The 57,671-nt window shown below is 40.2% G+C and carries 55 protein-coding genes and 1 pseudogene (1 of these 56 only partly in view); 29 read left to right on the top strand and 27 right to left on the bottom strand.

What is annotated here, in order from left to right; all coding sequences use genetic code 11:
* Positions 1 to 14: 14 nt before the first annotated feature.
* The 14 genes from OCV27_RS16500 to OCV27_RS16435 all read right to left on the bottom strand — a co-directional run bounded on the left by OCV27_RS16500 (position 15) and on the right by OCV27_RS16435 (position 15,050).
* The gene (locus tag OCV27_RS16500) at positions 15 to 314 is read right to left on the bottom strand and encodes an STAS domain-containing protein (protein WP_125322151.1); all 300 of its coding nucleotides are present in this window, start codon (positions 312 to 314) and stop codon (positions 15 to 17) included.
* 63 nt (positions 315 to 377) lie between these two features.
* Positions 378 to 1,538 (bottom strand): methyl-accepting chemotaxis protein, encoded by a 1,161-nt coding sequence (locus OCV27_RS16495; RefSeq protein ID WP_125322152.1) that lies wholly within the window; start codon positions 1,536 to 1,538, stop codon positions 378 to 380.
* Positions 1,539 to 1,566: 28 nt separating this feature from the next.
* Positions 1,567 to 2,610: a protein-glutamate methylesterase/protein-glutamine glutaminase gene (locus OCV27_RS16490; protein WP_125322153.1), complete on the bottom strand. Its 1,044-nt coding sequence runs from the start codon at positions 2,608 to 2,610 to the stop codon at positions 1,567 to 1,569.
* Complete coding sequence (locus OCV27_RS16485; RefSeq protein WP_125322154.1) at positions 2,607 to 3,257, bottom strand: chemotaxis protein CheD; 651 nt, start codon at positions 3,255 to 3,257, stop codon at positions 2,607 to 2,609. The genes OCV27_RS16490 and OCV27_RS16485 overlap by 4 nt, the downstream gene beginning before the upstream one ends.
* 8 nt (positions 3,258 to 3,265) lie before the next feature.
* Positions 3,266 to 4,120 (bottom strand): CheR family methyltransferase, encoded by an 855-nt coding sequence (locus OCV27_RS16480; protein WP_125322155.1) that lies wholly within the window; start codon positions 4,118 to 4,120, stop codon positions 3,266 to 3,268.
* Positions 4,105 to 6,504: an aerotaxis transducer Aer2 gene (gene aer2, locus OCV27_RS16475; RefSeq protein WP_125322156.1), complete on the bottom strand. Its 2,400-nt coding sequence runs from the start codon at positions 6,502 to 6,504 to the stop codon at positions 4,105 to 4,107. The genes OCV27_RS16480 and aer2 overlap by 16 nt, the downstream gene beginning before the upstream one ends.
* Positions 6,505 to 6,538: 34 nt before the next feature.
* Positions 6,539 to 7,009 carry a chemotaxis protein CheW gene (locus tag OCV27_RS16470; protein ID WP_125322157.1) on the bottom strand — a complete coding sequence of 157 codons (471 nt, stop codon included), beginning with the start codon at positions 7,007 to 7,009 and terminating at the stop codon, positions 6,539 to 6,541.
* Positions 7,006 to 7,554: a chemotaxis protein CheW gene (locus OCV27_RS16465; RefSeq protein WP_125322158.1), complete on the bottom strand. Its 549-nt coding sequence runs from the start codon at positions 7,552 to 7,554 to the stop codon at positions 7,006 to 7,008. The genes OCV27_RS16470 and OCV27_RS16465 overlap by 4 nt, the downstream gene beginning before the upstream one ends.
* Before the next feature lie 12 nt (positions 7,555 to 7,566).
* Positions 7,567 to 9,648, bottom strand: a complete 2,082-nt coding sequence (locus tag OCV27_RS16460; protein WP_125322159.1) for a chemotaxis protein CheA — start codon at positions 9,646 to 9,648, stop codon at positions 7,567 to 7,569.
* 46 nt (positions 9,649 to 9,694) lie between these two features.
* Entirely contained in the window at positions 9,695 to 10,054 is a 360-nt protein-coding gene (locus OCV27_RS16455; protein ID WP_125322160.1) for a response regulator, read from the bottom strand.
* A gap of 5 nt (positions 10,055 to 10,059) precedes the next feature.
* Complete coding sequence (locus OCV27_RS16450) at positions 10,060 to 10,341, bottom strand: STAS domain-containing protein (RefSeq protein WP_125322161.1); 282 nt, start codon at positions 10,339 to 10,341, stop codon at positions 10,060 to 10,062.
* A gap of 337 nt (positions 10,342 to 10,678) precedes the next feature.
* Positions 10,679 to 12,673 carry a tRNA(Met) cytidine acetyltransferase TmcA domain-containing protein gene (locus tag OCV27_RS16445; protein ID WP_185759854.1) on the bottom strand — a complete coding sequence of 665 codons (1,995 nt, stop codon included), beginning with the start codon at positions 12,671 to 12,673 and terminating at the stop codon, positions 10,679 to 10,681.
* Between the two features lie 180 nt (positions 12,674 to 12,853).
* Positions 12,854 to 13,825: a ParB/RepB/Spo0J family partition protein gene (locus OCV27_RS16440; protein WP_125323376.1), complete on the bottom strand. Its 972-nt coding sequence runs from the start codon at positions 13,823 to 13,825 to the stop codon at positions 12,854 to 12,856.
* Positions 13,826 to 13,832: 7 nt separating this feature from the next.
* Positions 13,833 to 15,050, bottom strand: a complete 1,218-nt coding sequence (locus OCV27_RS16435; protein WP_125323375.1) for a ParA family protein — start codon at positions 15,048 to 15,050, stop codon at positions 13,833 to 13,835.
* Positions 15,051 to 16,537: 1,487 nt separating this feature from the next.
* Between OCV27_RS16435 and OCV27_RS16430 the strand changes: the two genes are divergently transcribed.
* Positions 16,538 to 18,511, top strand: a complete 1,974-nt coding sequence (locus tag OCV27_RS16430) for a replication initiator protein RctB domain-containing protein (RefSeq protein WP_125322204.1) — start codon at positions 16,538 to 16,540, stop codon at positions 18,509 to 18,511.
* 384 nt (positions 18,512 to 18,895) lie between these two features.
* On the opposite strand, the gene OCV27_RS16425 is transcribed toward OCV27_RS16430, so the two are convergent.
* Positions 18,896 to 22,984: a hypothetical protein gene (locus tag OCV27_RS16425; protein ID WP_125322205.1), complete on the bottom strand. Its 4,089-nt coding sequence runs from the start codon at positions 22,982 to 22,984 to the stop codon at positions 18,896 to 18,898.
* 242 nt (positions 22,985 to 23,226) lie between these two features.
* Between OCV27_RS16425 and OCV27_RS16420 the strand changes: the two genes are divergently transcribed.
* The 3 genes from OCV27_RS16420 to OCV27_RS16410 all read left to right on the top strand — a co-directional run bounded on the left by OCV27_RS16420 (position 23,227) and on the right by OCV27_RS16410 (position 24,568).
* Positions 23,227 to 23,424 carry a PA3496 family putative envelope integrity protein gene (locus OCV27_RS16420; protein WP_125322206.1) on the top strand — a complete coding sequence of 66 codons (198 nt, stop codon included), beginning with the start codon at positions 23,227 to 23,229 and terminating at the stop codon, positions 23,422 to 23,424.
* A gap of 131 nt (positions 23,425 to 23,555) precedes the next feature.
* The gene (locus tag OCV27_RS16415; protein ID WP_125322207.1) at positions 23,556 to 23,765 is read left to right on the top strand and encodes a DUF3283 family protein; all 210 of its coding nucleotides are present in this window, start codon (positions 23,556 to 23,558) and stop codon (positions 23,763 to 23,765) included.
* Between the two features lie 86 nt (positions 23,766 to 23,851).
* A complete protein-coding gene (locus OCV27_RS16410) occupies positions 23,852 to 24,568 on the top strand; it encodes a YebC/PmpR family DNA-binding transcriptional regulator (protein WP_125322208.1) in 717 nt (238 codons plus the stop codon).
* A gap of 92 nt (positions 24,569 to 24,660) precedes the next feature.
* Here the strand turns inward: OCV27_RS16410 and OCV27_RS16405 are convergent, their stop codons facing one another.
* Complete coding sequence (locus OCV27_RS16405; protein ID WP_125322209.1) at positions 24,661 to 25,542, bottom strand: DMT family transporter; 882 nt, start codon at positions 25,540 to 25,542, stop codon at positions 24,661 to 24,663.
* A gap of 115 nt (positions 25,543 to 25,657) precedes the next feature.
* On the opposite strand from OCV27_RS16405, the gene OCV27_RS16400 reads away from it, so the two are divergent.
* The 13 genes from OCV27_RS16400 (at position 25,658) to OCV27_RS16340 (ending at position 38,923) form a co-directional block, all read left to right on the top strand.
* On the top strand, positions 25,658 to 26,146 hold the full coding sequence (locus OCV27_RS16400; protein ID WP_125322210.1) for a MarR family winged helix-turn-helix transcriptional regulator: 489 nt from the start codon (positions 25,658 to 25,660) through the stop codon (positions 26,144 to 26,146).
* A 78-nt stretch (positions 26,147 to 26,224) separates the two neighbouring features.
* Positions 26,225 to 26,740, top strand: coding sequence for a GNAT family N-acetyltransferase (locus OCV27_RS16395; RefSeq protein WP_125322211.1), 516 nt, complete (start codon positions 26,225 to 26,227; stop codon positions 26,738 to 26,740).
* A 262-nt stretch (positions 26,741 to 27,002) separates the two neighbouring features.
* Positions 27,003 to 28,538: a methyl-accepting chemotaxis protein gene (locus tag OCV27_RS16390; RefSeq protein ID WP_125322212.1), complete on the top strand. Its 1,536-nt coding sequence runs from the start codon at positions 27,003 to 27,005 to the stop codon at positions 28,536 to 28,538.
* A gap of 25 nt (positions 28,539 to 28,563) precedes the next feature.
* Entirely contained in the window at positions 28,564 to 29,292 is a 729-nt protein-coding gene (locus tag OCV27_RS16385; RefSeq protein WP_125322213.1) for a transporter substrate-binding domain-containing protein, read from the top strand.
* A 608-nt stretch (positions 29,293 to 29,900) separates the two neighbouring features.
* Positions 29,901 to 30,782 (top strand): ubiquinol oxidase subunit II, encoded by an 882-nt coding sequence (cyoA, locus tag OCV27_RS16380; protein ID WP_125322214.1) that lies wholly within the window; start codon positions 29,901 to 29,903, stop codon positions 30,780 to 30,782.
* 5 nt (positions 30,783 to 30,787) lie between these two features.
* Positions 30,788 to 32,824: a cytochrome o ubiquinol oxidase subunit I gene (gene cyoB / locus OCV27_RS16375; protein ID WP_125322215.1), complete on the top strand. Its 2,037-nt coding sequence runs from the start codon at positions 30,788 to 30,790 to the stop codon at positions 32,822 to 32,824.
* A complete protein-coding gene (cyoC, locus tag OCV27_RS16370; protein ID WP_125322216.1) occupies positions 32,814 to 33,419 on the top strand; it encodes a cytochrome o ubiquinol oxidase subunit III in 606 nt (201 codons plus the stop codon). Before cyoB ends, cyoC begins: the two co-directional genes overlap by 11 nt.
* Positions 33,419 to 33,730 (top strand): cytochrome o ubiquinol oxidase subunit IV, encoded by a 312-nt coding sequence (gene cyoD, locus OCV27_RS16365; protein WP_125322217.1) that lies wholly within the window; start codon positions 33,419 to 33,421, stop codon positions 33,728 to 33,730. Before cyoC ends, cyoD begins: the two co-directional genes overlap by 1 nt.
* Before the next feature lie 8 nt (positions 33,731 to 33,738).
* Positions 33,739 to 34,605 carry a heme o synthase gene (gene cyoE / locus OCV27_RS16360; RefSeq protein ID WP_125322225.1) on the top strand — a complete coding sequence of 289 codons (867 nt, stop codon included), beginning with the start codon at positions 33,739 to 33,741 and terminating at the stop codon, positions 34,603 to 34,605.
* Positions 34,606 to 34,749: 144 nt separating this feature from the next.
* Positions 34,750 to 35,415, top strand: a complete 666-nt coding sequence (locus tag OCV27_RS16355) for a DJ-1/PfpI family protein (RefSeq protein ID WP_125322218.1) — start codon at positions 34,750 to 34,752, stop codon at positions 35,413 to 35,415.
* 219 nt (positions 35,416 to 35,634) lie between these two features.
* The gene (locus OCV27_RS16350) at positions 35,635 to 37,566 is read left to right on the top strand and encodes a HAMP domain-containing methyl-accepting chemotaxis protein (protein ID WP_125322219.1); all 1,932 of its coding nucleotides are present in this window, start codon (positions 35,635 to 35,637) and stop codon (positions 37,564 to 37,566) included.
* Positions 37,567 to 37,729: 163 nt separating this feature from the next.
* Positions 37,730 to 37,852, top strand: a complete 123-nt coding sequence (locus OCV27_RS16345) for a hypothetical protein (protein ID WP_281272877.1) — start codon at positions 37,730 to 37,732, stop codon at positions 37,850 to 37,852.
* A gap of 276 nt (positions 37,853 to 38,128) precedes the next feature.
* On the top strand, positions 38,129 to 38,923 hold the full coding sequence (locus OCV27_RS16340; protein ID WP_125322220.1) for an MBL fold metallo-hydrolase: 795 nt from the start codon (positions 38,129 to 38,131) through the stop codon (positions 38,921 to 38,923).
* 417 nt (positions 38,924 to 39,340) lie between these two features.
* Here the strand turns inward: OCV27_RS16340 and uraH are convergent, their stop codons facing one another.
* Positions 39,341 to 39,682 carry a hydroxyisourate hydrolase gene (gene uraH / locus OCV27_RS16335; RefSeq protein ID WP_125322221.1) on the bottom strand — a complete coding sequence of 114 codons (342 nt, stop codon included), beginning with the start codon at positions 39,680 to 39,682 and terminating at the stop codon, positions 39,341 to 39,343.
* A gap of 251 nt (positions 39,683 to 39,933) precedes the next feature.
* Between uraH and OCV27_RS16330 the strand changes: the two genes are divergently transcribed.
* Positions 39,934 to 40,344 (top strand): thiol-disulfide oxidoreductase DCC family protein, encoded by a 411-nt coding sequence (locus OCV27_RS16330; RefSeq protein ID WP_125322222.1) that lies wholly within the window; start codon positions 39,934 to 39,936, stop codon positions 40,342 to 40,344.
* Positions 40,345 to 40,359: 15 nt separating this feature from the next.
* Positions 40,360 to 41,046 (top strand): flavin reductase family protein, encoded by a 687-nt coding sequence (locus OCV27_RS16325; protein ID WP_125322223.1) that lies wholly within the window; start codon positions 40,360 to 40,362, stop codon positions 41,044 to 41,046.
* Position 41,047: 1 nt separating this feature from the next.
* On the opposite strand, the gene OCV27_RS16320 is transcribed toward OCV27_RS16325, so the two are convergent.
* Positions 41,048 to 42,511 (bottom strand): cryptochrome/deoxyribodipyrimidine photo-lyase family protein, encoded by a 1,464-nt coding sequence (locus OCV27_RS16320; RefSeq protein WP_125322224.1) that lies wholly within the window; start codon positions 42,509 to 42,511, stop codon positions 41,048 to 41,050.
* A gap of 250 nt (positions 42,512 to 42,761) precedes the next feature.
* On the opposite strand from OCV27_RS16320, the gene OCV27_RS16315 reads away from it, so the two are divergent.
* Both OCV27_RS16315 and OCV27_RS16310 read left to right on the top strand, forming a co-directional pair.
* Positions 42,762 to 42,893, top strand: coding sequence for a hypothetical protein (locus OCV27_RS16315; RefSeq protein ID WP_337969459.1), 132 nt, complete (start codon positions 42,762 to 42,764; stop codon positions 42,891 to 42,893).
* A gap of 283 nt (positions 42,894 to 43,176) precedes the next feature.
* Positions 43,177 to 44,646, top strand: a complete 1,470-nt coding sequence (locus OCV27_RS16310) for a hypothetical protein (protein ID WP_125323364.1) — start codon at positions 43,177 to 43,179, stop codon at positions 44,644 to 44,646.
* Positions 44,647 to 44,749: 103 nt separating this feature from the next.
* On the opposite strand, the gene OCV27_RS16305 is transcribed toward OCV27_RS16310, so the two are convergent.
* Positions 44,750 to 44,938: a hypothetical protein gene (locus OCV27_RS16305; protein ID WP_245986882.1), complete on the bottom strand. Its 189-nt coding sequence runs from the start codon at positions 44,936 to 44,938 to the stop codon at positions 44,750 to 44,752.
* 3 nt (positions 44,939 to 44,941) lie between these two features.
* Positions 44,942 to 45,733 (bottom strand): aldo/keto reductase, encoded by a 792-nt coding sequence (locus tag OCV27_RS16300; RefSeq protein WP_245986884.1) that lies wholly within the window; start codon positions 45,731 to 45,733, stop codon positions 44,942 to 44,944.
* A gap of 60 nt (positions 45,734 to 45,793) precedes the next feature.
* Between OCV27_RS16300 and OCV27_RS16295 the strand changes: the two genes are divergently transcribed.
* The gene (locus OCV27_RS16295; RefSeq protein WP_125323365.1) at positions 45,794 to 46,798 is read left to right on the top strand and encodes a LysR family transcriptional regulator; all 1,005 of its coding nucleotides are present in this window, start codon (positions 45,794 to 45,796) and stop codon (positions 46,796 to 46,798) included.
* Positions 46,799 to 46,801: 3 nt separating this feature from the next.
* Here the strand turns inward: OCV27_RS16295 and OCV27_RS16290 are convergent, their stop codons facing one another.
* The gene (locus tag OCV27_RS16290; RefSeq protein WP_125323366.1) at positions 46,802 to 47,041 is read right to left on the bottom strand and encodes an RNA recognition motif domain-containing protein; all 240 of its coding nucleotides are present in this window, start codon (positions 47,039 to 47,041) and stop codon (positions 46,802 to 46,804) included.
* Positions 47,042 to 47,257: 216 nt separating this feature from the next.
* Positions 47,258 to 47,347: pseudogene (locus tag OCV27_RS16285) on the bottom strand (CcdB family protein); the annotation flags it as partial.
* Positions 47,348 to 47,579: 232 nt separating this feature from the next.
* On the opposite strand from OCV27_RS16285, the gene hppD reads away from it, so the two are divergent.
* On the top strand, positions 47,580 to 48,782 hold the full coding sequence (gene hppD, locus OCV27_RS16280) for a 4-hydroxyphenylpyruvate dioxygenase (RefSeq protein WP_185759774.1): 1,203 nt from the start codon (positions 47,580 to 47,582) through the stop codon (positions 48,780 to 48,782).
* Between the two features lie 390 nt (positions 48,783 to 49,172).
* On the opposite strand, the gene OCV27_RS16275 is transcribed toward hppD, so the two are convergent.
* The gene (locus OCV27_RS16275; protein ID WP_125320989.1) at positions 49,173 to 49,604 is read right to left on the bottom strand and encodes a DUF2000 domain-containing protein; all 432 of its coding nucleotides are present in this window, start codon (positions 49,602 to 49,604) and stop codon (positions 49,173 to 49,175) included.
* 122 nt (positions 49,605 to 49,726) lie between these two features.
* On the opposite strand from OCV27_RS16275, the gene OCV27_RS16270 reads away from it, so the two are divergent.
* A complete protein-coding gene (locus OCV27_RS16270; protein ID WP_125320990.1) occupies positions 49,727 to 50,170 on the top strand; it encodes an Lrp/AsnC family transcriptional regulator in 444 nt (147 codons plus the stop codon).
* A 458-nt stretch (positions 50,171 to 50,628) separates the two neighbouring features.
* Here the strand turns inward: OCV27_RS16270 and OCV27_RS16265 are convergent, their stop codons facing one another.
* Positions 50,629 to 51,822, bottom strand: a complete 1,194-nt coding sequence (locus OCV27_RS16265; protein ID WP_125320991.1) for an MFS transporter — start codon at positions 51,820 to 51,822, stop codon at positions 50,629 to 50,631.
* Between the two features lie 93 nt (positions 51,823 to 51,915).
* Entirely contained in the window at positions 51,916 to 52,641 is a 726-nt protein-coding gene (locus tag OCV27_RS16260) for a helix-turn-helix domain-containing protein (RefSeq protein WP_125320992.1), read from the bottom strand.
* A 345-nt stretch (positions 52,642 to 52,986) separates the two neighbouring features.
* Between OCV27_RS16260 and OCV27_RS16255 the strand changes: the two genes are divergently transcribed.
* From OCV27_RS16255 to OCV27_RS16240, 4 genes are all read left to right on the top strand, one after another.
* On the top strand, positions 52,987 to 53,223 hold the full coding sequence (locus tag OCV27_RS16255) for a hypothetical protein (protein WP_125320993.1): 237 nt from the start codon (positions 52,987 to 52,989) through the stop codon (positions 53,221 to 53,223).
* Between the two features lie 105 nt (positions 53,224 to 53,328).
* Positions 53,329 to 54,033, top strand: a complete 705-nt coding sequence (locus OCV27_RS16250) for an SDR family NAD(P)-dependent oxidoreductase (RefSeq protein ID WP_125320994.1) — start codon at positions 53,329 to 53,331, stop codon at positions 54,031 to 54,033.
* Positions 54,034 to 54,051: 18 nt separating this feature from the next.
* Entirely contained in the window at positions 54,052 to 54,483 is a 432-nt protein-coding gene (locus OCV27_RS16245) for a hypothetical protein (protein ID WP_125320995.1), read from the top strand.
* Between the two features lie 19 nt (positions 54,484 to 54,502).
* Positions 54,503 to 54,892 (top strand): acyl-CoA thioesterase, encoded by a 390-nt coding sequence (locus tag OCV27_RS16240; protein ID WP_125320996.1) that lies wholly within the window; start codon positions 54,503 to 54,505, stop codon positions 54,890 to 54,892.
* 423 nt (positions 54,893 to 55,315) lie between these two features.
* On the opposite strand, the gene OCV27_RS16235 is transcribed toward OCV27_RS16240, so the two are convergent.
* Entirely contained in the window at positions 55,316 to 55,972 is a 657-nt protein-coding gene (locus OCV27_RS16235) for a nitroreductase family protein (protein ID WP_125320997.1), read from the bottom strand.
* 466 nt (positions 55,973 to 56,438) lie between these two features.
* Entirely contained in the window at positions 56,439 to 57,275 is an 837-nt protein-coding gene (locus OCV27_RS16230; RefSeq protein ID WP_221740608.1) for an N-acetylmuramoyl-L-alanine amidase-like domain-containing protein, read from the bottom strand.
* A 281-nt stretch (positions 57,276 to 57,556) separates the two neighbouring features.
* Between OCV27_RS16230 and puuE the strand changes: the two genes are divergently transcribed.
* On the top strand, positions 57,557 to 57,671 hold the beginning of the coding sequence (gene puuE / locus OCV27_RS16225; protein ID WP_125320998.1) for an allantoinase PuuE. 809 nt of this gene lie beyond the right edge of the window; 115 of the gene's 924 nt are visible here — the first part of the coding sequence; it begins with the start codon at positions 57,557 to 57,559; the stop codon falls past the right edge of the window.

Genomic DNA, 57,671 nt, shown 5'->3' with positions numbered 1-57,671 from the left:
CTCTCCCCAAATATCTACTCGATGGCAAACTTTTTATCAAAACGAGAGATCGATAGTATTTTCCGTACTTGAGGTAGAGTGTTGGTAATACGGATCATGCCATCGTCTTGCTCAAGATAATTATGCATATTAAGCAACATGCCCAAACCTGCACTATCGATATAGTCAACTTTGCGCAAATCAATAGTAAAGCGGTAATTTTTCTTGTCGGAATAGCAGCGGCGGAACTCCTGCACAAGGCTAAAACCAAACGCTCCCTCTATAACAATGGTCACATGCTTCGCACCCGTATCGATTTCTGACTCAACTGACATAGTGTCTCCTTATTAAGACAGCAAGACTTGTATACCTTGCCTGATCTTCACCTAACCAAAATTTCAAAAAAACTCGACTTCACCTTCTTCAATACTTGCTTGAGAGGCTGCCGGCGCACTTCTTTGCTCAATATTATTTTTAAGGCTACTGATAGCCTTATTAAAATCATCACCATCAGTCCTACCAATTGCATATTTAGCAAATTGGCTCTCCATCTGTTTAAGAAACTCGATACTATCTTGAGCATATTCACCTTGCTGAATGATAATATCGGTAAACTGTAATGCACGAATACCATCACCAACCCTGCTTTGCAGTGTTATACCAATGGACTTGATTTTCTGTACTTCGCGCTCAACCATTACATTATGTTCCTGAACTCCAAGCAACATCTCATCAACTTTATCTTTTGATTCTATTGCATCTGTCATATCAATCGAGGCCATCTCTCCGACAGTTTTATTGGCTTCCTTCACCGTATTTTGCGCAACGTTGATTTCTTTCTCTATCTGATTGTTAAGCTCTGATGCTTTCACCGATAAGTTCCTCACCTCTTGCGCAACCACTGCAAAACCTCTTCCAGCCTCACCAGCCCGTGCAGCTTCTATAGCGGCATTAAGAGCGAGCAAATTGGTTTGTTCGGAGAGTCCTCGAACTTGTTTAAGCAACTTAAATACTTTATCCAGTTTATCCGACATATCGTGAATACTGTGTACAGCAGAAATACTTTTCTCCGATACAGTGATAAGTGTCTCGACAAACTGGCGGATAATAGCTTCTGTTTTCGGTAAAACTTGAGTAATGTCGTATGTATCATCTTTATTACCTAGAGTCTTGACCACGAGCGCTTCAGCAATTTCATTTTGATTTTCTGCCAAGCTTTGTAATTCAAAGAAGCTACTGTTTAATGTTTCAACTGACTCCCCCACAACACTATTTTGTAACCTTAGCGGTTCATTTAACTGTTGTGATATCCGGCAAATTGTTTCACTGATCTCCTTAGCAGCAGACTGCACATCTTTAACAGGCTTGACCGTAAGATCTTGCTCACATTCATCAATTGATTTTCGAGGTATGACAAACCAAGGTACAGCTGCCGCTAAAACCATCACCGCTACATGAGCTAGTGAGGAAGACAATGCCATACCCATTGAAAGCAACACAAGCTGGATCCCGATAGCAACACCATAGCGATACTTGGTTACCATTATTATTCTATTCATAATCCCCCCTAACCTTGTCTCTGAGTATTCAAGAATGGCTGTCTAGACAATCACATATCTGCTGTGGAATTTGTTTAAGACTCTTTATTTTTTGGGCTGCATCCATTTCAACAGCAACTCGCGGCATTCCCCATACCACTGAAGAAGCTTGATCTTGTGCGATAGTTCTTGCGCCTTGTTGCCTCATTTTAAGCATACCTTTAGCACCATCCTGTCCCATTCCAGTTAAAATAACACCGATGGCATTCTCTCCTACCGTTTCTGCCACAGCATCAAACATCACATCAACAGAAGGTTTGTGGCGGTTGACACTTGGCCTATCATCAAGCTGGCAATACAAGTGATTCCCCTGCTTAACAACGACCAAATGTTTATCTCCTGGTGCAACATAAGCACACCCATTCACTAGCGGAGCCTTGTTAACTGATAGTTCTTTTACTTCCAAGGCACAGTTTTCGTTCAACCTCTGGGCAAATGAAGCACTAAACATAGCACTAATGTGTTGAGTAATAACGATCGGAGGAAGCCCTGCTGGCAATGCCGATAATACTTTCCTAACCGCTTCTGTCCCACCGGTAGAAGCACCAATAGCAATAATCTCAATAGCAGTTTTTCCAGCACCGGTAATCAATGGCTGTGATGAATAATTTTGGCAAGAGTCATTACGAACATTGGCACCAGCTGCCATTTTAATTTTGTCATTAACAAGATCTTTGTAGTTGACCATCTCAGCTGTGTTGTGAACGGATGGCTTGGGAAAGTAGTCAACTGCCCCAAATTCCAAAGCGGTTAATGTCGGTTCAGCACCATGCTGAGTTAAAGTTGATATCATAACTACAGGAGTTGGCCTTAACCGCATTAGGTTTTTAAGAAACTGGACACCGTTCATCTTCGGCATCTCAATGTCTAATGTAATCACATCTGGGTTATGTTGCTTAATCAGTTCACGAGCTTGGAAGGGGTCCTCAGCCAATGCGACAACTTCAAGACTAGGATCAGAATTAATGATTTGTTCAAGCAAAGCCCTAAATACTGGCGAATCATCTACAACCAAGACTTTAATTTTTTTCATCCAAACAACTCCACTTCATTATCGTCCAAGCTATGACTCTCACGGCTTAATTGGTTAGCGTATTTATCTTCTTGCTGTTGAAGGTGATGAACTTCGGTGTACGGTAATCTCTTGAGCCAAACCTTTCCTGTTAGGGGATTAAATATGATTTTCCTTGGCTCTAACCCACCGAGATCCTGAGCAATAACATTGAGTTTTTCACGTTCCACATAGTCCAGAATAAAAGCAACATTCTTTTCTCCAATCATCGAATGCTTACCCATCATTTGAGCGCCGCCAAAAAGCTTAATTTTCAACTCAGAGCGACGCGCACCATGAGAAATCATGGCATTAATCAACATTTCCATTGCATGGCTGCCATAACGCGAAGCTGTAGATATAATCTCACCGGGCCGCCATGCATTGATTTCAGAATGGTTGCCAAAAGGAAGTAAAAAATGATTCATTCCACCAATGCCAACGAGTTCGTCCCACAAGCAAACAGCAACACATGAACCTAATCCTGTAGCAATTAATTCATCGTCTTTCTGACTCCAATACAACCCTCCAGGCAATACCTTTACCATGTGCATCTCTTTTTGGCGGTGATAAAAGCGATTGAAATGACTACTGTCATGCATCGGCTTTGCTTCCTTAAGTCCAACCATAGTTTTTCCTATTGTTTTATATAAATGGTTTTCCCGAGGTGCCTGAAGAGATCGCTACAGGATCCGACACTTTCAGAGTGGCCAATAAATAGTATTCCATGAGGTTTAAGTTGCTGATAAAAACGTCTTATCAATTTCTCTTGGGTTTGTTTATCAAAATAAATCATCACATTTCTGCATGAAATAAGGTCAAAAGGTTGTTCCCACCGCCAATCATCCAGCAGATTTAGCTGCTGAAAATTGGTACATTGCTGTAGACCTTTAGCAACTTTGATATTCCCTTTCTGGTGGCCTTTTCCTTTAAAAAAACAAGATTGCAAGTATTTCTCAGGAATAGATGAAACAGCCTCCTCGCTGTAAATGCCTTGCTCAGCATGTGAAAGCACTTTAGTGTCAAGATCTGTCGCATATATCTGAACTTTCTCGAAAGAACTAAAAGCTTCCTTAAAGTAGAGTGAAGAAGCAAAACTATAAGGCTCCTCTCCCGTAGAACAGCCTGCAGACCACAAACTTAAATTTTGTACTCCTTGTTTGACCCATTCTTTCAACATGACATTTTCAAGAAATTCAAAGTGATGGTACTCTCGAAAGAACTGTGTTTTATTGGTGGTCAGACTATTAATAAAACCAACTCGTTCTTCACTATCTTGTTCAATCAGCAGCTTATAATCTACAAAACGATTTAAGCCTAGCCGCCTAAGCTGACGGCTAATGCGGCCATATACCATGGTACGTTTTCGATCAGAAAAATAGATACCGGCATGCTTATGCATGAACCACTGGATAAATCTAAAGTCCTTATCCGTCAGTTCAAACTCTGTACCAGATACAACTCCATCTTCACTGCTTAAAACTCTTCCCATTCTTCCCCTTCCTCACTGGCTTGAAAACCGGAGTTAGCAACTCGAGGGGTCCGTATTTCTCTTACATTACTTTTTTGAGTAGGTTGTTTTGATCTTTTTGATTCGAACGTCGCAACATTGTCATCCGAAGCAAAGAAATTCATTAGGTGCAGTAGCTGTTTACCTTCATCTTTCAACGACTGGCTAGCTGCAGATGTTTCCTCGACTAAAGAAGCATTCTGTTGAGTCATTTCATCCATGGTCGAAATAGCACGATTAATTTCATCAATGCCCGTTGATTGCTCAAGGCTGGATGAAGCAATCTGAACAATTAGCTCAGTGACTTTTTCTACGGCCTCTACAATTTCATTGAGAGTATCGCCAGATTCATCGACTAATCTGGATCCCTCATCAACTTTTTCAACACTATCGTTGATCAAACCTTTAATTTCTTTCGCTGCTGCTGCACTTCTTTGCGCTAAATTACGAACTTCTCCCGCAACTACTGCAAAGCCTCTGCCCTGCTCTCCTGCTCTTGCTGCTTCTACTGCTGCATTTAATGCCAATAAATTTGTCTGGAAAGCAATTTCATCGATAACGCCTATAATATCGGCAATTTTCTTACTTGCGCTGTTAATTTCAGACATAGCTGATACAGCTTGACCAACCACATCCCCTCCCTTACTGGCTTTTTTAGTCGCATCTTCAGCCAGCGTATTAGCACCTTTTGCATTATCCGCATTTTGCCTTACCGTGGCGGTCATCTGCTCCATACTTGCTGCTGTCTCTTCCAGGTTAGATGCTTGGGCTTCAACACGCTGACTTAAATCATTATTTCCTTCAGCAATTTCAGTAGAGGCTGTCGCCACCCGAGCCGAAGATTGAGTGATTTTTTCTACCATGTTCCGAATATTGATAATTGAGGTGTTGACCGCATCTGACAACCTGCCAAATTCCCCTTTATTTTCAGACATGTTAGTGTTTAAATCCCCATCAGCCACACGACTCATAACATCAATACATTGACCAATTGGTTCCACCATAGTATCGAGCAAGTTATTAATGCCATCTCCTAGCTCTTTCATGAAACCACTGTATACAGACGTATCAATACGTTCATTTAACTCACCAGATATTGCTCGCTGAATCAAAGACTCAACCTGCCTTTGACCGTCTTGTTGCTCGGTAATATCTTCCCACTGAAGTGCAGGTCCAATGTAGTTACCCTGGGCATCATGCATTGCAATACAAGTTAAATTAAATTCAAGTCCACCAACAGCTACGTTAGAGGAGAAAGGTAAGCGGTCTGGATTATTGATAATATTCCTTTGATGACTTGGGTTTTTATGGAATACATCAATATTTTTACCAACTAAGTTGCTGGCATCAAAACCTGGTAAAGCTTTCTGTAAATCACTTTCTCTCGATTTAAGCAGATTAGATAATGATGGGTTGAGGTATTGAATAATCCCCTCTTTGTCCGCCATCATGAGGTTGGTTGTCATTCCTTTTACTGCAGAAGCTAAACGACCGACTTCTTGATCTTTAGCTCGTCTCGCGGTGACATCTTGCCACTCTAATGTATTACCAATATAGTTTCCCTTGGCATCCATAATCGCAGCAACATTAAGTTCAATTTTTATGTCTGCAATATCAATATCGGTTTTGTGAGGGAGGTTATTAGGTGTTGATAATAGTTGCCTCTGGTGAGCTGGGTTTTTATGAAATTCATCAATGCACCGCCCCATTAGCCAGTCTTCAGAAGCAGTGAAGCCTGACCAAACTGTCCTGAGTACAGCCTCATGTATACCAAATAACTGGATAGTAGCTTGGTTCACATAAGTAATATTTAAATTACGGTCTATCATAACCATCGCCGTTTGAGCTTGGTCTACAGCAGCCCGCAAACGTGCAATATCATCACGCTGCTTGAGTGCATCTGTTACATCAGACCACTCCAAGGTATTCCCTACATAATTTCCTTTAGCATCAATAATGGCGCCAACATTTAACTCAATCTGTACATCTTTAACAGTAATCGTTGTGGTATGAGGTAGATTAGATGGATTAGAAAGTAACTGACGTTGATGGGCAGGATTTGTATGAAAGCCATCGATGCAATATCCCATTAAGAACTCTTCACTAGCGTGAAAATTGGGCCAAACCGTCTGAAATAAACTCTCATGACTTTTCAGTAGATCAATGGACTTCTGGTTGATGTATGTGATATTAAAATCTCTATCGATCATCATCAGTGCTGTTTGCGCCGCATTGAGCGCTGAAAAAAGCTGGTCTTTCGACAGGCTTTTTTCTTCAGGCTCATTTGTTTCCATTAAGCTATCTGATGCTGCTGCTTCAAATTGCTCAGCCACATTTGATTTGGGTTTACGATTCCAAAATGCCATGAGTCACCTCTCACTGTTTGTTTCGTATGGCTTTTTAGGCCAAACTCTGCTCTTTCTGGTCAAGTTCAGCCAACTCTGCCACATCGAACAGAGCCTCTAGTTTTATTAATATCAGATGACCATTCTCAACCGATGCAATGCCTCGGATGAAGCCATGGTCAACCGACCGTGATACATGTGGTGCTGGTTTTATTTGTTCATCTGTTAGCGGATAAACCTCTGAGACCCCATCAACAATAATGCCTAGCGGATGCATCTGAGCATCATTGAGTACAATCACAACTGTCGTCGAGCTAATCTCTGCCGGTGGCAAACCAAATCTTGCTCTCAAATCAACAATCGGCACGTATTCTCCTCGAATTTCTAATACACCCAGCATGTAAGATGGAGAATTGGGTACTTCTCTAACAGCCCCCCAACCTCGTACTTCCCGAACATCAAGAATAGGGACACCGTATTCGTCTTCTCCCAAGATAAAGCTGAGAAACTCTTGCGGCATGATCATGACTCTCTCTCTAAAACACGATCTAAATTAAGTAACTCTTCTGTATTCAGCAGAGACATAACCTGATCGCCAACATTCAACAACCCTTGTAGATAGGGGGTCACTAGCGACTGCCCAACACTTGGGTATAAATCATTATTCCCTTGGCTGACAACATCACTAACCGCATCGACCACTAGACCCATTAAGCGTTCACTTTCATCTGATTCAAATCGAAGTACAATCACGACGGTGCTTGGCAGATATTCACTCTGACCTACACCAAAACGACATCTTAAGTCGACAACCGGTACAATCATTCCACGCAAATTAATGACACCTTTTACAAATTCAGGTGCGTGCGGAATAGGAGTTGGCCTCTCCCAAACACGAATCTCTTCAACATCTTTAATCTCCACGCCATATAGTTCTCTTTCTAATTTAAAGCTCAAGAAATCAGCACTTTCAGATACGCCTTCTTGAGTGGCATAATCTAAAGATGCTTGACCTTGTATTGGCGAAGCTTTTTCTGACGTCAAATCGTGTGTTTTTAATTCAGATTCCATTTACCTCTCCTTTTAAGCTGCAATGCCTTTATGGGCAGAATCAGAAGCTCGTTTTAGAAAGTGAGTTATCAACCCTTGAACATCTAAGATCAATGAAACTGAACCATCTCCTAAAATAGTGGCACCAGAAATGCCCGCAACTTTGTTATAGTTCGACTCCAAACTCTTAATAACGACTTGTTGTTGATCAAGAAGCTCATCAATGAGTAGCCCTACTCGGTTACCTGCCGCTTCAACAAAACAGAGTATTCTCGCGTCAAGAGATCCACTTCGGCCCATTTCTAACTCTTCTTGAAGACGTAATATGGGAATGTTCTCATCGCGCAATCGATATAGCTCTACTCCCCCTGACGCCAGCTTGATGCAGCTCGTATCTATCTGAATGGATTCTACAATGGTCAAAAGTGGGATGATGTATACTTCACCCCCGACCTTGACTAGCTGCCCGTCAAGTATTGCCAGAGTTAGCGGTAGGCTAATAGTAAAGCTACTACCAACACCAAGCTCAGACTCAACTTCAATATGACCACCAAGTTCTTCGATATTACGTTTAACAACATCCATCCCCACGCCACGACCCGAAATATCAGATACTTCCTCAGCAGTTGAAAACCCAGGAGCAAAAATCAAATTCATAATTTGCTTGTCACTCATATCCTCACGACGAACTTCTGCTGCCAGTACTCCTTTTTCAGTCGCTTTATTCCACAGTTTGTTGCAATCAAGCCCTGCACCATCATCCATGATTTCAATCACAATAGAGCCGCCTTGGTGAAAAGCGTTAAGCTTAATCACACCTTGTGCTGGTTTTCCTCGTTCTAAACGAATATCTGGTTGCTCGATACCATGATCTATGCCATTTCTAACTAAGTGAACTAATGGATCGACAATACGTTCAAGCACCGTCTTATCTAACTCCGTCTGTTCTCCTAAAATTTGCAAGTCAACCTGCTTATCAAGCCTGCTGGATAAATCACGTACCAGCCTGGGGAAACGGCTAAATGCAAAGCTCATTGGTAACATGCGAATGTTAAGAACATTCTCTTGTAGATCCTTACTATTTTGTAGCAACTGAGCTAGTCCAACCTTAAGCTTCTCAATCTTATCAATCGTAAAGTCATTGCCTATTTCGGTGAGCATGGACTGAGTGATCACCAACTCTCCAACTAAGTTGATCAAGCTATCCACTTTGTCTATATCGACTCGAATAGAACTCACACTTGATTCTGATTTAGCCACTTTATTGGCTTTGGGGTCTGATTTGGCAGGGCCAGACACCGATGTTTGGTTGTCGAGCTGAACTGAATCACTACTATGTTGGATTTCTTCTGTAGTCGTATCTATTTTTTGATTTAATGGCACTCTGTCTATGTACAGATCACATTCATCTTCTACCCACTCAAAAATCTCTCGTATAGACCCTTCTGCCACATCCCCTGATAGTTTTGCTGTCCATTTCAAATAACACAGCTCAGCCTCAATAACATCAAGCTCAGGTAACAACTCAGTATCAGAAATGATCACACACGAGGCGTGCAAATCCTTTAATTCTCTCAGTATTCTAAGCGGATCATTACCACTAAAAAACATTTCAGAATGAGGTTCAAATTTCACCTGCCAATCTGATTGACCAGTTTGAATTAAAGGAGAAGAAGCAGTGGGCTCTGATGGTAAAAGCGACTGAGATTCAATGGGGTCATCGACTAACTCACCCAGTAGCGAATGAAGTTGTACACTGACTTGATTTTTCAGCTCAATATCAACATCACTTCCTTGCTCGTGCCCTTCAAGCATCGCATGAATACAATCGCCACTTTTGAGCAATAGGTCCACTGTACTTGCGGTTAGCTCTCGTTGCTGATTACGGACCAAATCAAGATAGGCTTCTACAGAGTGAGTGAATTCACTGATATCAAGTAAATTGAAGGTCGCAGCTCCACCCTTAATCGAGTGGGCAGCTCGAAATATAGTATTAATTGACTCTTCTTCGACGTTATTAATGTCCAAGTTAAGGAGTACATCTTCTAATACCTCAAGATTTTCACGACATTCTTCGTAAAACATCTTGCGCAATTGTTCCATATCTAAAGCCATAAGCTTTTCCCTTGCCTGATGACGTTGTTTAGTGCAGATATTGTGGTCAAATAACGCGCTTTAGTGTTTTTAATAGCGTCTCTGGATTGAAAGGCTTAACCAGCCACCCAGTAGCCCCTGCTGTTTTACCCTGCTGTTTCTTTTCGGTGCTTGTTTCTGTTGTTAACATTAAAATTGGAATGAATTTATACTGAGGCTTATTTCTCAATGCCTTAACGAGCTCAAACCCTCCCATAATTGGCATATTGACGTCTGATATCACAACATCAAACTTATGGCTTGCAACCTTAGTAAGTGCGTCTCGACCGTCATTTGCTGTTTCTACTTCATAGCCTGCATCACGTAGCGTGTGGCTAACCATTTGACGTATTGACACAGAGTCATCTACTGCAAGTATCTTGGTCATAGTGGTTACTCTCCGACTTTTGTTGTTCGTTCAAAAACACCACTAAACCCCAACGTCTGTATTCCATCGGTTAGAGGTTCTGTAGGTTTAAGCAAGTGAATCTCTCGGTGATTTTTTTTTGCGGAAATAAAAAGACAACAAAGAAGTTGTATGCCAGCCGCATCAACCCGCACAACCTTTTCGGCGTTCAGCTCGATGGGATCTTGGTTAGTAAGCCATTTTTGGTATAGAGTCGTTACATCTAGCACTGTCGAAATGTCTAGAGACTCAGGAAGTAAACAGTTCATGTTTCAACCTTTTTTTGTTTTTTATATTTCCTAGCCGTTTATTGAAGCATTACGCCTCATTCAGAGTGTAGAAAGGAATCACTATTTAGCCAACCAAGTGAACTCACAATATGAGCGAGGATTCATATTTATGATAGGAATATAAATATAATTACTTATTTTTCAACACGTTGAATGGTTGTTTTATTTATTAAAAATAACCATGTTTTTTAAGAGAGAAATATGAAATAGTCTTTTATTTGACCTTTAAGGGAGTTTACACTGTAAATATTGAATAATGATATAAAAACGAGGGGAAGATAATTATTACAACATAAAATTTACACTGTAAAGAAAGTCACGATTTAGTCGATTCAAGTAAAACTTGAATATCATCTTTGACTTGTTGTTCTAATAGTTTTCTACCCAATATAGAAAACTCCTTACAGCACATCTCCCAAGTTCGTTGCTGAAGTACTTTACGCACAAGTAGATCAGAAGACTCTCTAACAGTATCGGAAGATGATAACATCCAATTAAATAACAACGGAGCAATGCTCTCGTAGCTAGCTCCTCCTAAACAATAATTTTTAATCAAGGTTTGGGATTCATTATTTCCTACGGAAGCATTATTCATCACGAATAAAATACGAACAATGTCTATTTCAATATCAGAAAAATGCGTAGTAAGTAGGTAACATATTGATTGATGATTAAGCTTCCTAGCACTATCTAGCCAATCAACTTTACCCTTCACCATTATAATAGAATGGCAACCACTTGCTTGATCTCTTTGTGTGCCCATTTTTACTGGCAAAAAACCACTTTTGGCCCAGAACCTGATCAATTCTCCCGTTGCTCCAAAGCTAGTTGAAACAAAATCACCACCTGAATTTTGCAAGAATTGAGATAACATTCCGGTGCCGACTCCAGTCCTTTGAATATCAGGGTGAGTGGCTATTCGCATAATACGAGTACTGTGTTGACACGCAGCTTGAGAGATCCCTAAGTGATTAGCAAGCGTTACTGGAACCAGATGACCTTTAGGCCTTCGTTGGCCATGCTGAATTGATTTAATTAAACTCTCCTCTAACCCACCTTCATTGATAGTCATCATACAACCAACATAAGAACCACTGGATACAGCTGCGTAGAGCTCTATTTCTTCTTCCTCTAACAATAACATTAAGTCACTAGGTGTTGTTTGGTAATGAGCATTAACGAGTAAAGCAAACAGCTCTCTCAGCATAGAAGGCTGATTAATAAGTTGTTGTTTAATGACCTTTTCTAATCTAATTTCGGCATTTTCTTGAACCACTAAAGGCTTAAGCTCAGTATTTAACAGAAAGGTGTCAAATAACCAATCTTCTAGAGGGTCATTTTCAGCCCAACGAATAGGCTGATTAAGGTGGAAAAAAGCAGTACCAGGCCGCATTTTCCTCAGCCAGCTTTCAAACTTAATAGTAAAGCCTCGACCACACCCTTCATAGCCATGTATTGTGGCAGAGAATACAGCACGATGATAAAACTCTACCATTTTTTGTAACATGGGAACTGGGATTGCCGAAGCTTCATCAACAAGTAATAGATCACAGTCAGGCTGACTTCTGAGCAGTTCATCGGGCGCAATGAACTCCAACGATGAATGAGAATTCCAAACTCGTCCTTTCTTGACGATACAATCTTTAAAATGATCTTGAGCATGTTCGAAAACAGGAATGACCGTTGCAAGGCTGGGTGCTGTAATACAAATTCTTATATTACGCTGATTCATAAGTTCAGCTGCAGCAAATCCTAATGCACTGCTTTTTCCTCTCCCGCGATCAGCAGTCATTACTAAAGGACGTTTACGATGGCCAGTTAAGACTTTATGAATTTTCTTAATTGCTGAAGCTTGTTCAATAAAAGGAATCCCAGTTGATGTTCTAACACTAAGAAGTTCTGGCAGTGGCTTCGATTGCTCAACTTGAATCAAACGACTAAATGCTATTTCAAGCCAAAGCTGCCCACATGGTGAGATGGTACTGAATGAGGGAACTATTATGACCAACCCTCCCCCTTGAACACTCCCTGAAGCAGCACAAAATGAATTTGCATCAAATCCTTCGGATAGATAACAAATTAATAAATTGCATTCTTGGCCTAATAGCGTCTTTCCTTGTTTAAAATTGACATAACGTACGCCGGCATCTCTTATTTCACCACCTAACTGGACCGTATCTGAGTAACAATATAAACTTTTTATCATCTCTACTGTGTTGGCAGTCCAACTCAGATCACCTTTCAAAACCAAACCATATCTATGGTTAGCTTTACCTGCAGATTCTATTAGCTGTGAAAAATAATCGAACATGGAAAGTATCATCAATTGAGAATAAGAGAATTATAACAACTATGATGACAAAATGAGAGTAATGAAAAACCCCCTCAATACTTGTAGCTAAGTGTTGGGGGGTTCATAGAGTGACTTTATTATGAGCGAAACCATAAGCTCAATGTGCTACTAAAAGCGTAAATCCAAACGAATACTTTATTACTTCAATTTTTTAGTAACAAAGTCGATTATTTCTTGCATAAGATCGTCATCAATATTTTTAAGATTAAGAGCAAGACCTGTCCCTTTACGACTGTAACTTGCTCTTCCCTTAACAAGCTCAACTTTACGATTTCCTTGGCACTCTTTAGGAGCTAGTTCCTCTATCCAGTGTTCAATTGTTTCAGAAACTTCTCTTGTTATACGGGCAACTCCCTGAGCTTTACTCCGCTGCCATACAAACCCTTCCGCTGAAGCGCATTTACCAAGAATTTGACTCCGATTTATTTCACTTAGTTCATTAAACTGTTTATGTAACTTGACTATGGTTGGACGGCCAAGATCAGCCACATTAGGATAAGCTTGTAGTAATGATAAAGGTAAATCAGCTGCTTTTAACGCTCCACTCACTAAAGCTTCACTGCATTGGAACATTTTTGCTAAAGCCTTTTGATCTTCCGCCTCTCCATTATTGAGTTTGGCTTGCATTTCCTTGCCTTTTTCATACAAAGATAAAGGCTTATGAGCATTGGCTACATCAGACAAAAACTTAGCATGCTCACTATTTATATCCTCTGCAACATAGATGAGAAAATCTTTGTTAGCTAGAATACAAGACATGCGACGGCGGCTACCATCCAACACTTCTATTTTACCGTCTAAACTCTTACGTCCAACTGCAGGATATTGTTGACCACGTTCTTTTAGAGTGCTCAATATATCAGATAAAGCATGCTCATTTAGGAACGACTGTTCCCTAGCATTATCAGAAAATACAATGGTTTCATCTGCAACCACATCTGCTGGAATTTTTAGCAGTTCAAAGGTAACTATATCTTCCCCTGCAACTGCAAGTTCAATCACTTGAGCTTGGTCTTTAGCCGCATTCTGGGCTTCTTGAGGACTAGATACATGGCGTTTGTTCGCTTTTCCAAATAATCTTGCGTTTAAATCTGAAGTTTTGATTGCCATTGTTTACTTACCCCTGATTGAGTGATGACCAATTACTATGAAGGACACGTTCAAGTTCTAGGGCACTTTTTTGTACCGCATCTTGTGCCGTAGCTAGTGTTTTTTTACCCCCTTCAAAGTCTCCAGTCGTTAAGTCAAACACTGTACTATAAGTGTCTGCACAGGTTTCAAATGCTCTACTACGAGGTATCGTTGCCATAGTCACTTGATCACCGAGTAAATAATTCATCTCTGTCAGCACCGCCACCTGTTTTTTATTGTCATCTTCAAACATGGTTGGCATCAAACGGACAAATTCAAGACCTTGCCAATCTTGGGGAAACATTTCATAAACCGTTGGCAAGTGCTGGAAGAAATTCACTGTCGACGCCCAATCAAGACGTTTAGCGGCACATGGAATCAGCAAAGCATTCGATGCATACATAGCATTCCAAACTAAAGGATCCACGTGTGGTCCTGTATCTATCATTATAATATCGAAGTCATCAGATATTTGATCAATTAGCTTCTCTTTCAATAATTTAACTATATCAAGAGATTGGTTTTGAGATAGGTTTTGCCAAGCTTCAGCATTAAACATTGCATCTTCAGGAAAAGCTGAAACTGTTTTCAAATTCGGGTATTGAGTTGGTAGTAATACGTTTTTGTGCAAAAACTCATTATCAACATTAACGCCTTCAGGAACATTATCTAACATCACATCAACCGCAGAATAAATGTTGTCATGATCGGTTAGGCTTATTTGAGGGTTAAGAAACAAACGTAGTGAGCCCTGAGGATCTAAGTCAATCAAGCAAATGCGATAGCGCTTATCGAGATTCAATGCTAAACAGGCTGCAAGGTGTACCGCTGTCATTGACTTTCCGGTACCACCTTTTTGATTTTGCACATTGATAATCCATGGCTTGTTACCGTTGATGTTCTTTCTTTGATGAAACTTTGGCACTCCAGCTGCATCCATCAACATGTGCGCTTCCTGAAGTGAGATAGAATAGTGGTTAGCATTATTTTTCGTAAACTGATGACCAGATGCCTCCAACTTACCGATAGCTTCGTCTAGCTTCCTGCGAGTTAGCCCAGACCGTGTTTCCATTAGAGCTTTCGACATAGCCGGAAAGTGCTCATCACTACGTTCCTCTAAAACTATCTCTATTCTGTCAGCTTGTACCTGGGCAGTTTGCTCTGCTAGGTGAACAAGGCTCTCAATTGTTTGTTCTCTTTTCATTACCAGATTCCGCTATAATTCACTGATTACAATTGTACAACAAAATGAAGTAAACACAACAAAATGCTGAACAAACATTTATGAATAAAAATCACACTAATTGCATGATATTTACAATCTAGATAAATTAAAGAAAAAAACCTGTATAAATCTATAACTATATTCTTCTAGACTTCATAGAAAAAGATAAACAGATCTTAAATATTACAACGTCACTTATTTACAATGTAAATAAAGTGAGAGTAAAAATATGGAATAACATCGGAACGATTGATACTTAACCATATCTTACGGCCAGTGTAATTTTGACTTATCCCTTGGAAAGGTAGGCTATAAACCAAGTAATAGAAGATATAGCCATCAAATAACTCAATGGCATAATAGAAAGTTCTTCTCTAATGTGGAAGTATGATCAAGTGATAATCCTTGATCATACTTTCGTTACAAAAAGCATGTTAGGAACAATGATCAAGTGTTAACATCACTTAATAAAATAATAATATATCCATCCCATGCTAGGATCGTCTTTCGGATCAATGATCAAGTGATATAACACTGCGGAAGAATGAGTATAACTTACTAGATTACGGTACAACGTAGATGAATCAAGCTATCCAATTAGGCAGCGAGAGTAAATCAATAGATTCGACAACAAAAGAAACCAATCAACAAACAAAAATCATATCTTGATCATGCTTTCGTTTACAAACAAGATTGGAAAGCAGTCAATAAGAATAGCTTAAAACTATAAAATAAATTTTTTTCAGCTATACATAGAAACAATCAGATAAAATATTATCGCTACCTTGATCATTGTTCTATACATATTAGAAAAAATGACACAGCAAATACGAGATACTAAAACAATGGCAGTAAGGAACTGTGGATAAATTGTGAATATATATTGATCATGCTTTCGATTGTCAATGATCATGTATACGTTATTGTATTGATCATTGTTTCGAACAACATTGATCATGCTTCTTTAACTTAGTGATCATTGTTTCACTATTATCTTGATCATCCTTCCTTGCTGATGATAAAATAAGTTAAATAAAAACATATAGTTATAACAAAAATCTTCTCTAGATCAATAGATCATATAATCAATTTAGATCAGTTTAATCACTTAGATCAGTTTGGAACACTATTCATATAGGCAAGAGCTATTCTATGAGTTGGAGAATCCTAGCTAATAATTTACTCGCTCTCGCGTATAAATTAATACAGGGTAATATCGACCTTAATTGAATAAAATGAGCATAGAATGCATAAGAGAAGATAAATATCAGCAGAAGGTCAGTATTCACTTCGAAAGATGGTTTTGTGTATGCATTTAGAATGTGTCTTACTTGTTTCCATGGTAAGTTAGACATAGACAGCAAACTAAAAGATACAACAAGATTTTTCTTTATTTATAGACTGTTTTTCCCTATCATTTCGGAATGATGTTAAAGTTACGGCCTACGTAAAACGGATAAACTTCCATGACCTCAAAAGACAAAGTCCTGATTAAAGCCCCCAGAAGTCATAAAGATGGGCATATGTTTGAAGTGTCAGAAGCAGCTGTTAATTGGATTGAACAGTACCAACATTTTAAAGGTGTGACGAAAAGCATAGTCGAGCTACTGAATCTTATCTCACTTCAAGGATTTACAAGTAAAGATGGATTTGTTTCAACAACAGAGTTGATTGATGCAACTGATGGGCAGCTTACTCGCGCTGCAATCCAACAACGTTTACGAGCTGCCGTAAACATAGGTCTATTTCAACAAATACCGGTCCGGTTTGAACAAGGGTTAGCTGGCAAAACTATGCTGCATCGTTTTGTAAACCCAAATCAGTTGATTTCAGTCTTAGGAGCGACCAGCTTAATGACTGAATCTGTCAAACGAAGTGAAAAACAAAAACGCTCTAAAGCACTAGCACAAACACATGTTAACAAACGATTACTTAACGAATATGGATTAAACACTCCACCGGCCATGAAAGATGAAGCGGAGCAATTTGTTGTATCTCCGACTAACTGGGCTGGGATTATTGATCAGGCTTTAGCTCCTCCGCGTACCCGCAAGCAATATCAAAAGAGCTTAGTGTCTATATCGGGTACCAAGGCTGTAATTGAGACTCGATCATCTAAGAGTATTATGACGGTTGACGATCTAATGACGTTATTTGCGTTGTTTACTTTAACGGTTCAGTACCACGAACATCATCAAGATGATTATCATATTGACGCAAGACATGCGCCTAATAAAACCCCATTATATATTACAGATATACTCTCTTTACGTGGAAAAAAAGATAGTGGTCCAGCTCGAGATTCGATCAGAGATAGTATCGACCGAATTGAATTTACTGATTTTCAGCTCCATGAACTAACAGGAAGATGGCTAAGTGAGAATATGCCAGAGGGGTTTAAAAGTGATCGTTTTCGTTTTCTAGCACGCACTATTACGGCATCCGAGGAAGCTCCTACAGAAGGTGAAGATGGCGAAATTCGAATTAAACCAAATCTTTATATTTTAGTTTGGGAACCTTCTTTTTATGAAGAGTTACTGACGCGTGACTACTTTTTCTTGTTTCCTCCTGAAATTCTTCGGCAACATACGCTTGTTTTCCAGCTTTATAGCTATTTCCGCAGTCGTATGTCGCGTCGTCACAGTGACACTATGTTGTTAAGCACGTTAAACCAAAAACTGGCTCGTAACATTGAATGGCGCCGATTCTCAATGGATTTAATTCGTGAGCTCAAAAAACTATCCGAAGATCAACAAAGTGATGAGGAGGTTTTTAAAGTGAATCTTTGGGGCTATCACTTGACCATTTATCCTGTTGACCAAAGTGGAAAGAATAAAGATTACCAAGTAGATATAAAATGTGATGCGGATGAAGTCCTACGTTATGCTAGGGCTCGCATGACAAATGCTGGTAAGCGTAATATGGCTCCAACTCTCCCTAATCCATTGCGCAATGAAATGGTGACTAAGCAGCAACTCGATGAAATGTCACAGATCATCGACGGTGAGTTTGAACCTATTCAGAGAAAAGAGCGCTCCTGCAAAGGTAAACTTGGACGTCGAGTTAAGGTACGTAAACATTTGGCTGAGATAAATGCTGATGAGATAACCATTACTCTATCCAAATATACCTCCTCTGAGGCTCTAGAACGCTCTGTAACAGCATTATCTGCAATGACAGGACATTCGCATAGTTCAATTCTTGAAGAGTGTAAGGAGCTCATGGAGAAGCTTGACTTTCTTAAAGTAGGAGAAGACGTTATTCCTTATGAAACGTTAAGCAAACTTATTGAGCTTTACAATAGCCAAAATGAATCCAAACACCTTTCTATTGAACGACTGATAGCAGGGCTTGCGGTAAGAAGGAAAGTGTGTAAGCAGGTATATAGTGGCCACCTTGATGAGAGTGTATATCGAGTACTAGATGAAGTCGCGGTGTGAGCTAGCCTTTTTCATGTGTGATTAACATTTCCAATGTAATGAATGAAAGGCTCCAATACCTCTCTAGTACAGGAAGTTTGCAGTGAAATGCCACTACTTAAAATATCTAGATTATTTATGGTTGAATATCAGACATATCTACTACATTTTGCTGACAGTTCACTGACATTGATGGCTACTACGTTAGCTATTATTTATCCCGAATAGACAACCTTTTGTCCTTTCTGATAAATGAGGGATCTAGATTATCCCTTGTAGATTGGCTCATATTGTTAGATTCATTCTGAATATTTTGCGAGTTCTAAGAACTCGCTTTTTTTTGCCCATCACACTCCATTGAACGCATGATCAAGGCTTTTACTTGATCATGCTTTCGTGTCACGCTTAAAGTTGGTTCACCTTATTTGCGATTTCAGCATAAGTCACAGAGCCTCGTCCAGCTTCAACAAATCCTTCCTGCGGCAGGTAAGAAATACCGAGCGCTTTGCGCGAATTGACATGGCCTGCGGTTTGCTCTCCTCTCCATTTGTTGATCAGTCTGAGCCGAGCCCCTCCTCCTGCAGCTGGTTTTGCAAGCCCACCAGCGCTCAAACCAGTACCAGCAATATCTGGAGATGGTATTCCACCGACTCTCACTGCCAAATTTGTGGTGCCATTGATTGTTGCTTTGGCCGAATCCCCTATGGGGTTTAATATCTTATTGCTAGTTCTGGGAACTCTTGTCCACCCCGCATAGATCGCACCGCCATCGATTTCATTGGTAATTTGTTGCGCACTCTTATTATTTAAGTGATTTAATATACTGCTACGGCTATTACCAGATATTATGAGGTCTTTGGAGCCAATGGGAGTATTCGAGAAGATATAATCCCCTCTGCTACTTTTTACTGCTGGAACGGGTTGATGACGCTGACGTACGCCTCCCAAGCTTCCCTGCTCTACGACTGATGTTCTAGATCTTTCTGTTACTATCCCCCCCTCCTGATGCCTATTCCCTTGAGGGCGTGATAGCGGCGTATCCAGTTCATATTGGTTACTTGAATGTCGGACTAGGGGATTGGAACTTATGGCTTGCCCACCTGCTTTCCTCACGGGAATCATAATGATACCATCGTAATTTATCGGCATATAGGTAGGCCATTTGTTTTGCAAGCAATCGAAATAGTCATTGAAAAATTCTGTTAGCTTGTCTGTATCTATGCCGTTAGAATCGCTAGCCACTTTCAACAAGTATTCACCACTATTTGGATCAAAAAAACTGAGGCCTCTTTTTTTATCCAATAAAAAACCAACACTGTGACCCGCTTCTGAACCAGTTAGAGTAAAGTTGAGAGAAAAACCAACTGGAAGATCACCTTGCGCGGTTCTTCGGGAAATGCCTCCTACTAAACTGCTAATACATCTTTGTCGATCAGTTATATTTGGCTTCAATGGATTTTTTGGGATTATTGATATAGGAGGATCATATTCTAGCTTTAATGAATCTAAAGTATCTTGAGGGTCATAGTAGTTATTTTTGCGTTCAGCTTCTTGCAGTTTAGAGGCTTTTTCGAACAATTTTTTTGCCCGTTTACTTTCTTGAACTGGCTTATGCGCAAGGGCTGGGAATTCGGTTCGGCCAAAAATCTTTTTGGTTAGCTTTTCATTTACCCACAAAGCTGAAATTTGCTGGCAAGCACCTCTGTTGGGAATACTGGAGTCTGTTGTTCTCAGCCTGTCACGCAATTCTTTTTGAATGAAGTGGCTTTTCAATGTGTGCTTTTGTTCAAGAGTTTCAAATGAAGGATCTTTACTGGGGCCTGAATCGAGCTCATATCGAGTGCTGGTCGCGCATCGAGTTCGGCTAGGATCTGAGTAGAGGTTAGATGTTCTCATACGTTTTGGTGCGCTGTTTAGTGAAGGAAGCGGTACGACGAGAAACTCAAACAATTCTCGAGTGGTATTTTTAACCACTGGCATTGCGAGCTTTAACATATCCCTAGTTACTGCCCGTTTAAGAGCATTTCCTTTTAGCCCTTTTGTGATATGAAGTCTTACCGATGATCTAAATGCAACTTTTCCTGCAGTGGCTAGCTTTGTTATAGGAATCCCAATACATACAGCGGTAACGATAAGATCAAATACATCAAAGAGGATGCCATCTATTTCTGACGAAAGATCAAACTCATAACTTGGGTCATTGACTAAAGCGTTGAATAGATCAAAGAAAGGCACAAATGAGGGAAGTTTCTCCCACCATTCACTGTCTTTGAGAAACGCTTTGTAAATATTGGCGTTATATAGCATGACTTCGCGCGCTTCATCTTCGACGCAGTCGTATAGGGTATCGTACGAGGTGGATATCCCTTTGATTGGAATACCCGGAAGTGAGTTAAGTGTGACGGCTGCAATGGGATTAAGATTAACTAAAACGCTTTCATTTTTGACTTCCCATGCTTCATTGTCAAATGCACAGTTTCTGAACATAACGTGGTTACTATCAGAGTCAGCTTGCGGTGTGGGTAGGATAGTGTCCGGATTATAACCAAGATGAGACAGGAGCGCCTTTGCATTGTCTTTGGTTTCGCTGAGCCAATTGATAGATTGATTTCCAGCTGTGATCAACTCACTGACTAGTCGAGTGACTTCATTGTCTTGTGTAAGGTCAATGTAGGCAATAGCAGTATCATGCATGAGTGTTGAGATTACCATGATCTGGTCAGTGTTTAATTTGACTATGGTGATCCTTCCAGAAATAGTATGGTATTCCTTGAACAGATTTTTTATCGTAGTAAAAACATTGGAAATGGCTTCTCCGGTTTTTTCTACTACGACTTTTCCCCTAAAAAAGACGCCGAACAAGACTAAGAGTGGATCATCGCTATGGACAAGAAAATTGGAGATTGCGACTGCTTTTTTGTCATCACTATCTAACGTGGCAAATCGCTGCCACATTTTCTCTATTTCGTCATATTTATAAAAGGGCCTGATAAGCTCAAAACGACCAAGCACTTCGGCTTTTTCTTGCGTGTCTAAGGGGTTGATAGAGGATTGGCAAAATGTAGATGATGCAAAGGTTTGAGAGTCTTTTAGCAGAAGAATTTCGGGGAGTTTATCGTTTTTGTAATCGGAAAATTGTTGGTAATATTCATGTTGATCGACACATTCGCTCCATTTTTTCAACTGGGTAAAGTGGAAGTTTGGTAATGCTGGCAGTGAATCACCTCCTTGAACACGTTGAGCACTGGTATATATGTTGAAAACCCATTTCAAGTTGTCAGCGATAACTTTACTATTGTCATCAAGAAAAAGGGTGATATTACCCGTACTGACGTGCTTGGGGAAAATACTCTTCAACATATCGCGTGTATGTATCGAATAGTAGTTTACTGAACGGTTCCCATCATCGCTGAATCTAGATAGTACTTTACAAGGGAGGCTCTTTCCTTTGCGTTCGAGATAGTCTTTTACTATTTGAGGGTGCTGCCATTTGGCAATATGGTGCATTCTTCCTGCATATAACATGAAGTGGGTGGAGCAGAGTATTCGGTATTTCTTGTGAAACCTCGTTTCGTCTTTAACTCTGCCCAAGGCGAAGTTTTCCCATAATCCATCTTTGATCAAACCAGCATGTTCAATAGCTTGTTGTAGGGTGTTACTTATTTCATCATCATGATTAGTGATATTGAGTCGGTCCCCGAGTTCTAAATCGAGAATATGAGATTGTAGACGAACTGATCGCTGCTGATCAGGGGTTAATTCATCACCAAAATGAACATAATTCTCGCTCGCGGTGATGTCAGGAAGAAGCGGGTGGCCTTGGTAATTTAAAGATTGAGGTAATTCACTATATTTAGGCTTTGATACTAATCTAAACTCTTCAGTCTCCCCTAGAAGAAGAATTTTTTCTATATTTTCTGAAAGGTTACCTGGATCCTTAATATAATCGATGACATGGTTGCAAAGTTTTCGATTAAATCTATTGATTTTTATGCTGTTTTTTACTCTTGTGGAGGAGCTATGTTCACCCAGAATGGTTTTTAGTTGTTTGTTTTGATCTGATAAAGAATTGATACTTGTTTCAAGCTGAGTAAGTTTCTCTTGCTTGGGAGTATTACTGCTTAGAAGTTGTGAAAGAGCTGTAACAGTTAGGGATATCTCCCAATAAAATCGCAGAGGTCCTCTTGCTGGCTTAAATACAGTAAGCGCAGGAAGAATTGATAAGTGGCCAGAACCTACCGCTAAATTTTCAGAGTTTCTTGCAAGTAATCCCTCCAAACTTTCTATTTTAATTATTCGGTTCGTCAGATTAGTGTTAGCCATTGGTGAAGTCATACATACCGTTCCCGTAGAATCTTGGACAATAAAACCACGAAAGGCTAACACTAATGATAGTTTGATAAATAGTAGGTTTGAATGGTTAACTAGTCTAATAAAAGCAATCGTACGATTGTTAGCGGCTAATATACTAACGGTGCAATTTACCGGACACATGATCAAGAGGTTTCCTAGTTATGCCTCCGATTATTATTGCTAGTATTAACCTAGAAACACATAATAGGTGTTACACACTAAATGCTTCTATCTAATTGTTTTATATATTTTATTATTCGATTTGGTATTAAATCGATTTCAAATAATTAGCTTAATCACTTTATCAGTCTAAAATTCTTAATAAGGGCAGTTAGGTTTTCTAAAGGTCTTTTTTCACCTATATGGTTTACTCGGAGGTTACAATGTCCATAAATTCTATTGACCATGATGAAATGTCTGAGATAACCGATAAGTGGGATATCAATGATGAAGTTGATTCGCAAAAGCCAACAAAAAGTGTTAGATCAGCAGAAGTACGACGTCGAATTGAAGCCTTAAAAGAGATTCGGGAAAGCGGTTTGACACTTGAGGAAGCGAAAGAACTTGGGATTTGGCACTGATACTCATACCATAAGCAGACAGACAAAGTTGGCTTAGTTCCCACACTTTTGGTTTGAGTTGGTATTTCGCACACACACGATTGAGTGTGTTATAGTTCCGCTCATATTATTGACAAACATTTTGTATTGAAATGTCTATAAACCTATCTACACTCCCAGCAAAAGAAAAAAACAAAATAGAGTTTGATAAGCAAGCATCTTTTCTCGTTTGGAAAATGAGAGAATCAAAGACTGGTTCTGAAGGAATTGCTCAGTGTGCTGAGAAGATTAGAGATCCTGATGAGCGAAACGCGTTTCTCGAATCCGTTGCTAAATATAAGCGAACTATGGGAGTCGCTTAAGGCTTATTTTGTACATCGAGAAATTGAAATGGTTTTGTTTTTTGCTAAAATCCTCCGCGTTAAATTGATTTAGAGAGAAGATCCCGATGGGAAGAAGTTTTGAAGTGCGCAAAGCCTCAATGGCCAAAACTCAAGGCGCAAAAATTAAAGTTTATTCCAAATATGGTAAAGAGATTTACATGTGTGCCAAGAATGGTGGCTCAGATCCAGACATGAATCAGCCATTAAAACATCTCATTGCAAAAGCAAAAAAAGATCAAGTTCCTGCTCATGTTATTGACAAAGCAATTGACAAAGCATGCGGTGGCGGTGGTGAAGAATATCAGCCAGCCCGCTACGAAGGTTTTGCGCCTGGTGGTGCTAGCGTTATTGTTGATTGTTTGACAGATAACGGTAATCGTACATTTCAAGATGTTCGTCAGTGCTTTGTTAAAACGGGTGCTAAGATAGGTTCTCCCGGAACAACTGCTCACATGTTTGATCACCAAGCGGTGTTTCAGTTTAAAGCTGAAGATGAAGAGTCGGTACTGGAAGCACTAATGATGGCAGATGTTGATGTCACAGACATTGAATTGGAGGAGGGGGTGATTACTGTGTTTGCTCCTCATACTGAGTTCTTTAAAGCAAAAACTGCTCTCAATACAGAATATCCAGAGGTCACTTTGGACGTTGAGGAGATCACTTTTGTGCCTCAGAACCATACACCAGTTACTGGTGAAGATGCTGAGAAATTCCAAAAGTTCATTGACCTTTTGGATGATTGCGATGATGTTCAGCAGGTATATCATAACGCTGCACTTTAAGCTCATCAAAAAACCAAGTGCTCAGCACTTGGTTTTATTTCCTGTACATGTGTTTTACAGTGTAAACGACATCATTTACTTAATTTGCTCCATTAGGGACAAGGTTTATGTTGTCTTAGAGAAAGTATTATTTGTGGTAACAGTGACATCACTATCATTCCAGCCATGAGACTGTACTGTAAGGAAGTGAATGACTCGCCAAGTAACACTATACCAGAAACAATACCAGCCACTGGATTGGCAATTCCACCAAATGTAAAGTCAACGACAGTCATGCGTTGTAGTAACCAAACATACATGCCATACCCCAGCGCTGTATTTAATCCAATCACCCATAATAAACCAACCCCATTGATTACAGAAAAATGGCTGATGACATCTTTATATCGTTCAGGTGAAATGCTAGCATCTACTCCTGCTGCTACTGATAACATACTGCCTCCTATAATCATTTGCCAAGTCAGAACCGTCCACCAATGTATTTTTGTACCGAGAGATTTCGTTAAAGTGCTGCCAATAACAATACACATAATGGCGCATAGCATGGCAGCGAGCCCAACTGGGTTTAATACAATCTGACTGGGAGAAAATAGAAACCAAGCTAGACCAATTAGCGCTGCGCCCGATATACCCTGAATATAATTTGGTTGATGCTTGTGTACTAACCAGTGATATATCATGGCAAATACAGGTACTGATACCATCCCCACACCTGAGATTGCAGACGGTAATGTCAATGCCATAACAAATATTAAGCAAAAGAATGTAGCGATATTAATCAGACCTAGAGTAAAAAGACGAGGTAGGTCTGCACGCTGAGGCATCGATGGCTTAAGCAGTAAAAGCAATAATCCAGCAGGAAGGGCTCTTAAGGCACCCAATAAAAGAGGTGGCCAATCTGTCAACGTATATTGAGTTACAGCATACGTTGTTCCCCAAAAAAAAGCGGGTATCATTGCTAGTAGTATATTCATGACGTTTTATCTTTATGTTAAGATACTTTTCCAGAAATGTACGCTTTATGCACGTGCTTGTAAAGTATCTTAACATAAAGATATCCATATTGACTGCTTGGGGAGGGAAGAACTAATGGATGATATTGATCGGTTAGTTGCGCAATGGGCGACAGAAAAGCCAGAGTTAGATACAGAACCTATGGCTATTATGGGAAGGCTTCTCAGGATAGCCAAAAAAATGGAAACGCGAGTAGCTCAACTTCACAAGCAGTATGACTTGACGCTAGGGGAGTTTGATGTTTTAGCGACCTTGCGCCGCAGTGGTGAACCGTTCTGGCTAACTCCTTCCGAGCTTATTGATTCGATGATGCTTACTTCAGGAGCAATGACTAATCGTTTGGATAAGCTCACTTCTAAAGGACTGATTGCAAGGCAACATAACCAATCTGATCGTCGTAGTGTGCCTGTTCAGCTTACAGAAAAAGGGCTTTTATTGATCGAAAAAATTATTGAAGAACATGTGAAAGTACAACACAGTCTGGTGAAGGGAATGAGCAAAGAACAAAAGCAGCAAATTAACCAAAGTTTAAAATCGTTGATGTTTGAACTTGAATCACAATAGACCTAACTTAGTATTTTTGGCAACTTAATATCTGTTTGCCTATTACTTTACACTGTAAATTACTTTTAGAGATGGATTATGCAGCCAGTAATTGAGACACAAAGACTTATTTTAAGGCCCTTTCGCTTATCAGACAGCGAACGAGTGGCTCTACTAGCTGGAAATCAACTAGTTTCACACATGACCGCAAATATACCTTACCCATATACAGTAGAAATGGCATCTGAGTGGATAAAGAGCCATACAGAGAAGTTTGAACAACGAAGCGCAGTTATCTTTGCTATCACGATTAGGGGAAATGATAGTATTGTTGGTGCCGTAAGTTTTCCTTCGATAAAAGGTGACCTCGCTACCTTAGGTTACTGGATAGGGTGCGATTACTGGGGGCAAGGTATCACGCTAGAAGCTGCAAAGGCACTCATTAGTTACGCGAAACGTGAACTCAATGTTGCTGAATTGGAAGTTCAACATCTGGTTGAGAATAGACAGTCCTGCTCTGTTATTAAAAAACTAGGGATGCAGTATAAAGAGAAGAGAAAGATCAGCATAAAAGGACAAACGCGTGAGGTATGTTCCTATAATACCTTTTTGTAGTGTCGCTGATACTTGGTACGTAAAATATTATTTTCCTGCAAAAGAATTTGATTGCTACTTGAATGAAATTTTCATAGCTGACACGTAAGTTTAGGCATGATTTAGTAAACACTTCACCTTTTTGAAATTTACAATTTATATAAATAACAATGCTATCAATAGCATATATTGTGATTTGAATCTCATTTATTATCTTATTTGCTAATTGATTAATCAGTTACTACTTTTTTAGTAACTGGCGAAAAATCATGAGGGCCTAGTTTTGAAAAGGTTAAAGGTAGTATTTATCGTTCAAGTGATCGTGGCGCTTACGTTGGTTTTGCTGGTGTCTGCTTTTATCAAGTATCAGAACTTTAAGGGAAATTTGAATCAAGAGCTCAAAGTAAATGTTGAACGAACTAGCCAACGCATGTCTATCAGTTTGCCCAAAGCAGTGTGGGACTTTGATTTAGACACAGCTAAAGTCGCAATGTCGGCAGAATTGGATTTGCCCGAAATCTCGGCTATCCAACTTATAGATGCTCAAGACAGTGAGCTACTGTTTTTGACACAGGAAGTCGAAGGTGAAGAGATAAAATTAATTGATGTAACTGATAAAGAAGCCTATCCGGTGGAGCAAAGCCAGACCTCGGAACTTACTTTTGTTGATTATGGAGAAGAAAATACTGTCGGTAAGGTAGTAGTTTTCTTCGACACGAATGCAATGGATATCAAACTGGCGGATTCATTGAGAACCAGTATTATCGAATTAGTTATTCTTGATTTAATACTTTCTATTGTAATTATTGCTGCTTTGTCTATTACAGTTTTAAGGCCAATTGCTCAATTGACGGATGTCATCAAAGACCTTGCGTCTGGTGATGGTGACTTAACCAACAAGTTGGCTCCGGCAAAGTACCGAGAGTTTGATGCAATCACAAACGGCATAAATATATTCACAGAATCCCTGCGCGTTATTGTAAAAGAAGTGAATGAATCTTCTGAAGCGCTCGGTGAGAAAGCCCAGGCTAACGGAGCAACAGCGCGAAAAAATGCTGACAGCCTAGATTCGCAGAAGCATCAGTTGACGACCGTTGCAGCAGCAGCGACTGAGTTAAATCAGTCAGTCGCTATTGTAGCAGACACTGCATCAGAAACTGCAAACCAAGCTCAGACTGCTACTGGACTTGCTTCCACTGTCAACGACGCGATTGAAAGCTCAGCCACTGACATTATCAACATGCGTGAAGAGATGAATCATGTCAATGCTGAAATGCATATCTTGGTTGAAGAAGGTGAGAAGATCACCACCGTTTTGAATGTGATTAATGATATTTCAGAACAAACTAATTTACTTGCTTTAAATGCAGCGATTGAGGCTGCACGAGCTGGTGAACAGGGACGCGGTTTTGCCGTCGTTGCCGATGAGGTTCGAAACCTTGCTGTTAAAACAAGTGAGTCGACCGAACAAATACAGAAAAATATTACTGCCTTGGGCTCTGCAACTAAATCAGTAGAAGATGAGTTAACACGTATTGCAACTTTATTGGAAGATACAGCGACGCGAGTGAGTGAATCCCAGTCTTCTGTCGGAGAAGTTCAGAGTTTGATCACTGTCATCTCAGATCGTAGTGGTCAAATATCACAAGCTACTGACGAACAAAGAATGGCGGTAGAGGAAATAAGTCGAGCAATTGTCGAAGCATCTGAAGCGACTAATGAAGTGGCGTCAGGTGCTGATCAAAATGCACAAACAACAGAGGAAGTGCTTAGCTTAAGCCAGAGTATTGCAAGCCATATGTCTAAATTCCGAACTTAAGTTAAATAGTTATTGAGGACCTTTTATGAAAAACGTTTTATTGCTGGCCGTTGCGGCCCTTTTTTCGGTGCAGAGTGTTGCTGCAACCATAACGGCAGCCCAAGATCCATGGGCTCCCTTTGTCCAGAAAGATACCAGTAGTCCCGGTGTTTCGGTTGAGATTTTAACAGAAGCGATGAAAACACAGGGCTATGACGTAGATTTTAAAATAATGCCTTGGACCCGAGCTTTAAACGAAGTTAAAGATGGAAGAATTGATATATTGGTCGCCACATGGTTTACTAACGAAAGAACGGCTTTTCTCAACTACAGCGAACCCTATCTTGAAAATTCACTCAAGTTTATCAAACGTAAAGGTGATGCTTTTGAATACAATGGTATGGATAGTTTGTCAGGGAAAACTATTGGTATCATTCGTAACTATGGCTATGGTGATGATTTTCTTGGTGCCAGTAATTTTAAGAAACCTGAAGCCAACGACTTAGTTTCCAATGCGAAGAAGTTGATAGCAAAACGTATAGATCTGACTCTAGAAGATGAATTGGTGGCAAAGTCTACTTTATCAGGTGCGGGTATGAATGTGGCTGATTTTGAATTCACTAATAATGCACTATCTGTCAACCCTCTACATGTTACCTCTGGCTTGAAGAATTCAAATAACGGTAAATATATTGATGCCTTTAACAAAGGATTAGCAGAGATAAAAGCTAATGGAGCCTTCGATAAAATTTTAGCTAAATATGGAATAAAATAATACTTTATGATTGTTTTGTCTGAATGATGAATATTTGCTAATTATTGTTTAAGGCCTCACTCACATCGTTTTTCTTTTGTCCTAGGCAATGCTTGTCTAGGACAAATAGATCTTATACCCGTTTGCTAAATTAATACTAGTTCGGTGATATAAAGAGCAATTAAATACCATATAAATATTATGGGAGTTTATAATTGTGATCTTTGTCACGATTGTTTTTTGTTCGATATAGTGAAGGTTCTTCTAACGTTTATATGTAAATTCACGCCTTGATAATTTCTTATCTATTGTATATAAAAGACTTTTCTATGTTTCATTAGATTCCATACTAATAATTATTTTTTGTTTTCCATTTTTGAAATGTTAGTTTTCGAATTCGATAGGTGAGCTTCAATCTTGATATAAGCATAATGCGCTCCATGTAACATGGTATTTCAAAGTATAACGAATAAGTCGCATAAATAGCATGGTTATTAACTATTCGGCTGATTTGTTTACTTTCTGCTTTGCAGTCGGTGTTACACGCTCAACACATAAACATTCTAATGAATATAACAACTGAGTTTCATTGTTTTAGCTCTGAATTCAGACAAACATCGAGAAAGTTAATGGAAGCCTCAAGATATAAACGCATCTTGTCGAGGGGGAGTTTGGCGACGGCCATCCTTTTTCTCTCAGGGTGTAATTCTGCTTTGCTTGACCCCAAAGGCGCTATTGGTGTCCAACAAAAAGAGCTGATTATTACTGCTCTTTTGCTGATGCTAATTGTCGTCATACCTGTAATTCTGATGACAGTGTATTTCGCTTACCGATACCGAGATACCAATACTGACGAAGAGTATGCGCCTGACTGGTCACATTCAACTAAGATAGAAATTGTCGTATGGACTATTCCTATCATTATCATCGCTATTCTTGCCGTTATTACATGGCGCTCGACTCACGAACTGGAGCCTTCTAAGCCTCTTGAGAGTGATGTGAAGCCTATGACGATTGAAGTAGTTTCACTGGATTGGAAATGGTTGTTTATCTACCCTGAAGAGCATATTGCGACTGTCAATTATGTTGCTTTTCCAAAAGATGTACCTGTGACGTTTAGGCTTACCTCTGACAACATCATGAACGCATTCTTTATCCCTCGTTTAGGCTCACAGATCTACGCTATGCCAGGTATGGTAACTAAGCTAAATTTGATTGCTAATCATGAAGGTGATTATAGAGGCTTTGCTTCTAATTTTAGTGGCGAAGGCTTTTCTCAGATGAAATTCACTGCGTCAGCACTGCCTGACCGTGCTGCCTTCCTTAATTGGGTACAAGAAGTTAAGGCAAGTCCAGATAGAATTGAAGACTGGGAGCAATTCCGCTCTCTTGCTGCACCAAGTATTGCAGAGCCCGTCACTCTATTCTCAAGTGTTCCGCCATTTTTATTTACTGATGTCGTGACACAGCATCCTGGTTCAATGAACTGTTTGCCTGAAAACCAAGGATAACCGTAATGTTTGGAAGATTAACTCTAGACTCAATTCCTTACCACGAACCTATTATTGTTATCACCTTAGCGCTTGTCGCTTTGGTTGGTTTATCAGTAGTGGTCGCGGTAACTAAAGCAGGGAAATGGCAGTACTTGTGGAATGAATGGTTTACATCAGTAGACCATAAGAAGCTTGGCTTCATGTATATCGCTGTCGCGATGGTAATGTTAATTCGTGGTTTTGCTGATGCAGTCATGATGCGTAGTCAGCAATTGCTCTCTTCTGCTGGAGAAGCCGGCTACTTACCACCTCATCACTATGATCAGATTTTTACCGCTCACGGTGTGATCATGATTTTTTTCGTCGCCATGCCGTTGGTTATTGGTTTGATGAATATTATCGTGCCACTGCAAATTGGTGCTCGCGATGTGGCTTTCCCATACCTAAATAACCTGAGTTTCTGGTTATTTATTGTTGGCGTCATTCTGACTAACATGTCTCTTGGATTAGGTGAGTTTGGCCAAACAGGTTGGCTGGCTTACCCACCACTGTCTGGTATTGAGGCGAGTCCTGGAGTCGGAGTCGATTATTGGATCTGGGCATTACAGATCTCCGGTGTTGGTACCACACTAACAGGGGTGAACTTCTTCGCAACGATACTACGTATGCGTACTCCTTCAATGCCAATGATGAAGATGCCGGTGTTCACTTGGGCTTCTTTGTGCGCCAACATCCTTATCATCATCTCGTTCCCAATCTTGACAGTCACAATTGCGCTCCTGACTCTAGACAGATATTTAGGATTCCACTTCTTTACCAATGATCTTGGTGGCAACGTAATGATGTATGTCAACTTGATTTGGGCTTGGGGCCATCCAGAAGTATACATCTTAGTTCTGCCTATTTTTGGTGTGTTCTCAGAAGTGACGGCGACCTTCTGTCGTAAGAAGTTGTTTGGCTATACCTCTTTGGTATGGGCGACAATAGCGATTACTATTTTGGCATTTGTGGTTTGGCTGCATCACTTCTTTACCATGGGCTCGGGGGCTAATGTTAATGCCTTCTTTGGTATCGCTACCATGATTATCTCCATTCCAACTGGGGTGAAGATTTTCAACTGGCTATTTACCATGTACAAAGGTCGTATTCGCTTTACCACGCCAATGATGTGGACGGTTGGGTTCCTTATTACTTTCACTGTTGGTGGCATGACGGGCGTATTGATGGCTGTTCCTGGTGCTGACTTTGTATTGCACAACTCGGTATTTCTGATTGCTCACTTCCACAATGTGATTATTGGTGGTGTTGTGTTTGGCTGTTTTGCTGCTATCACTTTTTGGTTCCCGAAAGCGACAGGTTTCATGATGAATGAGTCATGGGGTAAGAGAGCTTTCTATCTTTGGATAATAGGGTTCCTAATGGCATTCCTACCTCTATATGCGCTCGGATTTATGGGTATGACTCGTCGTTTGAGCCAAGATATTAACCCTGATTTCTTCCCTCTGCTTGCTGTAGCTGCCGCAGGTACTGTAGTGATTGCTATGGGCGTTGCTTGTCAGTTTATTCAAATTTATGTGAGTATTCGTGACCGAGAGCAGAACCGTGATCTCACTGGAGACCCATGGGGTGGACGTACCTTTGAGTGGGCGACATCTTCACCACCGCCATTTTATAACTTTGCTCATCTCCCCAAAGGTGATGAACTAGATGCGTTCTGGTACCAAAAACAAAATGGTGAGTTTGATCCGACCAAAGAAGTTGAATACGAACGTATCCATATGCCTAAGAATACACCAACAGGAATTTATGTTTCTGCTTGGGCGCTAGTTTTTGGTTTTGCAATGATCTGGTATATCTGGTGGTTAGCGGCAGCAAGCCTTGTTGGTATCGTTGTTACCTGTATTCAACATAGCTACAACGATGACGTTGATTACTACGTTGAGGTTGATGAAATTAAGGCTATTGAAGCAGAGCGCCGTGCTCAGCTTGAAGAAGCGAAAAAACAACCTCAGCAAAGCGATGATAAGAAGGATGATTTGGAGGTGACGTATGCAAGCTAATCCTGTATCTCACGATCAGCATGATCATCACCATCATGATGCAAACGGCAATAAGCTGTTTGGCTTTTGGGTTTACTTGATGAGTGACTGTGTGTTGTTTGCGACTTTGTTCGCGACCTACGCAGTACTACAAAGTGGCTCTATCAGCGGCCCAACAGGCAAAGATATATTTGAGCTTCCATTTGTGTTCGTAGAAACCATGTTACTGCTCTTTAGTAGTATTACTTTTGGTTTTGGAATGATCGCAATGAAACGCCAAGATGTGGCTGGGCTCAAGCGTTGGTTAAAAGTTACCTTCCTGCTTGGTCTGGGCTTTATAGGTATGGAAATTTACGAATTCCATCATCTTATCGTCGCAGGCCATGGCCCAGAGAAGAGCGCTTTCTTATCAGCGTTCTTCACTCTGGTGGGTACTCACGGTCTTCACGTAACCTTTGGTCTAATCTGGCTAGCAGTGTGCTATCACCAGCTTTCAACTAAAGGACTCAACGATAACATGGCGATGCGTTTCAACTGCTTAAGCCTGTTCTGGCACTTCCTCGATATTGTATGGATTTGTGTCTTCACTATCGTTTACTTGCTGGGGGTAATGTAATGGATCAACATTTGGAAACAGGTGCTTCAGATTATGTTAAAGGTTTTATTGCGTCTTTAATCTTGACTGTAATACCGTTCTACTTTGTCTGGTCTCAATCGCTTCCTGATACGGCAACTTATGTCTTATTGTTTGGTTGTGCGATTGTGCAGATTTTTGTCCACTTTAAATACTTCCTGCACATGGAAGTAAAAACTGAAGATGGACAATGGAACTTTGTATCGCTAATGTTTACAGCCATTGTTGTACTGATCTTAATCGCAGGTTCTGTGTGGATCATCTACAACATGACCGTGAACATGAAGTTGTAGGTCGGAGCATGCTGAAAAGTTATTTGTCTATTACCAAACCAGGCATCATTTTCGGCAACCTGATATCTGTTGCGGCAGGGTTCTTCCTTGCCGCAAAAACAGAGAACGTCAGTGTAGCTTTATTATTGGCAACCCTTGCTGGGGTAGGGCTAGTGATTGCATCGGGTTGTGTGGTAAACAACATTTTCGATCGAGATATCGATCAGAAAATGAAACGTACACAAAATCGGGATCTCGCCAAAGGAAACATTAATATTGATGTTGCTTTTGTTTATGCTCTCGTCTTATTACTCGGTGGAACGGCCATTTTATTTCAGATGGCGAACCCTCTTTCTGCAGTAGTGGTTTTGCTTGGCTACGTGTTTTACGTTTTTTTCTACACCATGTGGTACAAGCGCACTTCCGTATACGGCACCTTGGTTGGCAGTATCTCTGGTGCTGTACCACCACTTGTTGGCTACTTAGCGGTGACTAATTACATAAGCACGGAGGCCGTTCTGCTCTTTGCTATGTTTTGCTTGTGGCAAATGCCTCACTCTTATGCCATTGCTATGTTCCGCATGCAAGACTACCGAGATGCTGGTATTCCTGTATTGCCAGTTAAAGAAGGGATTAACAAAGCTCATCGTCACATGAAAGCTTATGTTGTGGCCTTTGCTGCGACTTCATTCGCTTTATTTGTGTTAGGTGAAGCTGGTTATGAGTACTTGGCCGTCACTGCGATTGCTTGCTTTGCGTGGATGAAGGTAACCTTCAAAAAAGTTGATGAGGATAACTATATTCCTTGGTCAAAAACGGTATTTAAAGTGTCCTTATTAGTCGTGATGGGAGTCAGTGGCGTTCTAGGCATTGAACTGATCTCATTACCTATCTAATAAACAGCGCCCCCTTTTTGTTTTACTAAGTCTACGTATTGGCTGTAAAAGCCCGATATTTGTTCAGGCGTGTTTGTGTCAGAAAAATAGAAAGGGGCGCTGTTTTTTCCTCTCGTATCCCCCCATCGCAAGGAGATTACTGCCATGAGTAACCAAGTAACAGTAAGTAAACAAACTTCAGGAAAAGTTGTAACTAAGGTTTCAAAAAAGCTTATCGTTGCAACGCTTCTATATCCTGACTTTGAGCTGCTGGATGTTTTTGGTCCTCTGGAGATGTTTGGCATGTCTCGCTTTATTAACCAAGGCCTTGAGCTCAAATTCGTTTCCCAGACTGGTGGTGCTGTCGCAAGTAGCGCAGGACCTATAAGTGTTTGTGATTACAGTTTTAGTGATTTTGAGTCTTGTGATATTTTGATGGTTCCGGGTGGGTTAGGCTCAAGACACGAAGTTAATAACAAGGAACTCATTGATTGGGTCCAAGTTCAGAGTGATCGGGCAACTTATGTTGTATCAGTCTGCACAGGTTCCGCGATACTGGCTCAAGCCGGTGTTTTATCCAATCACAGTGCGACGACAAACAAGATCGCCTTTGACTGGGTACAAAGTTTCAGTACTTCAACAAATTGGCATAAGAAAGCCCGCTGGGTCAAATCAGACAATATTTATACTTCCTCCGGTGTCTCCGCTGGAACCGATATGTCTCTTGCTATACTAGAGCACTTGTATGGTCGTGAGTATGCTGAGAAAGTCGCACATCTGACGGAATATGCATGGAATGATGACCCAGAAAATGATGACTTTGCTATTTAGCCATAACACCTTTCTCGTGTCATTTTCATCATTGATGAGGTAGTTAGCTGTCTCTCCCGCTACCCACTGAACCGTCTATATATCATCCGTTTCTTGCCATTGTTGTCGACCTACTTTCACAGCTTATGTGAATAAAACCATTTGTATTGTGCTGTGTAGATCCTAGGCTTACTAAGTATTGCTTTATAACTATCACTTTAATCAAATCGATGAGTTCATATGCATTTTTTATATAATTTAAAAATGAGTTTTAAGCTTGCTGGTGCATTTGGCTTGCTTGTGATTATGACCGCAGTGGTCACCTTAAATGGTATGGTGGGGGTATCTCGTCTTAATAGTGAAGTTGAGATTGCTGATGACTTTAATCGAATTGTTAAATATACCAGTGAAATCCGAATCGCAGAGAAAAACTTCGCATTACGCAATGATGAAGCTTATGTCACTGAAATAAAAGAGCTGATCTCTATGAGTAATGGGCTTGCGAGTGATATACAAGCTAGGGTCAGTGAACCGACCGTGGGTGATTTACTTAACCAAGTTGTAGACTCTTTAAATACCTACCAAACAGCGTTAGATCAATATGTATCTCAGAAGCGCCAGCAAGCGTCGGCTGGTGAAGATATGCGAAAGTATGCTCGTCAAGTCGATGAAATTGTTGCTAATATCCGGATAATTGAAAAACAAGAGGTTGAGCAACTTTTTCAATTTAACGCGCCAGCTGAAGATATTCTTACATCAATTAGAATCGCTGATGATGCAAATCGAATGATTAAGTGGATGCTAGAAGCGAGGCGTGCAGAGAAAAATTTTATTTTATCAGGCGATGAAAAAGCGATAAAAGATGTCCGTGACACTTTGTCTGATATGTATTTATTAATGAAAAGCTTCCCTGAGGATACGCCTAAGCTCAAAGATCTAGAGAGTGCGATATTGCTTTACCAGCAAGCCTTTGATAACTATCTTGAGGTTAATGAGCAAAGCATTGAAACAAACAAGTTAATGTTAACGGAGGCGCGAGAAGTAGAGAGTTTTACCTCTGAGGCTCGAAAAATTGGTAAAGAAATGCTTAAAGAGTTTGAAGAAAGTCTTAGGGTGACTAATCTATTGATTGCGTTCGTGGCAATACTTCTTGGTGTTGGTGTTTCAATACTAATGACTAAGATGACAGTGCCTCCACTAAAGCGTGCTGTTAAGGTTAGTCAACGAATTGCGTCTGGTGACTTAGGCGTTACCATTGAAGTTAATCGAAGTGATGAAATTGGTGAACTCTTGCGCGCTATTGCCGCTATGACTGAGCAACTTCGAGATATGATAGGTAACCTTTCTACCAATATTGAAAGTATCGCTGATTCGTCTGATGATTTGTCATCACTCACGACAAAAACGAGTGATGGTGTAGGTAAGCAGAAACAAGATATTGATCAGGTCGCGACAGCAATGACTGAAATGAGCTCATCAGCTCATGAAGTTGCACAAAAGGCGAATACAACTTCAGATGCAGCCAATCTTGCAAACTCCCAGACAGTGAAAGGTAATGAACTCATTAGCACCACCGTTGATGGAATGAGTGAACTTGCGGTAGCGATTGGTCAATCCCAAGAGGTTATCCAACGAGTCAAGGGTGATAGTGAAAATATCGCTACCATTCTAGATGTTATTAAAAATATTTCAGATCAAACTAACTTGTTAGCACTAAATGCGGCGATAGAAGCTGCACGTGCGGGAGATCATGGACGAGGGTTTGCGGTTGTAGCTGACGAAGTTCGCTCACTTGCACAAAAAACCCAGGAGTCTACGGTTGAAATTGAGAAAATGATTGAGGTTTTAAAATCGGGTGCCGAGTCTGCTGTTGCTGAAATGGTGAAAAGTAAGCAGCAGGTTGATGGAATGGTCTCACAAACCGAGCAAGTTAAAAAATCACTTTCTTCTATCTCAAATGAAGTTAGTACAATTACTGAAATGAATGCCCAAATTGCTCAGGCAGTTAATGAGCAAGGGAAAGTGGCTGAAGATGTTAGCCAACGTATGAATACCATCAGTGATGTAGCTGATCAGACCGCGCAAGCGTCTGATCAAACTTCTGAATCCAGTCGCAACCTTGCCCGAGTTGGTGAAGAGCTCAAACGTTTGAGTAGCTTCTTTAAAATGTGATTGTGATTAAGACACATCTTGGTCTAAGGCAGTTTAATTTCAGATTACACTGCCTTTTTCGACTATCCATATCCAGCTATTTCTATATTCAACGTTAATATTCTGATATTTTTAATAAAAATATTATTTTACGTAAGTTTTTAGATAGAGGATGTATGGAAGTTTGCGTTCAAATCAGCAAATGTTAACCTCAGATCTTGAAGCGGTTGAGTTTTACAAGGCTCTTGGCTTCGAACGAGCTGGTAAAACTGAGCCTATGTGGATTTATGCTGGAGACGATCATTAAAATTGCATGTCAGTTAGTATGCTAGCATGGCTTTAAGGTAACTCATGGAGGACTAAGTTAGCGTTGTAGATAAGGTCGCATAATTATAGACATGACACTTATTGAAATAATGAGTTTGGTTTAACCTAAAGAACACACCTTAGCTCTTTGTCAGCACTGCTTAAATTGATGGTTGAAACAAATTATTACCATCTGTCTCTCACATGAGAACACATTAATGACTAAACTAACACTTAGTCTGTTCATAAAACGAACAAGCATAAGTAGGGGGAGTTAATGGACACTCAGACAATTCAGCATTTTTTTCACCCAGTATCGGGGAGCATCAGCTATGTTGTAGCTGATTCAGACACTAATGAATCTATTATTATCGACCCAGTGGCTGATTATGATGAGGATCATGGCAAAATTAGCTTTGAGTCTGCCCAGAATATCGTAGATTATATTGAACAGCATCACCTGCATGTGACTGCAATTTTAGAGACGCACATTCATGCTGATCATTTGTCTGGTTGTTTTCATCTCAGTAAAGTATTCAGAGCGCCCATTTATATTTCTGACCATGTTAAAGAAGTTTATGCTGGTTGGAAAGATGAGCTTTGCTTATCAGAATTATACCATTTTGAACATTTTCTAATGGATAATGAGCAATTAGATTTTGGCCATTCACATCTCGAGGTGATTGAGACACCAGGGCATACTGCTTCTGATTTAACCTTTAAGATTGGTGATGCTATTTTTGTTGGTGATTCATTGTTTCATCATGGAACGGGTCGAACAGATTTCCCCGGCGGTAGTGCTGAAAAAATGTATGAGTCTCTTTCCAAAATTTATGAGCTAAAAGATTCTACGGCAGTGTACCTTTGCCATAGTTACCCAAATCAAGACAGCGAACTCGTATATAAAACGACGATTGGAGAGGAAAAGCACGAAAATCAGATAATGGGTGAGCATACGACACAACAAGATTTTGTGACTCAGAGAGAGAACCGTGATACTCAATTATCAAAGCCCAAGCTTATCTCATCAGCACTAGAGTACAATTTGACCGCAGGACAGCCACACCATTAGGTGTGGCTTTAAAGCCCAGATCTCTATCTGGAATAAAAGAAATAATCGATTTCAAAAAGGCTTCGGGCTTCTCTAACATGGGCGTGTGTCCGCAATTTTTAATCTCTTGTGTTTTAACGTTTGTAAAATCAAGTTCGATGTTTGACCATGAGGAGAAGGGGGCAATGCTAAGTCTTGCTTGCCTGATATTAAGAATAAAGGAATCGACAGAGGTTGTGTGCATTTTTTATATCAAGGTTGGCAAATACTTCCCCCGCAATGTATCGAGGAGCTTGGTGCGCACTGTGATATCTTGCCAAAGGTATCTTTCATCATAGTTCGGAACAAACCAACGTATAGGCCCCAGCCTGTGACATAAATGTGCAAACTTGCATTGCGGATCGCGAGCTATATCTTGCTTTACTGATTATTTTCCAATTAGCTTCCCCGATAGGAAGAAAAACTAAACGGTGATACCAGCAGGGGAACGTGCATATGTGATTGTGGCTCACTGAGCCCAAATCGAATAACGATGTCGTCAAGAAAGCTGGGATCTTCGCTTTGTGCAAAATACCCACCAACATAAAAAATAAGCTGGTATTTGCCTATTTTGTAATCATGCCCTTGCAGTAGTGGTAATTGGGTTCGCCCATCTTGGTTGGTTTCCATGGTGTTAAGTTTTTCCCAAGTCTCGTCCTCTAGGCGATAGATCTCCACTTTAACCCCAGCCGCAGGCAAACCTTTCATCGTATCTAATACATGTGTAGTGAGTTTTGTCATTGGGCGTTATCTCGACTCTAAGGCTTATTTTTCGTATGTTTACAGTATAGGTAGACTTACGCTAGTGTAGGAAAATAAAGCATTTGTTAGTCTATTATTAAGAGAGTTAGATTTTTGAGCTTGAGGGTCTTGTTAAGCCATTCTATTTGATGCTGTAGTGTGTGCTTGAAATCGTAATTTTGGAGATAGTTTACTGATCCAGATGATGTGGTCTGCGTATAGATTATCGGACAAAAAGGAAAAATAAAATCATGAATAAATTGACGCTGTTTTATGATGGAACCTGCCCTTTGTGCGTAAAGGAAATGCGCAGCATCAGACACAAAGATACTCATAGCCAGATAACGACTGTAGATATTTACAGCGAGGCTTTTAGTACCTATCCATATATCGACCCGACTGAAGCCGATAAGATACTCCATGCTATTGATGAAAATGGCAAGCTTTGGCTCGGATTAGATGCTGCTTATAGAGCCTGGCATATACTTGGGCGCGGTTGGATGTATGCCCCTTTAAGGTGGCGATTTATTAAACCATTAGCCGATAGGCTCTATTTATATTTTGCCAATAATCGTTATCGCATTTCGTATATTTTCACTGGTACGTCACGTTGTGACAACCAATGTGACATAAACTCAGCACAAACCAAACGTGACAAGTAGTAAAGGAACGGCTTAATGAATTACGATTCACACAGTATTGCTATGATGGAACCGAAAACGAGAGCCCGATTTATAAATAGCTTGTCAGGCTTTAAAAGTGCCAACCTCATTGGTACATGCGATCTGGATGGAAACGAAAATTTAGCGATTGTCAGTTCTGCATTTCACTTGGGAGCAACGCCCCCTCTAATGGGAATGATCATAAGACCAAGTAGCGTTGAACGTCATACATTGGAAAACATTTTAGCGACTAAGTGCTACACCATAAACTCGGTTACACATGAATTTCTTGCCTCTGCTCACCAAACATCGGCCAGATATGGCAAGCAAGAATCAGAGTTTGAAAAAGCCAATCTTACCCCATACTACATCAGTGAATTTAATGCTCCCTTTGTGATGGAAAGTCCTCTGAAATTGGCGATGAACTTAGTAGAACATCAAACCTTGGCGATTAATGGCACAGAGCTGCTAATCGGTGAAATACAACATGTACTTATCTCTGATACTGCCGTGATGCCGGATGGGTATGTCGATATTGAAGCACTCGATATTTTGACTATCTCGGGTTTAGACAGTTACCACATCACGCAGAGAGTTGGTCGCTTGAGTTATGCAAAGCCTGATCAAAAGTTGCATCCACTGACGAAAGAGGGTGAACCTTCCTCATGGGATGCATTTGGACTCAGTGATTTTGATCGCTGATTTAACGATCTACCCTAACATGTCTAGACAGAATGCGTTGCCCTTCGGCTTTGACATCGGATCGGTTTCTCCATGACCAAAGACGCTGTCTGGCTTTTTGTGCTTCTGCTTTTAGGTCAATCACAGGATTAAGGTAGGGGCTGTCTATAGGTAACTGATACATGGCGGCTTCAAGTGGAGCTAACTTCCATGGTTCAAACAGCAAAGGTGTCGGTACATGCTGTAATTCTGGAACCCATTGGTGAATAAATTCTCCGGTGGGATCCTGCTCTTGGGCCTGTTTGGTAGGATTGTATATTCGTATGGTATTGATGCCAGTCACCCCAGCTTGCATCTGAAACTGCGCATAATGAATACCTGGTTCGAAGTCGAGAAACTGCTGAGCTAAATGCGCGACACCCAAGCGCCAATCACAATGGAAATGATGAGTTAAAACGCTCACTAACATGGAACGCATGCGAAAGTTGAGGTAGCCTGTTTGGGTGACGCTGCGCATGCATGCATCGACCATGGGTAACCCTGTATTCCCGCTTTTCCACGCCTCTAGTAAACGCTTATCGTTTGGGCTTTGTTCAATCAATGCTTCATACGCATGGTTAATGCACCTGTGTTCCATTTCACTCTCTGACTCGAACTTTTGTATGAAGTGACAGTGCCAATGAAGCCGAGAGCTGAATGCGCTTAGACTGCGGCGCCAACCTGGGTTGTTCCAATGTGCAAGCAGTGCCTGGTACACTTCTCGTAAAGATACATTGCCCCATGCAAGGTAGGGTGATAGGCGAGAGCAAGCATACTGGGCACTCAAGGGGCTGGAGAGATTTTTAAAGTAATCTTTGCCGCGGTGATTAAAAAAGCTGCTCAGTACTTGATGCGCATATCGGCTTCCACCATGCTGAAAGGGTTCGGTTTCGCTTTGCCATGAACTAGGCGGTGTGAAGATAAACTTATCTTTACACTGGTAATTCAAAATAGGTGAGCTCGCGGTGATAGTTACAGGCTCGACTGGGGCTCTCATTGTGCTATTCCACTTGGCATCCCATTTGTCTCTGTTTTTGGCACCGCGAACCACAGCACCTTGCTGACTTTCAACCCACTCAATTTGGTGTGACTGAAACCAGTTAGCGAGCCTAATATCACGTTCGAACGTTTTTTTAAGGCCAATTTCTTGATGAGAAAATACGCTATCAATACTGTAATCCACAGCGATAGATTCAAAACACGCCAGAGCTTCTCCATGCATAATGGTAACGCGATGGCAGTGTGAATTCAGTGTTTGATTGATATCTTGAAGTGACTGCCAGACGAACCGCCAATGCCTTTCAGAGTAATGCTTATCGTCCAAAAGCTCAGGTTCAAAAATGTACAGTATGAGAGTTTTTCTCCCGCCGCTTAATGCGCGGTTAAGCGGCTGGTGGTCGGTAAGACGAAGATCTCTTTTGAGCCAAACTAAATTGATTCGCTCCATTTTTTACTTCCAATGCAGTTAGTTACAAACGTTTTACGTACAAACAGAGCTGAGGATCGTCTTATCTCAAATATTCTTTGTCCCTGGTCTGGTATTTAGAAGCCTCACGATGCGGTAATAGGAAAAGATAGGATCAAGAGGTTAGTTCTAGAACTGACTTAATCCGCTTAATTTCATATAAACAATGTATAAAATCCGCCCGAATTATTTCATTTTTGTTAAATTTTTATTAAATTTTTAAGGTTTTGACATGACAGAAATCAGATTATTAGGGCTAACAGGACTAGCACTATTGGCCTTTCCTTCTCCCAGTGCGCTTGCTGACAATGATGACGGCGGTTTTTATTGGAAGTGTTACTTTAATCCAGTGACCTGTTTCTAAAGTAGTAAATTAATAATATGGCTTAAAGGTAGTTTGGTCGTTGTTTCTGACCCTGCCTTTTCGACAGAGTGAATATGCTAGCTGAAAACCATTGAATTAAAATTCACAAGCTATTGATTTAAAATATTTAATGTCAGTGGCTTAATGGTTTTTATCTTTATTGATATTTAATATTAGCTGCTTTTATGTTTTTTCCGTGTGTTTCGGAGTGTTTCTCTGTTGTTTTATTCTTCACCTCGCTACCGTGCTGCAAATTCTGTTAGCAATAACTGGGTACTGAGGTATGAAGCGTTCAAAGTTTACAAAGATTATTTTGCCTGTGATGGTCACATCACTCCTGTTTGGATGTGGTGGCGGTTCCTCGGGTGGGGATGGTAGTTCTACCAATACGGGAGGAGGGAGTAGTCCTGAACCTGCAAACCTTCCGGCACTAAAATCTCTCAGCGTTCCTGAAGTCAATCTTCAGACTATTCAGCCTTCTGATATAGAGTTGGTTGACTCCAATGACGTTTCATTAGATGCGATGGCCTACAATGGCCAAGCAGGTGCTAAACAAATGGAGGTGGATTTTCAAGAATGTGAGGAGTGTGATGCCCCAGTAATGCCCACCGTTACCCGTGTTTTTGATATCAACCAAAAGTACATTATGTTCAATATGAACAATTCAACGGTAGCATGGAATGGGATTGTCTATCACGGTGATTACCCAGTAATTATGGATAAGCAAACTGGCCGACTTTATCCCATTGTTATTGATGGCAAAGTATCAGAGTTTGACTACGGACTGCATAACGAAAGTCCATTTCTTAGTCAGCAGAAACAGGGTGATATAACCCCAAACAATATGTTGTATAGCTTTGATATTACCGATAGAACTCACTGGCATACGCGAGGTATTTACAAAGCTGAGCTTAAATACAATGCCTTTGTATTTAAAACGTTAAAAAGTGATGTTTACGCTGATGAGAGAGACATACAGATAGACGAAGAGGGTAACATTCTTGCTCAGTATCAGGATCCTCCAGAATATGAAATCGAGGAATATAATCATTACGCTTATATTTCAAAGTCAGATGAATTTCAGGAGATAGACTACCAAGATACTCTTCAACGTTATGACGGTCTTAGAGTCATTGATGGCAAACTCGCAGGAATTGACACGGCAAACTCTGACTATTTTTCTTTCGTTGAGCCAGTTGGAGATAAGCTAGAATCTACACTTAGTCAATACCTAATTACAGACTCTGAAAATAGTCGAGTACGGTACAACAAGCGCAGTCCACAAATTGATGGATTCGATATGAATATGAGTTGTATCGTCAATCGATTAAATGACAGTCGTTACGATTACGTTGGTCAAAGTAGTCTTATATCAATAGATCGACCTTTCGCTTCATTTGATGCGTTAAGAGCGTCTCAACACACCTTGTTCTGTGTCGATTACATTCAATCTTGGCAAGAAGAAGGAGTAACAGTCAAAGTGACAGCTTTTGATACTACTACTCAGACATTTTATGACTTTGATACAGGAATCGAGCTTTATAATGATTTTCACAGCTTAGCTCCAGAAGGTGGGCTAAAAGCGGAGGATGGTGTCGTGGTTCAATCTGATCAAAGTGTCATGTTATATATGAATCGAATCAACAGTGATGAGGTTGTAGAGTTTTACATAGACCCAATAGCAAAGACTGTTGCCGAAAAAGTAAATCATGGTTACATATCTCCGATTGGATTCGCTTCGTTGAGTCATTAATCTTCAAAAGTGTGAAAATTCACTTAAAAATACCATAGAATAAGCGGCTTAAAGCCGCTTTTTCGTGTTCAGGTTAGGCATAATTCACATTGAATGTGTGGTGTTACGCATTAACCCCTTTCATTCCCTCTGCTGTGTAACGTTCACCAACAGGTTCAAATTCCTTAAGTATGCTTTCCAAATAGACCAATTCTTCAGCAGGTAAGTTTATTGATGCCGCGCCGAAGTTATCGATAAGGTGATGGAGTTTTTTAGTGCCTGGAATAGGGACAATATTGTCATCTTGCGCCAAAAGCTATGCGAGAGCAATTTGGGCAGGAGAGCATGATTTACTGCTCGCCAATTCAGTTACAGCGGATGATAACGGCTGATTTGCTTCAAGGTTATTGGGTGAAAATCGTGGTAGACCTTGACGAGCATCGTTATCATCAAATGTGCTGCCCGGATGGACAAGACCAGTTAAAAAGCCGCGTCCTAGGGGGGAATAGGGTACAAAACCAACACCTAATTCTTTACATGTAGGAAGAATGTCTTTTTCGACATCTCTAGTCCACAGAGAATATTCTGTTTGCACGGCGCTTACTGGATGTACCGCGTGCGCTTTTCTTAATGTATTAGCGCTGACTTCCGATAGACCTATGTTTGCGATCTTTCCCTCATTGATAAGTTCAGAGAGGGTCTGCATGGTTATTTCTATTGAAGCATTAGGATCTAAGCGATGGATATAATACAAGTCGATACAGTCAACGCCAAGGCGCTGAAGTGAGTGCTCACAAGAGGCTCTAATATAGCTTGGACTATTATCTATGCTTCTTTGGTATTCGCCCGGACGTCTGACTATTCCGCATTTAGTCGCTACCTTAACAGGGTATGAGGTTTGTTTTAGAAACTGACCAATCAACTGTTCGTTATGGTGGTTGCCATATGTATCTGCGGTATCAAGTAAGGTGCAACCTAATTCCACTGATTTATGAAGTACTTCCATGGAGTTTTTGTCATCGCGTGGTCCGTAAAATTCGCTCATTCCCATACAGCCTAAACCGATAGCTGATACTTCTAATGTTTTGCCCAGTTTACGTGTTTTCATTTTTATCCTGCTTTGTTGGTGAGAGTGTTCCTAGTATGATTTCCAAAAATGGAGATTAATATGGCTAAAATTAGCAATCAGCTTTCCGATATTGGAAATCAGTTAAATTGGGATGACACCAGAGTATTTTTGGCCATTGCCAGAACTGGGACATTAAATGGAGCTTCAAAACTTCTTGGAACAGGCATTGCAACCACATCGCGTCGTCTGGAAAGGCTAGAGAGTGCGTTAGGTATTCGGTTATTTACTCGCTCTCAACTTGGTTATCGTTTGACTGATGAAGGTGCTGATTTGATCTCCCAAGCAGAGACACTAGAACAGGCCGGATTTGCATTTGGTGTTGCAGCCAGTGTTAAGGATAATACTGTTAGCGGGCATGTTAGATTAGCAACGGCGCAGGGACTTGCCGACGATTTTATTATCCCTGCGTTACCTGATTTTATTGAGGCTTACCCCGACTTAACGATTGAAATAGTTACGAGCGTAACAAGGGTTAATTTACACAAGCACGATGCCGATTTAGCGATAAGGATGGTTAGACCAGATTGTGGCAATATCAGTATTCGGCGATTAGGTAAACTTGGCTTTGGACTTTATGCTGCAAAAAGTTATTTGCAGCGTAAACCAAGGTATGAAAACTCTGGCCAGCTGGAGGACCATGATTTTATTGGTTGGTCTGAACATCAGCAACACCTTCCTGCGGCTCAGTGGTTAACCAGAACTCTACGCGGTCGACCTTGCCGATTGACTACGACCAGTTTATCTGCGCAAGTCAGCGCTGCTCAAGCTGGGATAGGTTTGGCGATTCTTCCTCATTTTATTGGACAACAGAGAGAGTTAGTTTGCATACAAAGTGATGTGGGTTGCGATCAACCCATTTGGTCAGCGGTTCATACTGATTTATTACATTCAAGAAGAGTTAGAGCGGTTACGGAATTTTTGAGTGATTTAATTCAGACTAAAAGCCAAGCGTTGGCGGGTGATGATACAGTGGTCAACCAGTGTTTTTCATATATCACTGTATCTGATTCGGATGACCACATCGACACATTATCTTGTTGCTAGAGTTTAACTTTGAGCACGCTTTACTCTAATAGTGCTTTTAGCAACACTTGAAAGATTTAGGTTTTGTATAGCGGTTTGCGCTTCTTTATCATCAGGCATTTCGACAAACGCGAAGCCTTTAGATAAACCAGTTTCTTGGTCAAGAACCAAGTTACATTCTGTCACTTTGCCGTGAGCTGAGAATAGAACACGAATTTCGTGCTCAGTGATTGTACGAGTTAGATTGCGAACTAAAAGTTTCATATGATTTTGCCTAATGTAATTTGCTGCACAAGTGTCTCAGTTATCGGCAAGTAAACCAAGGTAAATCGGTGATGATTCTTTAAAATCGAGCCACCTCCTAAACCGGTTAATTTGTAGAGGGTTTATTGGTGGTGGTTATTGGGACAGGCACCGTTGATTTTTTGGTGGTTATTGGGACAGGCACCGTTGATTTTTTGATCCTTGCTTACAGAACCGTCATATCCCAGTAGTCAAAAAATTGATAGCAGCGATGATTTCATTTCTAAAAGTATTTAGGTCGTTTATTGGCTTGTGCAGGATTTTGGTCTGACTTAAGTGCCTGTCCTGGTAAATTCTTTAATGAAAGAAATAAAGACTTTTAAATCTAAGATGAAATTGAGTTGAAGGAGAGGATCCTTTGGACTATTCGGCCAGCTAGTGAGGCTCAAATATTCCACTTTGCAACTGAGTTCATTTTGGGGTTGTAATAATATTTAAAAATAGAATAACATGCCATTTTATTTGTAAATATTTGATTTAAATGATAAAGAGGTGTTTTATGCAAGATGAATTATCCCATATTTCGAGCTTGGTTGGATCCGATGCTGGTGTGAAATATAGCAAAAGTGAACAGAGGCCGAAGTGTGGTGAGTATTTTGATTTTCATCATATTGAAATTTGGGTCAGTAATGCGTTTCAGGCAAAGATGTTTTATGAGACACATTTAGGATTTAAGTGCGTTGCATATGCTGGATTAGAAACGGGTGAAAAAAACTTTACTGCTTATGTTTTGCAGGGGGAGCAAGCATATATAGTCGTTAAATCACCACTGTATCCAAATGATGAAATAATCGCCCCTTTTGTAAAAAAACATGGCGACGCCGTTCGTGATGTTGCTTTTTGTGTTGAAAATGTACAAAAAACGTTTGAACATGCAAAGGCGAGTGGTGCAGAGGTTATCCAACCACCGACTTTTAGTGAAGATGATAAAGGTCAAGTACTCATTGCCAGTGTGTTAGCTTATGGTGATACTGTGCACTCTTTTATACAGCGTGAGCAATATCGGGGCTTGTTTCTTCCGGGCTATCAGCCGATAGATCCTCACTTAGTGAATACTTTTGCAGAAAGTTTACCTCCTGTACCTATGGGCCGGATTGATCATGTTGTGGCAAACCAGCCACAAGGAAAAATGAATGAGGTCGTTGATTTTTATACAAACTCACTCAGTTTTAGACGCTTTTGGTCTGTTGATGACAAGCTTTTGCAAACAGGTACATCAGGGCTTAACTCTATCGTTGTCAGTGATTTTGATGAGCGAATAAAAATTCCAGTGAATCAGCCATCTACTCGATTTGATGGACGCTCGCAAACTCAAGAGTTTGTTGATTTTCATGGCTGTGGTGGTATTCAACATATCGCAATTTGTGTAGGCAACCTAGAGCAAACCGTTAAATCACTAAAAGCACGAGGTTGTTACGTCTTACCTGTTCCTTGTGCCTATTATGATGAACTGCAATCTGCTTTATCTGAGAACGATTTAGATTTGGGTATCAGTGTTGATACAATGCGAGAATTGGATATTGTGGTGGACTATGACGACAAAGGATTTATCTTACAGATATTTACTCGGCCAGTTGAAAGTAGACCGACACTCTTCTTCGAGTTTATGCAACGCAACAATCACGATGGTTTTGGCGCAGGTAACTTCAAATCGCTATTTAGCGCGATTGAAGCACAGCAAAAACTACGAGGAACGTTGTAGTTTATGTCGTAATAAACTGAAAACTCACTGCGCTAAACTAACAGTTTAAAATTGCTGTCAAATATTTCGAATAACAGGTAACGTTGATACCATCAATATTAACGACATCGATATATTAAACCAACGTAAGTACGTTGGTTTTTCGAGATAGTAGCGAAGAAGTGAACCGAACAATAACCAAATACCAACGCAAGGAAAGGATACAAAGAAAGAGGTGGTAGCGATTGCCAAATTCTACAATAGATAGTGCTCACCTACATTGGTAAATGCTGAGGTTGCTCCTTTATATTCGAAGGTTAGTTTGATATATTAGACATACATGAATACCCGCTAAATTAACGCCCAAGTTACTATGAATGATTATTACGGAGCACAATGCAATCAGTTAGCTTATTTGTACAAGCTAAATTTCTTTGTTACCTCTCGAATTACTTCTGTTTCACCAAATAGGCATAGCCCTAAGTAATTCAGTTCTAATTCTGGTGTCTCCTTTGTTTTGGACTGCTGTACTATTGAACCGCCTTCAATCATGGTATTGGTTAAAACGGTGAATTTAATTCCTCGGGTAATAGCTTCTTCTCTCAACTTTCTAATTTTATTTGAGTTGTCTGCTTTCAAAACGATAAATGGGTAATGAGATACATTACGATGTAGATTGTTGTCCTGATCTGTATAGTCCACATAGACCGCATCATCAGACGTCAGTAAGTTCGATAAGCCAACGCTAATGTGGCCAAGAACATTGAATGTACGTCCGACATCCATTTTTTTATTCAAAATTGCAACAAATCGTTTTTTTGTTTCATCTGATAGGTTATTCATCGGTTGACCTTATTGGGTAAAGAATGATTTATGTAATTGATGAATCTACTATATATCGATTTACACGAAATGTGATTGCGTATATTGTTGTTAAATGGCCAATGGAACAATAAAGTTGATGTGTGGATAGATATAACGACAGAATATTGCAAGAATTAACTGGTAATGGAAGGATCACGAATGCAGAGCTGGCACAAAAGATAGGTCTATCAGCATCTGCATGCTTGCGCCGTGTTCAAGAGTTAGAGAGTAAAGGAATTATTAAAGGCTACCGTGTAGTACTTGACTATAAAACACTGGGTCGCGGCTTTGTTGCATACGTTACAGTCGGCCTTGCTAAACATGCAAGTGAAGCACAGAAAAGTTTTGAAGATGCCATTTCTCTATCACATGAAGTTGTGGAGTGTCATAACGTGACGGGGGGATTTGAATACTTACTACGTGTAGAAACTGCAGATTTAAAAAGCTATAAGGCATTTCACTCTGATACTCTTGGAATGCTCCCCCATGTTGCCATGATCACAACTCATGTGGTTATGGAGTCTACCAAGGATGAACGAGCATAATAAGACAAAGTGTGTGACCCTTACCTCTACTTACAGTCAACTTACAGAGACAGGCACCTTTTGGCGATTATTCTAAGTGGTTAGTAAGGGTTTGCGATCTTGTCCTAATGCAGTGGATACACAGAGGTGTTATATATTATCAGCGAGACAAAGTACCTGAGGTTTCACCGCACAAATACGATGTAATACTTGCTTCTGAAGGGCCTGCATCGAGCAGTAAAACTAAAGTGATATTATTACTCTTTACTTGAATAAAATGCACTTTTCCTCCGAGTGAACCACTATTTTTATCATTTGCTAGTTTAGGGGAGGAGTCGAGCGACCTCTAAACTAGCGAGTGCCAGCCTTCTTGTCATAATCGTCAAGATTGTACCAAGGGTATATTCTCTACATCGCTATGATCTTACAGATATACTATTTTGAATGCTATTTCGGGGCGGAGCCCCTCTCTCCCTATATTAAGTAGATGGCATATCAACACCGGTTCTTTGACGTAAGGATATGATGACAAATGCGCTAATGCTAATAAGAGATAGTATCCAGCTGGCTAAAACCATCGTCTGATGCGTGGCTGGTGCCAACGACAAACCAAATGTAAAACCAAATGCTCCCACCATTTGTAAGGCACCATAAATTGCTCCAACTTGTCCCTTATGATTTGGAAACATATATAGGGCTGAAACGCCAGCGATCGCCATCAAAAAAGCGCACCCAAATGCCATCACAGTGAAGCCGACTAACATAAGTAAGTAGCTGTGCATTAACAAACTTAAAGTGGTCACAATACAGCCCAAAACCTGAGTTAAACAGCCAACTACTAACGTCATATTTTCGCTGATTCGTTGCTTCAAATACAGGCTCCAAAATAATCGTGAGACTACGCTACTCACAATTAAAGCCATTGACCCTAAAGCATAATCCGCAACCGTCAGATCAAATTGATTTTGAGCGACAAACGATCCCGTGACTTGGAACAGTAAAAGGCAACTGGTTCCGCTAAACATCATCGCTAAATAACACAAGAATTTTGGGTTCGATGATATGAATATATAGTCTTTTACTATCTGTTTCGGTTTTATCGCGTCGGGGTTTTTGTGGTTTATGGTTTCACGCTTGATGATGGTGATCACAAATAGTGTTGCGATGGCAAGGATTGCCATAAATACAAAATTGCCTTTCCAGCTAAAATTATGAGTGAGGTAGCCCCCCAAAATGAGCGTTAGGCCGGGTAAGCTCATAAATAGAACGCTATACCAAGAAAGTATCCCCATAAGCTGGATTCTGTCGAAAACATCCTGCAATATTGTTCTGCACAACAGATAAAGGCCACCGACCCCAAGCCCTTGTATCACTCGACCCAGTAACAAGGTGTCTATGTTATCTGATATTAGGCACACTATAGAACCGATGACAAACACCCCTGAGCACATTAACGCGACTGGCTTTCTTCCAAAGCGTTCGGATAGAGGACCGCAAATAAGCTGGCTAGAGGCCAAGGCGATAAAAAAAAGGCTTAATGACTGCTGTATGAGTCCCTCAGATGTGTTCAACTGGCTTTGAATTTCAGGAAAGCTTGGTGTGTACATGCTTGAGGCAAAAAAATAGCTCGATGCCATTAAAATACTGATAAATATTGTGGTTAATTTAGACACTCGTCTACCCATAAGGTTAAGAACAGAGTGCCATGTTAGATCGTTCTTTTCGTCAAGGTTTTGGCTAAAGCGACAGGGTGTTTACAAATCGCGTCAATGTGCTTTATTTCGTGGTTTTTTTTTATGTTCTTTAAAGGCAGTTGAGAAGGAGGATAGGCTTGAGTATTTAAGATCAAAAGCAACATCGGTCGCGATCATGCCTTGATTAATCATTTTTTCAGCTCGCTCCATGATGACTTTATTGCGTATCTCTTGGAAAGATGCGTTGAAATGGGAGAGAAAAAGTCGGTTTAAAGTACGAACGGATGCCCCCGTTTGTTGAGAAAAGTCTGAGATCGACATTTTGATGTTCGGTTGGTCTGATAATGCTTCGATGACCAATAGTAAGCGCCTGTCCATATACCCTTTTGCAAGCAGAGGCTTGTTGGCCGGTTGACATTGAAGGCACTGATCGATGAGTACCTGCACATAGTGATGAACGAGCATTTTATCCGGACCTCCTTGTTCCCAGAGGTGGAACAATTGAGCCACAATAGGGGAGACTTCAAGTAGACATATTGCGGTGATTCTGGGGAGCGATGTCAATGGCAAGCGCAGTAGGGAAACGCGTGACTGTTTAAGAAAGTCGGCACGATGCGGCACCATCGGAGGAATGTAAATCAAAGAACCAGGCATTGACAGTAAACTGTGCTGGTCAGTGGAAACAATTTGGCAGCCTTGGTGAATAAAAACTAAGTGTGCGAAATCGTGAGTATGAACCTCACCTGAATAGTGCGAATCATGGCATCTAAGCGTGACTTGATGGTCGTCCAAATTCATTCTCTCATTCTCTCATTCTTTTATAACGGTTAGTATCGTTTCTGTTTTTGGCGGTCATTATACGACACATCCGTTGTCATTGGCCCAGCCATTCGGTTTCCCGCTATTTTCCCTATACTGCCGGATACTTAACAGCACGTTTTTTTCGGCAGCCTTTGTTTTTTCTGATCGGGTAGTCATACTATTTAACCCTACTATAAGTCTGTGGTTGAGTCATGAGTAAGAGAGGACGTACTTCTGTTACGGGTTCTGTCAAACCTAAATCATGGCACTCTGCCGTTATTGAGAGAAAGGTTACTCTCGAAATGAAACCATTGATGCTTTGAAAACTGGTTAGTTAGAAAAATGGAAGCAAGAAACGGGTCATCACAGCTTCCCCTTTTCAAAAACAGTGATGTATCGACTTTAAACCCAAAACTAGCACTGCATGATGACAATACACAAGTAGGTGAAGTATTGGTGAACGTAAAAGCGATAAACAAAGTCATAGGGTTAAGTATGCCCGTAAGCTGCCAAGTTAAATTCGGGGGAGAGTCACGTGTACAAAGCTCTTTGGATCAGAGCATTAAGAAGCTGATTTAATCAATAAATCCCATAACAAACCCCATAACAAATCCTATGAATGTTACGTAACTTGCTGTAATGTATGACCTATGTAAAGAATAATCTGCCAATCACGGTATTAAAATGAAAAATGTTCTTATTTCTGGAGCTAATCGAGGTATCGGGCTAGCTACGGCAAATATATTTAAATCGTCAGGGTTTAATGTTATTGCAACTGCTAGGAAAAGTAGTGATATAGAATATCTTAATCAAAATGGTTTTATTTCATATAAGCTAGATGTTACTGAATCTTCAAGTATTGATGAATTATACTCCCAACTCAAAGATAGATATTTATTGCCAGATATATTAATAAATAATGCTGGTATTGCCCATATCTCATTATTATCAACAATGGATGAAGCCCAACTTGAAAAGACTTTAGATGTAAATTTAAAAGGCTCAATGCTATTAACAAAGAAATTTATTAGAAACATGTCCAAGCAAAAATTTGGCCGAATTATTAATGTTTCTAGCATCTTAAGTTCATATCCACAAAAAGGCTTTGCTGCTTATGCAGCTTCAAAGGCAGGTCTAGAAGCTTTTAGTCGCGTCACGGCTTTAGAGTACGCTGACAAAGGTATTACCGTAAACTGTATTGCAGCGGGCTTTGTTAACACCGACATGATTAAAGATCTAACTAACTCCGACGTTCTCAAATCACAGATACCAATTAAGAGTATTGCAGAAGCACATGATATTGCTGACAGTATTTTTTATTTGGCGTCCCAAAAGAACATTACTGGGGAAGTGCTGCAGTCCAATGGTGGACTAATGATGAAACCATAGAAGTTATACGTATACCCTATGCTTAGTTTTGATTTATCATTAATACCTGAAGTCGATGATTTTTTTTCTTCCGTTCATAAGTATACAGTTGAAGAGTTTGGCGGAACCTATACAGCTTTTTATCATGAGAGTCAGAAAGAAATATCAGGAACAAGAAGGGAGCACAATATCGATTATGGGTTAAGCTTTGCTAATTTAAAGTATAATTTCATCACAGGACTTAACTTCAGTTCTTTCAGTCAAAACAAAATTTTCACTCAAGACATTTTAAATGACTTCAAAACAATAACTGATATTAGAAATGAAATTTTCAGATACACTTCACTGTATAATATAATGATGCATAGAGATAACATCAATATTTGTGATGTGATTACATACAGTAAAAATATTATTTCACCTTCTATCCGTTTTCTTCAAGAAGCTAATCAATCACCCATTTATTACTAATAACTAACAAATAATTTATATGAAAGTAAATAAATTTATAAAAACATTTGATGTTCGATTTACCGACTTAAATGCAGGTAATCACTTATCAAATCATATGTTTCTAGCATACATCACCGATCACCTGTCATGTTACCTAAATGAGCACGGTTGGAGTCTAGGAAACATACACGGCTACAGCACACTATTAACAGAGGCATCTATTAAGTTTAAGAGAGAAGTATTTGAGTTTGATAGAGTTACGATAGGAATAAGCAAAACTATCATTAAAAGCCGAAAGCTATCACTACATTTTACAGCGACAGTGGAAGACAAAATTGTGGCCATATCGGTACATGACTATAGCTTTATGAAAGACCACCGGATCTCTTCCATTAATGAAGATATTACGAAATTATTTTCAATCTAACCTCTTTCTTGAGGCTTTTTTCTAGCCCAAATGACCCCCCCAGTAGTGGACAGCCTGATACTAAATTATATGAGATAGTAAAGTGTGATGAAATGCTCACCTCTATTTCATCGCACAGCTGGAGTAACAGTTGATGCTGAGGGGGGAATCTCTCATGTATAGAAAAAGGGAACCTAACCCCATTACAACGTATTTCATACTTTGTTAGGGGGCATGGACGTTGAAACTCACCATCTTCGAGTTAACTCAAATCTTACCTGACTCATCTTTGCCCCAAAGCGTCCTATCAACAACATAGTCAGTTATAAAATTACACTCATTCAATAAGCCGTCAATGCAGCTAAACTCTATTGTTACTGCATCCCCAAAAAGCTCCAACATGAGCAATGTTGAAGCTTAACGAATCAACCTAGGTTGTATAAATTATAGAGTCATCAGTACATCATCCAATGCTAGACGCGCTTTTGGTAAACCGTGGTTGTAGTCTTCATCTGCTTTAGTGTAACCAAGAGCAACCGCAACTTCACATACGTGACCATCAAGCTCAGCTTCAAACTCTTTACCAATTAGCTCAGCGTCTACACCTTCCATTGGTGTAGAATCAACACCCAAACGAGCAAGCGTATGCAGTAGGTTACCGACGGCAATGTAAACCTGTGCTTTAGTCCAACCACCGTTGTAACCATTCTCGTCAGTACACATCTCCGCGAACAGATAAGCGCCCATGAATTGATCGTACATGTCCGCAGGTAAGTGACCTGAAGATACTTCGGCATCTACACGTTTTGAAAACTTCTCTTTGGTAAACTTAGGATCGTAGGCGAAAAGAATTGTATGTGAAGCTTCCTTTGCATGCGGTTGGTTGAACTGAAAGTTGTTAGCAAACGTACCGTGGAGACGCTCTTTTGCTTCGTCAGATTCAATAACAATAAATTTCCAAGGTTGAGAGTTAATTGAAGATGCAGATAGGCGAAGGGCTTCTTTGATGATTTGCATATTTTCTGCTGAAATACGCTTGCTAGCATCATATTTTTTGGTTGTGTAACGCTTGTTGAGATCTGCGATAATTGGATGTGCCATTATAATTCTCCGTAATGATTGATCAGAAGTATCTTTGAATAAAGTTAGTTAATGTTTATTTATCCAAATAACCACCAGATTTACATTTGCGTAATTACACTATCATTTTATTTACACGAGTTCGCCTAATTCATTGAACTTCTGTTGTTGATCATTGGATAGGAGAAATAACAGGAAAAGAGGCTGATAGTTTGACTATTGCTGAGTATTCTAGGGTTGGGTAGTACCCTCTTAAGTAACATCTGTACAAACATTTTAGTTTTCCAGATACTTTTCTGATCTGATAGAAGCCATTTAGAACAACCACTCTAAATGACTTCTGTCCAATTTTGATTCAAAATACCTGAGCTGATTGTGTGATCACCAAGCGACTTTGCCGCACTTTGAGTTATGTGCTGTTGCCCTCATGGATTTAGAAGCACCAGAGTTGTTTATAAGTAATGCTCGCCCAACTATGGGCTAGTTGTTAGTCGACGGCTCTGTATACCACTATACCAGGTATGGTTTTGATGTAGTCAAGAAACGGCGTATCTACGACTCTATTGTTGGCGCGTTTGGAAGAGGCGTTGCGGTAAACGGGTCCGTTATCCGTTTGGATAAATATTCCTGTATGAGTGACATCAAGGCCTGCGATATCTGTGTAAGCGCCGACATAATCACCATTTTGCATGTTTTGCAGTACTGTTTCATCGACGTTGTCACTAGGGATATAGGAGATGGTTCGCTCTTTTATGGGCAGACCAACAAGGTACACACCACCACTGGTTTTTTGGTTGAGCTTTTTAACCACACTTATCGATAAATTAGATAACTCAGTAGTCACATCGGTCGCATTGTACGTTTCTTCGTTTACCCAGTCTGAAAAGAAATGACGTCTATTTAGAAAGTGTATCTTACCTTCGATGTAACGAGTTTGGATCAAATGGTACTTGAACTCTTCTAAATGATCGGATTTTCGTAAGGCTTCAACATAATCTAGATATGTAAAGCAATCGAGCTCACCAAATTTGATCACCAGTTGCTCTTTCGTTTGGTGGTCGCCAATTAATTGATTGGCAACGTAAGGTACATCGACAAACACAGAAGATAGCTGTTCAATCTTTTTGGAGTCTGAATTGACATTTGAGTTGATGATATTCTCCAAGTGTTCTTGAGCCTCAGTGTAAAACTTGGCATAGTCGGAGAACAATTTGCTTTGCTCGTTATTTTTTGCTTCAGAAAATGGATCGTTATCTGAAGAACACGCTTGATGAATTGTCAGAATCCCAAAACAAAATGCAAATAATGAGGATAACATTTTCATAATAACGACCTGCTGTGATAGTAGATATCAATTGAAGAGGGTAAGAGGGGGGCTCAGCTCTTACTCTGCGAATATCAAAGAAGCTCATTATAAAGTTAAATCTATCATTAGTGTGTTTTACATTTGAGAATGCACTCAAATGACTTTTAATCACAATGCAAAACCTGCTTTTTGCCTCTCTCACCCGGCAATAACTGTTTCCGTTATTTCACATTTTACCTAATAGGCTAAATTTATAGGGTTAATAAATATTTTGGTCGTGTGAATGTCAAGGAGCCGATATGGATGAGGACTATGCCCGAGACTTGATTGGCTATGGTTCGAGCCCGCCAACCCCCCATTGGCCGGGTAAAGCCCGTATCGCATTGTCATTTGTCCTAAATTATGAGGAAGGGG

This window comes from Vibrio pectenicida (assembly GCA_024347015.1).
Lineage (GTDB): Bacteria > Pseudomonadota > Gammaproteobacteria > Enterobacterales > Vibrionaceae > Vibrio > Vibrio pectenicida.
The sequence above is the reverse complement of the archived record's forward strand: the minus strand, read 5'-3'. Positions and strand labels throughout refer to the sequence as shown.

Excerpts from the sequence above, each read along its gene's own strand:
- OCV27_RS16500 (WP_125322151.1), bottom strand. The coding sequence starts at position 314 with ATGTCAGTTGAGTCAGAAATCGATACGGGTGCGAAGCATGTGACCATT.
- OCV27_RS16495 (WP_125322152.1), bottom strand. The coding sequence starts at position 1,538 with ATGAATAGAATAATAATGGTAACCAAGTATCGCTATGGTGTTGCTATC.
- OCV27_RS16490 (WP_125322153.1), bottom strand. The coding sequence starts at position 2,610 with ATGAAAAAAATTAAAGTCTTGGTTGTAGATGATTCGCCAGTATTTAGG.
- OCV27_RS16485 (WP_125322154.1), bottom strand. The coding sequence starts at position 3,257 with ATGGTTGGACTTAAGGAAGCAAAGCCGATGCATGACAGTAGTCATTTC.
- OCV27_RS16480 (WP_125322155.1), bottom strand. The coding sequence starts at position 4,120 with ATGGGAAGAGTTTTAAGCAGTGAAGATGGAGTTGTATCTGGTACAGAG.
- aer2 (WP_125322156.1), bottom strand. The coding sequence starts at position 6,504 with ATGGCATTTTGGAATCGTAAACCCAAATCAAATGTGGCTGAGCAATTT.
- OCV27_RS16470 (WP_125322157.1), bottom strand. The coding sequence starts at position 7,009 with ATGATCATGCCGCAAGAGTTTCTCAGCTTTATCTTGGGAGAAGACGAA.
- OCV27_RS16465 (WP_125322158.1), bottom strand. The coding sequence starts at position 7,554 with ATGGAATCTGAATTAAAAACACACGATTTGACGTCAGAAAAAGCTTCG.
- OCV27_RS16460 (WP_125322159.1), bottom strand. The coding sequence starts at position 9,648 with ATGGCTTTAGATATGGAACAATTGCGCAAGATGTTTTACGAAGAATGT.
- OCV27_RS16455 (WP_125322160.1), bottom strand. The coding sequence starts at position 10,054 with ATGACCAAGATACTTGCAGTAGATGACTCTGTGTCAATACGTCAAATG.
- OCV27_RS16450 (WP_125322161.1), bottom strand. The coding sequence starts at position 10,341 with ATGAACTGTTTACTTCCTGAGTCTCTAGACATTTCGACAGTGCTAGAT.
- OCV27_RS16445 (WP_185759854.1), bottom strand. The coding sequence starts at position 12,673 with ATGTTCGATTATTTTTCACAGCTAATAGAATCTGCAGGTAAAGCTAAC.
- OCV27_RS16440 (WP_125323376.1), bottom strand. The coding sequence starts at position 13,825 with ATGGCAATCAAAACTTCAGATTTAAACGCAAGATTATTTGGAAAAGCG.
- OCV27_RS16435 (WP_125323375.1), bottom strand. The coding sequence starts at position 15,050 with ATGAAAAGAGAACAAACAATTGAGAGCCTTGTTCACCTAGCAGAGCAA.
- OCV27_RS16430 (WP_125322204.1), top strand. The coding sequence starts at position 16,538 with ATGACCTCAAAAGACAAAGTCCTGATTAAAGCCCCCAGAAGTCATAAA.
- OCV27_RS16425 (WP_125322205.1), bottom strand. The coding sequence starts at position 22,984 with ATGTGTCCGGTAAATTGCACCGTTAGTATATTAGCCGCTAACAATCGT.
- OCV27_RS16420 (WP_125322206.1), top strand. The coding sequence starts at position 23,227 with ATGTCCATAAATTCTATTGACCATGATGAAATGTCTGAGATAACCGAT.
- OCV27_RS16415 (WP_125322207.1), top strand. The coding sequence starts at position 23,556 with ATGTCTATAAACCTATCTACACTCCCAGCAAAAGAAAAAAACAAAATA.
- OCV27_RS16410 (WP_125322208.1), top strand. The coding sequence starts at position 23,852 with ATGGGAAGAAGTTTTGAAGTGCGCAAAGCCTCAATGGCCAAAACTCAA.
- OCV27_RS16405 (WP_125322209.1), bottom strand. The coding sequence starts at position 25,542 with ATGAATATACTACTAGCAATGATACCCGCTTTTTTTTGGGGAACAACG.
- OCV27_RS16400 (WP_125322210.1), top strand. The coding sequence starts at position 25,658 with ATGGATGATATTGATCGGTTAGTTGCGCAATGGGCGACAGAAAAGCCA.
- OCV27_RS16395 (WP_125322211.1), top strand. The coding sequence starts at position 26,225 with ATGCAGCCAGTAATTGAGACACAAAGACTTATTTTAAGGCCCTTTCGC.
- OCV27_RS16385 (WP_125322213.1), top strand. The coding sequence starts at position 28,564 with ATGAAAAACGTTTTATTGCTGGCCGTTGCGGCCCTTTTTTCGGTGCAG.
- cyoA (WP_125322214.1), top strand. The coding sequence starts at position 29,901 with ATGGAAGCCTCAAGATATAAACGCATCTTGTCGAGGGGGAGTTTGGCG.
- cyoB (WP_125322215.1), top strand. The coding sequence starts at position 30,788 with ATGTTTGGAAGATTAACTCTAGACTCAATTCCTTACCACGAACCTATT.
- cyoC (WP_125322216.1), top strand. The coding sequence starts at position 32,814 with ATGCAAGCTAATCCTGTATCTCACGATCAGCATGATCATCACCATCAT.
- cyoD (WP_125322217.1), top strand. The coding sequence starts at position 33,419 with ATGGATCAACATTTGGAAACAGGTGCTTCAGATTATGTTAAAGGTTTT.
- cyoE (WP_125322225.1), top strand. The coding sequence starts at position 33,739 with ATGCTGAAAAGTTATTTGTCTATTACCAAACCAGGCATCATTTTCGGC.
- OCV27_RS16355 (WP_125322218.1), top strand. The coding sequence starts at position 34,750 with ATGAGTAACCAAGTAACAGTAAGTAAACAAACTTCAGGAAAAGTTGTA.
- OCV27_RS16350 (WP_125322219.1), top strand. The coding sequence starts at position 35,635 with ATGCATTTTTTATATAATTTAAAAATGAGTTTTAAGCTTGCTGGTGCA.
- OCV27_RS16340 (WP_125322220.1), top strand. The coding sequence starts at position 38,129 with ATGGACACTCAGACAATTCAGCATTTTTTTCACCCAGTATCGGGGAGC.
- uraH (WP_125322221.1), bottom strand. The coding sequence starts at position 39,682 with ATGACAAAACTCACTACACATGTATTAGATACGATGAAAGGTTTGCCT.
- OCV27_RS16330 (WP_125322222.1), top strand. The coding sequence starts at position 39,934 with ATGAATAAATTGACGCTGTTTTATGATGGAACCTGCCCTTTGTGCGTA.
- OCV27_RS16325 (WP_125322223.1), top strand. The coding sequence starts at position 40,360 with ATGAATTACGATTCACACAGTATTGCTATGATGGAACCGAAAACGAGA.
- OCV27_RS16320 (WP_125322224.1), bottom strand. The coding sequence starts at position 42,511 with ATGGAGCGAATCAATTTAGTTTGGCTCAAAAGAGATCTTCGTCTTACC.
- OCV27_RS16315 (WP_337969459.1), top strand. The coding sequence starts at position 42,762 with ATGACAGAAATCAGATTATTAGGGCTAACAGGACTAGCACTATTGGCC.
- OCV27_RS16310 (WP_125323364.1), top strand. The coding sequence starts at position 43,177 with ATGAAGCGTTCAAAGTTTACAAAGATTATTTTGCCTGTGATGGTCACA.
- OCV27_RS16300 (WP_245986884.1), bottom strand. The coding sequence starts at position 45,733 with ATGAAAACACGTAAACTGGGCAAAACATTAGAAGTATCAGCTATCGGT.
- OCV27_RS16295 (WP_125323365.1), top strand. The coding sequence starts at position 45,794 with ATGGCTAAAATTAGCAATCAGCTTTCCGATATTGGAAATCAGTTAAAT.
- OCV27_RS16290 (WP_125323366.1), bottom strand. The coding sequence starts at position 47,041 with ATGAAACTTTTAGTTCGCAATCTAACTCGTACAATCACTGAGCACGAA.
- hppD (WP_185759774.1), top strand. The coding sequence starts at position 47,580 with ATGCAAGATGAATTATCCCATATTTCGAGCTTGGTTGGATCCGATGCT.
- OCV27_RS16275 (WP_125320989.1), bottom strand. The coding sequence starts at position 49,604 with ATGAATAACCTATCAGATGAAACAAAAAAACGATTTGTTGCAATTTTG.
- OCV27_RS16260 (WP_125320992.1), bottom strand. The coding sequence starts at position 52,641 with ATGAATTTGGACGACCATCAAGTCACGCTTAGATGCCATGATTCGCAC.
- OCV27_RS16255 (WP_125320993.1), top strand. The coding sequence starts at position 52,987 with ATGGAAGCAAGAAACGGGTCATCACAGCTTCCCCTTTTCAAAAACAGT.
- OCV27_RS16250 (WP_125320994.1), top strand. The coding sequence starts at position 53,329 with ATGAAAAATGTTCTTATTTCTGGAGCTAATCGAGGTATCGGGCTAGCT.
- OCV27_RS16245 (WP_125320995.1), top strand. The coding sequence starts at position 54,052 with ATGCTTAGTTTTGATTTATCATTAATACCTGAAGTCGATGATTTTTTT.
- OCV27_RS16240 (WP_125320996.1), top strand. The coding sequence starts at position 54,503 with ATGAAAGTAAATAAATTTATAAAAACATTTGATGTTCGATTTACCGAC.
- OCV27_RS16235 (WP_125320997.1), bottom strand. The coding sequence starts at position 55,972 with ATGGCACATCCAATTATCGCAGATCTCAACAAGCGTTACACAACCAAA.
- OCV27_RS16230 (WP_221740608.1), bottom strand. The coding sequence starts at position 57,275 with ATGAAAATGTTATCCTCATTATTTGCATTTTGTTTTGGGATTCTGACA.